We start from the raw sequence: 56560 nt of genomic DNA, 5'->3' as shown, positions 1-56560 counted from the left end.
CCTGGACGGCGACCGGTCACTCACCTACCGTGAGATGCACGAGCTCGCGAACCGCATCGCCAACGGGCTCGGCTCGATGGGCGTGGCGAGCGGCGAGCGGGTCGGGCTGCTCCTGCCCAACACGCTGGAGTTCATTCCGGTGCAGCACGGCGTCTGGAAAGCCGGCGCGGTGCTGGTGCAGATGCCGACGCGTGCCGCGGCGAGCGTGCACCGAACGAACCTCGAGCAGACCAACGCTACGACGCTGATCTATCACTCCGACTTCGACTCGGTCGCCGAAGAGCTCGCCGGCAGCCTGCCGGGGCTCAAGAAGCTGATCAGGGTGGCTCCCAGCGCAGCAGAGGGCGGGCCCGCGGGGTCGGTCGATCTCGGCGAGATGACCGCGGCGCAGCCGGCGACACCTCCGGACGTCGTCGTGCAGGAGCACGACGAGGCGTACGTCCTGTTCACCTCGGGCAGCACGGGCGACCCGAAGGGCGTCGTGAACTCGCACTTCACCTGGGCGCACTACAGCATCACCGCCGGCCTGGAGATCGGAGACACCCGGCCGGGTGAGATCTTCGCGCACGGCGCCCCGCTGACGCACTTCACCCAGGTCTTCGTGATGCCGACGTTCATCCGTGGGGGCACCAACGTGATGCTCCCCGGTCTCGACGTCGATGTGCTGCTCAGCTCGATCGAGAAGTATCAGGTGACCGCGACGGCCCTGGTTCCGACGATCGTCTACCTGTTGCTCGACCACCCGCGCCGGGCCGAGGCCGATCTGTCGAGCCTGCGCACCGCGGTGTACGCCGGCGCCCCGATCGCTCCCGACCGGCTCAAGGAGGCACTTGACGCCTTCGGCCCGATCTTCGTCCAGACCTATGCCGGCACCGAGCCGGGCTACATCTCGGTGCTGCGCAAGGAGGACCATCGCGTCGACAGCGACGAGGCGGTCCGGAGGCTGGCGTCGGCCGGCCGGCCGATCCCGTACGTCGGGGTCAGCATCCAGGACGTGAACGACACTCCGCTTCCGGCCGGCGAGGTCGGCGAGATCTGCTCCAAGCAGCTCGGCCAGATGCTCGGGTACGTCGACGCGTCCCGCAACGCCGAGGCCCTACGGGACGGGTGGGTTCACACCGGCGACCTCGGCTACCTCGACGACGACGGCTACCTCTACATCGTCGACCGTAAGAAGGACATGGTCATCAGCGGCGGGTTCAACGTGTTCCCGCGGCAGGTCGAGGACGCGTTGCTCACCCACCCCGCGGTCGCGCAGACGGCCGTGATCGGCGTACCGCACCCGAAGTGGGGTGAGGCGGTCCACGCCTTCGTCGTGCTCAGGCAGGGAGCCGAGGCTGCCCCCGAGGAGCTGATGTCAGTCGTCAAGAAGGAGCTCGGCAGCGTGTCCGCGCCGAAGACCATCGACTTCCTCGACAGCCTTCCTGTCAACCCGGCCGGAAAGCTGGACAAGAAGACCCTCCGAGCGCCCTTCTGGTCGGGACGCGACAGGCAGGTCGGATGATGACGTCCACAGCAACCACCGGCGACCCCACGTTCGACGAGAACCGGCGCGCACATCTGGCAGCCATCGCGGAGCTGGACGAGCAGCTCGACCTCGTCCGACAAGGCGGGGGAGAGCGCTATGCCGAGCGACACCACAAGCGTGGACGTCTGCTGGTCCGCGAACGTCTCGAGCTGCTCCTGGACCGTGACACCCATTTCCTCGAGCTGTCGTCGCTGGCGGCATGGGGCAGTGCGTTCACCGTCGGGGCCAGCATCCTGACCGGCATCGGTGTCGTGTCCGGCGTCGAGTGCGTGATCATCGCCCACGACCCGACGGTCCGCGGTGGCGCGATGAATCCGTTCACGCTCAAGAAGAACCTGCGTGCGCTCGACATCGCCAGGATCAACCGACTTCCCGTGGTCTATCTCGTCGAGTCGGGCGGTGCGGACCTGCCCACCCAGTCCGACCTCTTCGTCGACGCAGGCAAGATCTTCCAGAAGCTCACCCAACTCTCTGCCGAGGGCATCGCCACCATCGCGCTGGTCTTCGGCAACTCGACCGCAGGCGGCGCCTACGTGCCGGGGATGTGCGACTACGCGGTCTTCGTCGACGGCCAGGCCAAGGTCTTCCTCGGCGGGCCGCCGCTGGTCAAGATGGCGACCGGCGAGGACGCTGACGACGAGTCCCTCGGCGGCGCCCGGATGCACTCCGAGGTCTCGGGTGTCTCCGACCAGTTCGCCGTCGACGAGCCCGACGCGATCCGCATCGGCCGACAGATCGTGGCTGACCTCGGCTGGCGCAAGCTCGGGCCAGGTCCGAGCCTCCCGGCCGACCCACCGAAGTACGATGCCGAGGAGCTGCTCGGCATCATGCCGGCCGACTTCCGGGTCCCCGTCGACCCGCGCGACATCCTCGCCCGGATCGTGGACGGCTCGCGCTTCAGCGAGTACAAACCTCGCTACGGGACCAGTCTGGTGACTGGCTGGGCCTCGGTGCACGGGTTCCCGATCGGCGTGCTGGCCAACCACCGTGGCGTCCTGTTCAGCGACGAGGCCAAGAAGGCGACCGAGTTCATCCTGCTCGCCAACCAGAGCGACACGCCGCTGCTGTTCCTGCAGAACACCACCGGCTACATGGTGGGCACGGCGTACGAGCAGGGCGGGATCATCAAGGACGGCGCGAAGATGATCAACGCAGTCGCCAACTCCACCGTCCCGCACATCACGATCAACATCGGAGCATCGTTCGGCGCGGGGAACTACGGGATGTCGGGTCGTGCCTACGACCCGCGCCTGATGTTCGCCTGGGTGGGCGCACGGCTCGCGGTGATGGGCGCGGCGCAGCTTGCCGGAGTGCTCTCCATCGTCGGTCGGCAGGCGGCCGAGTCCAGTGGCCGTCCCTTCGACGAGGCCGCCGACGAGCAGCGTCGCCACGAGATCGAGGAGCAGATCGAGAACGAGTCGCACTCGTTCTTCACCAGCGCACGGATCTACGACGACGGGGTCATCGACCCCCGCGACACCCGCAGCGTCCTCGGTGTGGCGCTGTCCGCGATCCATTCACAGCGCGTCGAGGGCCGTCGTGGCTTCGGCGTCTTCCGGATGTAGGAGCAGGCCGATGCCAAGGATCAAGAAACTGCTCGTCGCGAACCGCGGCGAGATCGCCACCCGGGTGATCAGGTCCGCGCGCGAGCGTGACGTCGATACGGTCGCCGTCTACTCCGAGCCCGATGCCGACGCCACGTTCGTCCATGCCGCCGACCAGGCGGTTCCCCTTCTCGGCGCCTCACCCGCGGAGACGTACCTGCGGGCCGACCTGGTGATCGCGGCGGCGAGGCATGTCGGCGCGGACGCGGTCCACCCGGGCTACGGCTTCCTCTCCGAGAACGCCGACTTCGCCGAGGCGTGTGCCGAGGCCGGCATCACCTTCATCGGACCACCTCCGGCCGCGATTCGGGCGATGGGCTCGAAGACCGCTGCCAAGCAGCTGATGGCGGAGGCCGGTGTCCCGGTGCTCCCCGGGATCGTGATCGACGAGAACCAGGAGTTCGGCGCGGATCTCGCCGAGCGGGCCGCCGGCGATATCGGCTTCCCGCTGCTGGTGAAGGCGGCGTACGGCGGTGGCGGCCGTGGCATGCGGATCGTCGAGTCGGCCGACGAGCTCGAATCGACCGTGGCCGCGGCGAGACGAGAGGCCGTCAGCGCCTTCGGAAACGGCGCGGTCTTCCTCGAACGCCTCGTCATTCGGCCGCGGCACATCGAGGTGCAGGTCTTCGCCGACTCCCAGGGGCAGGTCGTGCACCTCTTCGAGCGCGAGTGCTCGATCCAGCGGCGCTACCAGAAGATCATCGAGGAGGCACCGTCTCCCGTCGTCGACGAGGAGCTCCGTTCGGAGCTCGGTGCGGCCGCGGTGGCCGCGGCGAAGGCGATCGGGTATGTCGGGGCAGGCACCGTCGAGTTCGTGATGGACCCCAGCGGTGAGTTCTACTTCCTGGAGGTCAACACCCGACTCCAGGTGGAGCACCCGGTCACCGAGCTCGTCACCGGGCTCGACCTGGTCAAGCTGCAGATCGCCGTTGCCGAGGGTGAGCCGTTGCCGCGCAGCGTGACCGAGGCGCGACTCAGCGGCCATGCGATCGAGGCGCGACTCTATGCCGAGGACGTTGCGGCCGGCTACCTGCCCGCCACCGGCGACCTGCACCTCTTCGAGGTGCCGCAGCTTCCCGGGCTCCGGGTCGACTCGGGGGTCCGCTCGGGAAGCCAGGTGAGCGTCCACTACGACCCGATGCTCGCCAAGGTCATCGCGTACGGAGCCACCCGCTCCGAGGCCGCTCGCCTGCTGTCGCGGGCGCTCTCGGAGGCACGCGTCCACGGTGTGGTGACCAACCGGGACCTGCTGGTCGGCGTCTTGCGTGAAGAGGAGTTCCTCGCAGGCCAGATCGACACGGGCTATCTCGAGCGGCACTCTGCGGCCGACCTGATGGCCGCTGACCCGCATCGCGACCAGATCCACGCCGCCGCGGTGGCGTTGGCCGACCAGGCGGCTCGCCGCGCGGCCGTGGCGGAGCTGCCCGGCCTTCCGTCGGGTTGGCGCAACGTACCGAACGCTCCGCAGTGGGCCTCCTATGCGCCCGCCTCGGCCGGCGATCAGGACGCGGAGCTCTCGGTGTCGTACCGGATCACGGGCTCATCGGCCGACGTCACCGTCGCCGGCGTGCCTCTGGGGAACGTGGTGCTGCACTCGTGCAGCCGCGACCAGGTCGACCTCGTCGTCGATGGCACCCGCCACCGCGTGCTGGTCGCGCGAGCCGGTGACGAGCGCTTCGCGGACTCTCGCCTGGGCGCAAGCCACTTCATCGAACTGCCCCGCTTCCCGGACGCCGCCGACGAGGCAGCGGCTGGGTCGTTGCTGGCGCCGATGCCCGGCACCGTGGTCCGGGTCGAGGTCGAGGCAGGTGCCGCCGTCGAGACCGGCGAGGTCCTCGTCGTCCTCGAGGCGATGAAGATGGAGCACGCCGTCCGGGCCCCGCAGGGCGGCGTCGTGGCCGAGGTCAAGGTGGCCGCGGGCGACACCGTCGACCAGGGCACCCTGCTCGCGGTCGTGAAGGAGGCCGAGGGTGACTGAGATCATCAGCTCCGAGTCGGTCGACGGACAGGTCCGCTACGAGCTCGAAGACGGCGTCGCGTGGGTGCGGATGGACCGACCCGAGGCGCGCAACGCGCTCAACAAGCGGGTCCGGGACGGCCTGCACGCCGCCGTGAAGCGGTTCAACTCCGACGAGGAGGCCAAGGTCCTGGTACTGACCGGAGAGGGATCGGCGTTCTGCGCCGGCGGGGACTTGAAGGAGATGGCCGAGACCGCCCTCCAAGTGCCGCCGGTCGACTTCGTACCGCAGTTCGGCCGCACCATACCGGTCTTGAAGCCGACGATCGCCGCGGTGAACGGTCTCGCCCTCGCCGGAGGCTTCCTGCTGGCGCAGAACTGCGACCTGTGCGTGGCGGGGGAGTCGGCGAGGTTCGGCATCACCGAGGTCAAGGTGGGGCGCGGTGCGCCGTGGGCGGCGCCACTGCCGTGGCTCATCCCGCCCCGGGCTGCCATGGAGATCCTGCTGACCGGCGACCTCGTCGACGCGGCGAGGGCCGAGCGGCTGGGTCTGGTCAACCATGTGGTCCCCGATGCCGACCTGCATGACTTCGTGCAGGCGCTCGCCCGGCGGATCGCCGAGAACGCTCCGCTCTCGGTGCAGGCCGGCAAGCAGACCGCCCGCCTGGTCGCCGAGCTGCCGCTCTCGGAGGCGTACGAGCGCGCCGAGCGCATCTGGGAGCCGGTCTACCTCAGCCGCGACGCGCAGGAAGGGCCCCGCGCGTTCCGAGAAAAGCGAGCCCCACAGTGGGAGGGACGATGACGATGTCGGACAAGGCAGCCGCATTGGCAGGAATCTGTGCCGACCTCAAGGCCGAGGGGGACACTCTGCTCGAGACGCTCCGGGGTCTCGACGAGGAGGACTGGGGGCGGGACACGCCGGCGGAAGGTTGGACCGTCCGCGATCAGGTCACTCACCTGGCGTTCTTCGACGATGCCACGGTCCTCGCCCTGCGCGACCGGGCGGGCTTCCTCGCTCAGCGCGAGGAGCTCCTCGCGCTGGGGCCGAGATTCCCGGACGTCGTGGCCGAGCGGGCCGGCTCGCTGGCGCCGGATCAGTGCCTGGACTGGCTGCGGCGATCGCGGGCCGAGCTGCTCGAGGCCTACGACGCCGCCGACCCTTCGATGCGACTGCCCTGGTACGGCCCGGACATGGGCGTGCTGTCGTCTGCGACCGGTCGCCTGATGGAGACCTGGGCCCACGGCCAGGACGTGCGGGACAGCTTCGGCATCCCGCCGGTGTCGACGCCGCGGCTGCGGCACATCGCCGACATCGGAGTACGCACGTACGCCTTCAGCTTCCAGCTGCACGGCCGCGACGTTCCGACGGCGCCGGTGAGGGTCGAGCTCGCGGGGCCGGACGGGAGCGAATGGGCCTGGGGTCCTGAGGGCGCGGACGACGTCGTCGTCGGCTCGGCCCTCGACTTCTGCCTCGTGGTCACCCAGCGGCGCAACGTCCTCGACACGGGGCTCACAGTCAGTGGTCCCGCTGCACAGGCATGGATGCAGGTCGCCCAGGCGTTCGCCGGGCGACCCACCGACCCCAGACCGGCAGGCCACCTCGCCACCCAGGGGGTGGCACGATGACCGCGCCCAAGCGCCCTGTGCGGATCGGGAACGCGTCCGGCTTCTATGGCGACCGTGCGGCCGCGATGCGGGAGATGGTCACCGAGGGACCTCTCGACGTCGTGACCGGCGACTACCTCGCTGAGCTCACGATGCTCATTCTGTGGAAGGCACGAAGGAAGGATCCGACGGCCGGATACGCCCGCACTTTCCTGGCGCAGATGGAGGAGGTCCTGGGAGGGGCGTTGGACCGTGGCGTACGCATCGTCACGAACGCCGGCGGCCTGAATCCGGCGGGTCTCGCGGGGAAGCTCGGTGACCTTGCCGAGAGGCTCGGCCTGGCCCCCAGGATCGCCTGGCTCGAGGGAGACGACCTCTCGGCCCGTGTCGGGGAGCTCCTGGCCGCGGGGCACGACCTCAAGCATCTGGACACCGGACGGTCGTTGGCCGACGCCGGTGTCCGCCCGGCGACCGCCAACGCCTACCTGGGCGGCTGGGGGATCACCGGGGCGCTCCGCGCAGGGGCAGACATCGTGGTGTGCCCGCGGGTCACCGACGCCTCGCTCGTCGTCGGACCGGCGGCCTGGTGGCACGGCTGGAGCCCGGACGACTACGACGCCATCGCGGGAGCCGTCGCGGCGGGGCACGTGATCGAGTGCGGTCCGCAGGCCACGGGCGGCAACTACCCATGGCCCGAGGAGATCGTCTCGCCCGGCTACCCCGGATACCCGATCGCCGAGGTCGCCGCCGACGGCTCTGCCGTCATCACCAAGCACCCAGATACCGGGGGAGTGGTCTCGGTGGGAACCGTGACCGCGCAGCTGCTCTACGAGATCGCCGGCCCGGACTACCCCAACCCGGACGTCGTGGCTCGCTTCGACACCGTGCGTCTGAGCCAGGAAGCACCCGACCGAGTGCTGATGAGCGGGACGAAGGGCGCCGCCCCGTCGGGACTGCTCAAGGTCGCCCTCAACTACGTCGGCGGATACCGCAACTCGATGACCTTGGTCATCACCGGGCTCGACGTCGAGGCCAAGGCAGCGGCGGCCGAGGTGATGCTCTTCGACATCCTGGGGGGCAAGGAGCAGTACGACGAGGTCGACGTGCGGCTGATCCGATCCGACAGGCCCGACGCACCGACGAACGCGGAGGCGCAGGCACACCTCCGCATCACGGTCAAGAGCCACGATCGCGACGTCGTCGGACGCAGGTTCTCCAACGCGGTCATGGAGCTCTTCCTCGGCGGGTATGCCGGATTCCATGCCACGACACCGCCCACCGACGCCACCGAGTTCGGCGTCTACTGGCCCGCGCTGCTACCGGCCGAGACCGTGACCCAGACCCTGCACCTCGCCGATGGTCCCGTCGCCGAGATCCCGCACGCGGCTCCGCCGTCCCCGTCCACGCCGGAGTCGTACTCACCACGGCCTTCGGCCGCGGGCGGGCCGAGCGCGCAGACGGGGCGGACCGGTCCCGCCGCGGCGACGGTCAGAGCACCGCTCGGCGCCGTCGCCGGAGCTCGCTCGGGGGACAAGGGCGGCAATGCCAACGTCGGCATCTGGGTACGCACCGACGAGGAGTACGCCTGGCTCGAGGCGCACCTGAGCATCGACGAGTTCCGTCGACTGCTTCCCGAGGCCGACTCCCTCCCCGTGCATCGCTACGAGCTGCCCAACCTGCGTGCGCTCAACTTCGTCGTGGTCGGTCTGCTGGGCAACGGGGTCGCCGACGCCACCAGGCCAGATCCGCAGGCCAAAGGTCTGGGCGAGTACGTCCGCTCGAGGCTCACCGACATTCCCGAGGCATTCGTCACCGCCCGTGCCGAGCAAGAGGAACCACAACGACCAGGAGGAGGAGCACCATGGCCGGAGTAGCAGCGAGCGAGTGGCGTGGCGCCGACCCGCTCGACCCGAGGCGTACGCTGCATGGCGTGCCGAGCCCCGAGACCGCGCCTGGACCACGGCGAGGTCCACGCACCCGGGACCCTGCCCGCAAGCAGCGCATCCTCGCCGCGGCGGCGGACCTCATGGCGACCAACGGCTACCACGCCGTCTCCATGGAGGACATCGGGTCGGCGGTCGGGATCACGGCATCGGCGATCTACCGCCACTACGGCAGCAAGAACGCCGTGCTGGTGGCGATGTTCGAGTCCGTCATCGACGGTCTCCTGGCGCAGGGACAGCAGCTGGCCGCCGACCACGGCGCCGACCCCTTGCACGCACTCACCCAGCTGATCGAGGGCCAGATCGACTTCGTCGTCGGACAGCGCGAGGTCGCCCAGGTCTACTTCCGCGAGATCGCCAACTTGCCCGATGACGACCGTCGCGGCCTGCGCCGCAAGCAGCGCCTCTACCTGGAGGAGTGGGTCCACCTGCTCCTCGAGCTGCGACCCGACCTGGACGACACCTCGGCGCGAGCGATCGTGCACTGCGCGATCGGCGCCATCCAGTCGACCCTGCAGCACTCCGCCGGCCTGCCTGAGCCCCGTCTGCGGGCTCTGCTCGGGGCATCAGCACTGGCCGTGCTGACCTCCGCACCCTCGAACTGACTCGCCCGGCCCCATCGGGGCCCAACCTCGCGCCGGCCACCGTTCCGGCAACTCAGGAGATCCCTAATGAGCACTGCTTTCATCTATGAGGCCATCCGCACACCACGAGGCAAGGTCAAGCGTGGCGCGCTCAATGCCACCAAGCCTGTCGACCTCGGGGTCGGTCTCGTCAACGAGCTGCGGGACCGACTGCCAGGTCTCGACTCCTCCTACATCGACGACCTGATCCTCGGCGTCGTCTCGCCGATCGGTGAGCAGGGCGGTGACCTGCCCAAGGCCGTCGCCCAGGTGGCCGGGCTCTCCGAGACCGTCGCCGGCGTTCAGGTCAACCGCTATTGCGCATCGGGTCTCGAGGCGACCAACCTCGCCGCGGCGAAGGTCGCCTCCGGCTGGGACCGGCTCGTGCTGGCCGGAGGGATCGAGTCGATGTCCCGCGTGCCCATGCTCTCCGACGGCGGGCCGCTGTTCAATGATCCGACCACGACCTACGACGAGTACTTCGTGCCCCAGGGCATCGGCGCTGACCTGATCGCCACCATGGAGGGCTTCAGCCGCGAGGACGTCGATGCGTACGCCGCCGAGTCCCAGCAGCGCGCCGAGAACGCCTGGACCAACGGCTACTTCAAGCGATCGCTCGTCCCAGTCGTCGACCAGAACGGCGTGCTCGTCCTCGATCAGGACGAGCACCGCCGACCCGGCTCCACCGTCGAGAGCCTTGGCACTCTCAAGCCGTCGTTCGAAGGCCCCGGCAAGCTCGGCTTCGACGCCGTCGCGCTGCAGAAGTACCACTGGGTGGAGCGGATCGACCACGTCCACACCGGGGGCAACTCCTCCGGCATCGTCGACGGCGCCGCGCTGGTCCTGGTCGGCAACGAGCAGGCAGGCAAGGACTTGGGGCTGGAGCCCCGCGGCCGGATCGTCGCGACGGCGATCACCAGTTCGGAGCCGACCATCATGCTGACGGGCCCCCGCCCGGCGACGGAGAAGGTCCTGGCGACGGCCGGCTTGACCCTGGACGACATCGACCTCTTCGAGCTCAACGAGGCCTTCGCCTCGGTGGTGCTCAAGTGGATGAGTGACCTGCACATCCCGCACGAGAAGGTCAACGTCAACGGCGGCGCCATCGCCATGGGCCACCCGCTCGGGGCAACCGGCGCGATGCTCGTCTCCACCATCCTCGACGAGCTCGAGCGCCGCGGGTTGCGGCGCGGTCTCGTCACGCTGTGCGTCGGCGGCGGCATGGGCATCGCCACGATCGTCGAGCGCCTGTGAACCGTGTCCGAGTCGAACCACGCCCGCACTGAAGGAGCCCCAATGAACGAGACCACCATCATCGGCTGGCAGCGCGACGAGGACGGCATCGTGACCCTCACGATGGACGATCCCGCCGGCTCGGCCAACACCCTGTCCGAGGCGTTCGTCGCCGACCTGGTCGACACCGTCGCGCGGCTGCAGCATGAGCGCGACGACATCACCGGCGTCATCCTCACCTCGGCGAAGCGAACATTCTTCGCAGGAGGCAACCTCAACGAGATCGTCCGGCTCGAGCCCGAGGACGCCACCCGGTTCACGGCGCATCTGGACCTGATCAAGGCCCAGCTGCGCTCATTGGAGACACTCGGGCGGCCGGTCGTCGCCGCGATCAACGGCGCCGCCCTGGGCGGCGGCCTCGAGCTGGCCCTCGCCACCCACCACCGTGTCACCGTGGGCGGCCGGAACGTGCGCATCGGACTGCCCGAGGTCGGCCTCGGTCTGCTTCCCGCCCTCGGTGGCGTCACCCGGACCGTTCGGCACCTCGGCGTCACCACTGCACTGGACAAGATCCTTCTCTCGGGCAGGGCCTACACCGCCGAGCAGGCGGCTGACCTCGGCCTCGTCGACGAAGTCGTCCTGACCGCAGAGGAGCTCGTGCCTGCCGCGAAGCGGTGGATCGCACAGAATCCCGATGCCGCGCAGCCATGGGACCGCAAGGGCTTCGCCGTCCCGGGAGGTACGCCCTCCAGTGGCCCGCTCACCGGCCAGCTGGCGTTGCTCTCGGCTGGCCTGCGCGCCCGCACCCATGGCTCCCCGGCGCCGGCCGAGCGGGCCATCCTCGCCGCCGCGGTCGAGGGGTCGGGGCTCGATCTGGAGACAGCTACCAAGGTCGAGTCGCGCTACTTCGTCGAGATCGCGACCGCACAGATCGCCAAGAACCGGATCAACCTCACCTTCTTCGACATGCAGGCGATCAAGGCCGGGGCGAGTCGGCCGGAGGGCGAGCCCCCGTTCACCTCCTCCCGGCTCGGTGTCGTCGGCGCCGGGATGATGGGTGCCGGAATCGCCTACGCCGCGGCCAAGGCCGGCATCGACGTCGTCCTCGTCGACGTGACCCGCGAGGCGGCCGAGAAGGGCAAGGCGTACTCGGCGAAGCTCGAGACCAAGGCCGTCGGCGCCGGCCGCCGTACCCAGGCCGACGCTGACTCGTTGCTGGACCGGATCCAGCCCAGCGACGTGATCGAGGACCTTGCCGACGTCGACTTCGTCGTCGAGGCGGTCTTCGAGAGCGCCGAGCTCAAGACCGACGTCTTCGCCCGCGTCGAGAAGGTCGTCGGATCCGACAGCATTCTCGGATCGAACACGTCCACTCTTCCGATCGGGTCGCTCGCGGCGGCGGTGAGCCGGCCGGAGGACTTCGTCGGCGTCCACTTCTTCTCACCCGTGGACCGGATGGACCTCGTCGAGATCATCAAGGGGGAGAAGACCTCGCCGCGGACACTGGCCCGCGCCTTCGACCTCGTCCGGCAGCTCGGCAAGACCCCGATCGTGGTCAACGACAGCCGTGGCTTCTTCACCAGCCGGGTGATCATCGCCCGCCTGAACGAGGCTGTCGCCATGGTCGGGGAGGGCATCGCGCCGGCCAGCATCGAGCAGGCGTCTCTGCAGGCCGGCTACCCGGCCGGTGCCCTGCAACTGCTCGACGAGCTCACCCTCACCCTGCCGCGGGCCGTGCGTGAGGAGGCCAAGGCCGCGGCGGCCGAGGCGGGCCAGGCGTGGCAGTCACACCCCAGCCACGACGTCTTCGACCGCCTCATCGACGAGCACGGTCGCGCCAGCCGTGCTTCCGGGGCCGGGTTCTACGACTACGACGAGTCCGGTCGGCGTACCGGCCTGTGGCCCGGACTCGCCGAGGTGTGTCCGGTGGCAGCCGACCAGCCGCCGCTTCGAGACCTCGTCGAGAGACTGCTCTTCGCCGAGGCACTGGAGGCGTGGCAGGCGTACGCCACCGGCGTCATCACCCAGCAGGCCGACGCCAACGTCGGCTCGCTGCTCGGCATCGGGTTCCCAGCCTGGACCGGTGGCGTGCTGCGCTACCTGGAGCAGTACGACGGAGGGATCGCCGGTTTCGGCCGCCGGGCCGACGAGCTGGCCGAGTCGTACGGTGAGCGCTTCCGTCCTCCGGCCTCGCTCGTGGAGGCGGGCCATGCGGATTGACGCCAACATCGGTGGCAGCGTCGATGGGACCGAGGGTGCGTCGTACGCCGAGCTGATCGACCAGGTCCGCGACGTGGAGGCGGTCGGCTACTCAGGTGTGTGGTCCACCGAGGTGGCCCGCGACCCGTTCTTCCCGCTCCTCCTTGCTGCCGAGCACAACGAGAGCCTGACCGTCGGCACCGGCATCGCCGTGGCCTTCGCACGCTCCCCGATGACGATGGCCGCAGCAGCCTACGACCTGCAGACCTTCAGCAGAGGGCGGTTCGTCCTGGGCCTGGGATCGCAGGTGCGGGCACACATCGAACGCCGGTTCAGCATGCCGTGGTCGGAGCCGGCGGCCCGGATGGCGGAGTTCATCGGGGCGCTTCGTGCGATCTGGGCGAGCTGGCTCGACGGGGAGCGACTCCAGTTCGAGGGGCGCTTCTACCGACACACGCTGATGACCCCCATGTTCACTCCGCCGCATCACTCCTGGGGCCCTCCGCCGATCATGCTCGCAGCCGTCGGCCAGGCGATGACCAAGGTGGCGGCCACCCGCGCTGACGGTCTGATCGTGCACGGGTTCACGACCGAGCGCTATCTGCGCGAGGTGACCGTGCCGCTGGTGGAGCAGGGCCTGCGGGAGTCCGGCCGGAAGCGGTCGGAGTTCACCGTCATCTATCCGGGCCTGGTGGCGACCGGGAGCGACGATGCCCAGCTCGAGAAGGCCACCACGGCCGTACGCAAGCAGCTCGCGTTCTACGGCTCGACGCCTGCCTACAGCAGTGTCCTGGACCTGCATGGCTGGGGCGACCTTCACGCCGAGCTGCACGCCCTCTCCGTCCGCGGGGACTGGGACACCATGACCGGCCTCATCGATGACGACGTACTCACGGCCCTCGCCGTCGTCGGGTCTCCGGAGGAGACAGGCGCCGAGATCCACCGGCGCTACGGCGATCTGGCGGACCGGTTCACCCTCTCCTCGCCGTACCCGATCCCCGTCGAGACCCAGGGGCGGCTCGTGGCCGCCGCTCGCGCCACCCAGGAGGCCTGATGGACTTCACCATCACCGAGGAGCATCGCGCACTGCGAGACGCGGTGAGCGCGATCAGCCGCGAGTTCGGCAACGGCTACTACACCCAGAAGGCCGAGGCCCGGGAGTTCACCCTCGAGCTGTGGGAGGCCCTGGGTAAGCACGGCTTCGTCGGCGTCAACATCCCCGAGGAGTACGGCGGGGGCGGAGGAGGACTCGTCGAGCTGGCCATCGTCTGCGAGGAGACGGCGGCCGCGGGATCCCCGCTGCTCCTCCTCCTGGTGGCGAGTGCGATCAGCGGCGAGGTGATCAGCACCTTCGGCACGCCCGAGCAGCGCCAGGAGTGGCTGCCCAGGCTCGCGTCCGGGGCGGGACGTGTGGTCTTCGCCATCACCGAGCCCGACGCCGGCTCCAACACCCACCGGATCTCGACCGCTGCGGTCAAGGACGGCGACGGCTACGTGCTGCGCGGCCAGAAGCACTTCATCTCCGGGATCGATGTCGCCGACGCCGTGCTGGTGGTGGCTCGCACGGGCACCGACGATCGCGGGGACGCCGAGCTCTCGCTCTTCGTCGTCGACACCGACGCCCCGGGCCTGACCGCCCAACCGCTCCCGGTCGCCGTGGCACTTCCGGAGAGGCAGTACACCCTCTTCCTCGACGACGTGCACGTCTCCGCGGACCGGCTCATCGGCACCGAGGGCGCCGGCTTCAAGCAGGTCTTCCACGGCCTGAACCCCGAGCGGGTGACCGGCGCCGCCCTGCTCGTCGGCATCGGCCGCTACGCCCTCGCCCAGGCCGCCGACTACGCCAACCAGCGCCAGGTCTGGGACGTGCCCATCGGATCCCACCAAGGCGTCTCCCACGCGCTGGCGAAGGCCAAGATCGAGGTGGAGGCGGCCGCCCTCGTCACCGCGAAGGCAGCCTGGCTGCACGACCAGGGGCTGCCCGCCGGCGAAGCGTCCAACATGGCCAAGTACCTGGCCGCCGAGGCCGCGCTGTCCGCACTCGATGCCGCGATCCAGTGCCACGGCGGCAACGGCGTGGCCAGCGAGTACGGCCTGATCCCGCTGTGGGGCCTGGCCCGCCTGCTCCGGATCGCGCCGGTCAATCGGGAGATGATCCTCAACTTCGTGGCCCAGCACTCACTGGGTCTGCCCCGCAGCTACTGAAGTCTCCACCCGCACAGGAGGTACGACGATGGCGTCGTCAGCACAAGATCTCGGTCGCAACCTCATCCAGCGTGTCAATGTCGGTGACAGCCTGACCCGGGCCGCCGCCCGGTACCCCGACCGGCTAGCGCTGGTCGACGGCGAAAGGCGCCTCGACTATCGCGAGCTCAACGCCCTGGTCAACCGGTTCGCCCACGGTCTCGTCGCCGCCGGATATGCGCGCGGGGATGCCCTCGCCCTCGCCTCCGGGAACAGCATCGAGTTCCTGGTGACGTACTACGCCTGCGCGAAGCTCGGCGTCGTCTGTGTGCCGATCAACCTCGGCTGGCGCAGCGACGAGATCTCCTATGTCCTGGGCCACAGCCGCGCTCGCGGCATCGTCGTCGAGCGGCAACTGATCCCGAGCGTCGCCGAGGCGGTCGCCGAGCACCTTACGGTGAGCCATGTCGTGATCGCGCCGGGAACGGACCCCAAGGTCGACCAGCCGGGCCCTACCCTCGTCGGGGCCGTCGAGTTCGGGGACCTCGTGGCAGCGGGTGAGGAGTCGGAGCCGGAGGCGTACGTAGCGGACCGTGATCCGCTGAGCTACCTCTACACCAGCGGGACGACCTCGTTCCCCAAGGGCGTCGTCGGCAACCACACGGCGATCTATCTGGAGTCGATGTCGATGGCTCTGGAGGCACGGTTCGACGAGACCGACCGGTTCGTGGCGCTGATGCCGATGTTCCACACCGCCCAGTTGAACTGTCATTGCACCGCCGCCGTCATGGTGGGCGCAGCCCTGTTCATCGAGCGGGGATTCGACGCCGGCCGTCTCCTGGACCTCATCGAGGCCGAGAAGATCACGCAGATCTTCGCGCTCCCGATGATGTACCGGCAGATGCTCGACCACCCCGACATCGACCGCCGGGACCTGTCCAGCCTGCGCCGGGCCCTCTACGCCATGGCGACGATGCCGGAGGCACAGCTACGTCGCTGTCTGGACGTCTTCGACTGCGACTTCTATCTGCTCTTCGGACAGACGGAGATGAGCCCCACCGCGACGCTGTTCCGTCCCGAGCACCAGCTCAGTCACGCGGGCGCGGTCGGTACGCCGGTCACCAACGTCCAGGTCGGCATCATGGCCGAGGACGGCCGACTGCTACCCGCCGGCGAGGACGGCGAGATCGTCTACCGCGGACCACACACGCTCACCGGCTACCTCGACAACCCGGAGGCGACCGACGAGGCGTTCGCGCACGGCTGGTTCCACTCTGGGGACGTCGGCCACTTCGGCTCCGACGGCGTCCTCTGGTTCACCGACCGCCGCAAGGACGTCATCAAGACCGGCGGCGAGAACGTCGCCTCGATCGAGGTGGAGAAGGCGCTTTACGCCGCTGACCCGAATATTACCGAAGCCGTCGTGGTCGGCCTCCCGCACGAGCACTGGACCGAGGCGATCACCGCCGTGGTGGTGCCTGCCCCAGGCTCCCGCGTCGACCCCGAGGTCCTGCGCCAGAAGCTCCGCGGTCACCTCGACGCGTACAAGATCCCCAAGTCGATCGTGGTCGCCGACGAGCTGCCGAAGACCTCGACCGGGAAGATCCGGAAGAACGTCCTGCGGGAGGCGTACTCGCGCCTCTATGCACAAGAAGGCGACCCGCACGGCGACTGCTGAGGCTGCGGACGGGCTACTTTCAGTCGCGGTCTCTAGGGCAGTTGATCCCTTTGAGCGCTCAGTGACTGGGCGCCGGACGCGCGGATGGCCAGCGTCACCGTCACGCCGCGCAGGCCCTCGGATCGATCCGCCGAGCACACGTTCGTCCTTGCCCAGGCAGACGGCAGGTGAAGAGGCACGCGGGAGACGACGGATGAGCCTGCCGTCTCGACAGGCTCGATGGCACCGCTGTCTCGCAAGTGCGAGCCGGTCGACGAGGTTGCTGGGTCGCTCCGTTGTGCGAGGACGCCAGATGCCCTTGCCTGAGTCGCACCTCGGACTGGTCCAGGTGACCCGGAACCCATGACGGTTACTGACGGTTCGTAGCTACCGCTCGATCACTCGCACCGAGAGATGCCTAACGAACCGAAGATCGTCGGCACGCATGCTACGCATTTCCGTAGGAAAACCACTTATGACCTGCGGTTATGTGGTTCTTGACGGTTGTTGATGGAGGTGCGCTGGGGCGTGCATGGTGGGGTGAAGTTCTACACCGGGCGTGCGGTGGATGCGCGCCGCTACGTCGAGTCGGATGCCTTCGGGGCCGACGACTACTACCTGGGCGAGGGCTCGGGCGTGGCTGACCGGTACGTCGTCACTGGTTCTGCGGTTGTGCGGGCGGCGGCGATGGACGCGGAGACCTACGAGCGCTGGGTGGCGGGTTACGACGTCGAGACGGTGAAGGCGAAGGGGCGGCTGCGCACGGACTCGAAGGGCGTGAAGTTCGTCGAGGTGACGGTGAACGGGCCGAAGTCGTGGTCGCTGGCTGCGGCTGCACATCCGGATGTGTCGGTGGCGTACGGCGCTGCGCAGCTTCGAGCGGCAGAGCAGATCCTGGCGTGGGTGGGGGAGCATGCAACGACTCGGGTCGGGCCGCGGGGACGTCAGGTGCAGGTTCCGGTTGAGCAGCTGGAGGCGGCGGTCGTGGCGCATCGCACGTCGCGGGCAGGGGATCCGCATTGGCATCTGCATCTTCAGGTGTCGTCGCGGGTGTGGGCGGCGGGGACGTGGCGGGGGCTGCACACGGTCGGGTTCCGGGAGAGCATCGCGGCGATCAACGGGATCGGCCATGCGGCGGTGATGACCGACCCTGGGTTCCGGGCTGCTCTGGCGGCGCATGGCTATCACGTGGATCTGGAGTCGGGGGAGATCGTGGAGCTGGAGGCTTACGGGGAGGCCTTCTCGGCTCGGTCGACGCAGATCGGGCACAACCTCGACCGTTATGAGACTCAGTGGCGGGGTGAGCATCCGGGGGAGGAGCCGGGGCTGCGGCTTCGGCAGGCGTGGGACCGTCGGGCGTGGGCCGACGAGCGTCCGGACAAGGTAGTGCCCACCTCGGGTGCTGCCTTGGAACAGCACTGGAGGAGCGAGCTTGCTGAGCTCGGGTTCCGTCCGCCTCGGCACAGGGCAGAGTTGCCGGCGCCGCGGTCGGGGATCCTTGACCTCGACGGGATGGCGGCCGAGGCGTTGAGTCGACTGGGTGCTCGGCGGTCGGCGTGGAGCAGGGCAGACATACGGGGAGCGGCCGAACAGCTCATCTCCGAGAGCGGTGTGGTGGCCGCGCACGCGGTCAGGGGCGAGTTGGCCGTCGACCTGACCGCGCGGGTCATCGCCGCGTCGGTGCCGCTGGTCGGTCGCGAGGATGTACCTGTTGATGTTCGTGCGCTGACATCGCCGCGGGTGGTGGCGGTCGAGCGGCATCTTGTGAGGCAGTTTGCGGGCCGCGTTGAGGGGTCGGGGCGACCGATTGATCTGCGGCGGGCATCGCGCTGGCTCGGCGCTCTGGGGCGAGACCAGACCGCAGCCGTGGCACATCTCGCGGGGAGCCAGCAGCTCGTTGTCATTGAGGGTGCGGCAGGAGCGGGCAAGACGGCTGCGCTCGCGGCCGCGCGAAGGATTCAGGAGGTGCAGCGACGGCGGATGGTGGTGGTCTCGCCTACCTTGAAGGGGGCCAAAGCCGCCGCCGGGCAGGTGGGCGCGTCTGCGTATTCGGTGGCCTGGATGCTGCGACAGTACGGTTTCCGATGGGATGACCACGGGCATTGGCAGAGCGCCGAGGCCAACCCGCACCCTGCGGTGCGGCTACGACGAGGCGATCTGCTGGTGGTCGATGAGGCGGGCATGCTGGACCAGGACAGTGCGGTCGCGCTGGTGCAGATCGCGGATGCCACCGGGGCACGGCTGGCACTGATCGGCGACCGGCATCAGCTGCCCGCGGTCGGTCGGGGCGGTGTGCTCGATCTTGCCTGCCGTTACGCCGGCAACAGCCACGTCGACCTGGACTCGGTTCGGAGATTCGTCGATCCCGAGTACGCCGAGCTCAGTCTTCGGATGCGGGCCGGGAAACGGCCTGAGGCCGTCTTCGACCGCTTGCTTGCGCGCGGCGAGATCGTCGTGCACGCTTCCGAGGTCGAGCAGATCGCGGCGCTGGCTGACGTCGCCACCACGGCGGAGAACGGCGTCGCAGTGGTTGCGGACACCCGAGATCAGGTCGCTCGGATCAACGGCCTGGCTCGTCGAGGTCTGTCGGACGCGGTCGATCGAAAGGACAGGTTTGCCACGCGGTCAGGCGAGCGGATCGGCATTGATGATCGAGTCGCGACGCGTCGCAACAATCCCGACGCCGATGTCGCCAACCGTGAGGTCTGGACCGTGCGCAACGTCGATCGGAAGGGTGTCGTCGTCAAGGGTGCGGCCGGTCGCCGTCGTTTGTCGTGGGAGTACGCACGTGAGCATCTCGAGTTGGCGTACGCCACGACGACTTACGGCGTGCAGGGCGACACAGTCTCGGTCGCCCATGTCGCGGTCGGCATGCACACGAGCGCGTCATCGGCGTACGTCGGCATGACCCGCGGCCGTGACCGCAACATCGCTCACCTGGTCGCCGACTCGGTCGAGGATGCCCGAGATCAATGGACCCGGGTCTTCAGTCGCGATCGCGCCGACCTCGGCCCGACCCACGCCGCGCAGCGCGTCGGTGAGGACCTCGAGCGCTTTGGCGCGCTCGCGCCAAGGCAAGGAGCAGCCCCGCGCCTCCGGGGGCATCGACACTCAGGCGACGTCCCGGCGTCCCGTTCGGCCGGAGCTGACCGAGGCGGGCCGGGACTCGGCTTGTAAGCTCACACGCCGTTCGGTGTTCGATCAATACCGTTGTCAATCCTCCAATATCGGGGCGGGTTCCAACGTACGCGAGGTTCGAACGGCTCGACGGGCGGCCCGCTATCCCCAGGGGTGGCCGTTGACGGGATCGGCCCGGCGCCTGGGCGGTGGCGGCGGGGGTGGGGGCAACGCGTCGCGCGCGCCGATGCGGACCGTGGCGGTCCTGCTGGGATTGCTGCTGTTGACGAACGCGTCCCAGAGCATCTCGACCGACGGTCCGGCCATGGCCCACTTGATCGCGGGGCTCCAAGCGCTTCGGACGGCCGCGGGCAGGTCGAGCTCGTCCCACAGATCGACGAGCAGGGCGCCGTCGAGCCAGCGGATCATGGACTCGGGCAGGGCGCGGCGGATCAGGATCTCGTACGCTCGGGCGCGGTCGGTGCGGTTGCTGAGGTGCCACTGACTTTGTTCGGTGTGATTGATCAGGTCCGGCACCCGGAGGGTGGCGAAGCAGTCGGGCGGGCCGACGGTCCAGAGCATGTTGGGGAACCAGAACGCTTGTACGCCGCGTACCTTGCGCTCCTCGAAGTCGACATAAGTCGAGAAGGAGAGGTTGAGCCCGGCAGCCCGGAGAATGCGTACGGCGACGTTGAGCGATGGCGACTTGGTGCCGCGCTCGTAGGCGGACAGTGTGGCCTGGGACGTGCCAGCCAGCTCGGCGAGCTGGGTCTGGGTGAGTCCTGCGGCTCGTCGGGCTGTCTGAAGAATTGTCGCCCCGTCGATGTGCCCAGGATATCCGATCGGATACGGACGCCTGATTGGATCTACGACCGTTCCGAAGACCGGCCAGACGTACATCTGATCGGACGTACACCTCCAGTCGGATCTAAAACAGGGGTCTGCTGGGGAGCCCTGCACACCTACCTCCTGCACTCGAGTACCGCCGCCATCCGGGCGGTGGACGTCGATGACAGGAGATGAACATGACCACGAGCCAGATCCCGTTCTCCGAGCGGGACAACGAGGAGATCCTCACCTTCACCGAGGCGGCTGAGATCCTGCGTACGTCGGAGAACACCCTGCGGTGGTGGCGCCAGCGCAGGACCGGTCCGAGGTTCTTCAAGATCGGCCGCCGGCTGGTCACCACCGTCGGCGACCTGCGCACCTTCATGCGCGAGCAGCGCCGGGCAGCGACGCCGCTGATCCGGTGAGCCCAATCGGTAGGCGTCGTCTCGAACGGCTGTTCGGGACAACGCCTACCCTGAGGGACATGGATGAGAACGCCAACCACGAGGAGAGTAGGTGAGCAATGGCCACGATCCGCAAGCACACCGCGAGGTGGACGACCAAGGAGGGCGAGGTCAAGACCAAGGTCCGCTGGCGTGCGGTCTACGTCGACCGAGCCGGCGAGGAGCACGTCAAACACTTCGACCGAAAGACCGAGGGCCAGGACTGGATCGATGAGCAGACCGCAGGGCTGGTCCGCGGCGACTGGGTCAACCCCGAGCTCGGCAAGCAGACCTTCAAGGCGTACGCCGAAGCCTGGCGTGCCCGACAGGTCCATGCCGAGTCGACCAGAACGACCTTCGAGATCGCCCTCAACGCCCACATCTATCCGAAGATCGGCGACTGGCGGATCGACTCGATCCGGCAGGCAGACGTCCAGGAGCTGGTCGCCAAGTGGTCAGCCACCGCGGCACCGACCACCGTGCATCTGCGTTACGGAGTGCTCGCCATCGTCATGAAGGCGGCCGCCAAGGAGCGAGTGCTCGCCGGCTCACCCTGTGAGGGCACCCGGCTGCCCCGCCTGGACCCCAAGTCGGCGCTGGTCCCGATCACGACCGACGTGGTCAAGGAGCTGAGCGAGACGATCTACCCGCGCTACAAGAACTTGATCACTGTCTTGGCCGGTACCGGGATGCGTCGCGGCGAGATCCTCGGTCTGACGGTTGACAGGGTCTCGAAGGACTTCAACACCGTCCGGGTCGACCGCCAGCTGCGTACGACCGAGCCGACCTGGAAGCCGCCGAAGACGCCGTCGAGCGTGCGGACCATGGCAGTGCCCGACATCGTGCTCGAGGCCATCGAGGACCAGAAGACGACCTACGGGATCCACAAGAGCGGCCTGATCTTCACTAACTCCTCGGGCAACCCGATCGGCAAGAGCACCCTGTGGATGGCCTGGAACACCGCCGCCAAGAAGGTCAAGACCGACGCGACGCCGCACGATCTTCGGCACTATTTCGCCTCGATGCACATCCGCGCCGGCACGTCGATCAAGGCGCTCCAGGCCCTCCTTGGACACAAGAACGCAGCCGAGACATGGGACACCTACGGGCACCTGATCGGTGACGAGGACGAGACCGTACGTGCCGTTCTTCAGGCAGCTCTCGCCGGACCTGTCCTCAAATCTGTTTCAAGCGTCCCTGGTGGTCGGCGAGCAGCAGGTTCCTAGCCCTACCAGACGAAGGAGATGTGATCCTCATTCTGCAGCAGCTTGTCGGCAGTGACGATGTCGGCACCGAGTTCGATCGCCGTCGCCAGAATGACACGGTCACCCGGGTCGTTCGGGCCTTTGCTGCGGGGAAGCGCGCCGGTTCCGAGGTGGACGATGATCGCCGCGGACATGTCGGCCACGGTGAAGACTGACTCGTCGCTCGTGATCTCGGCGACGATCGCGTCGTGGAGCTCGGGGGAGATGTGGCCCTTGCGGGTCGCCGGCTTCTCTGCGGCGTAGCGAAGCTCGAGAAGCGAGTACGCGCTGACGTGCAACGGCTGTCCAGCATCGACGGCGTCGCGCATCCGGTTCGCTGCGACCTCGGAAAGCCGCGGGCTATCGAGCACCCACCAGATCACGGCATGCGTGTCGATGACCAGCGGCTTGAGATCGATCACTGGGTCCACTCGGACTCGGCTGTCATCTCCTCGCGGATCGCGCGGATGTCGTCAGTGCCGAAGTCGTCGGCGAGATGCGCAAGGTGGGCGAGCGCGCCGCGTTCGCCCGGGCGGCCGGAACCACGGCTCTGGTCACGGATGGCTCGGCGGACGGAAAGGTGGACGACGTCCCCGGGCCGTGGTTCGTGCCCGAGCTGCGCGGCGATCTTGGCGGCCGATGCGTCGGTCAGCTGCAGATGGCCGCGGTCGGTGAACGTCGCGTCCACCTCAACCGGATCGAGCGCTGATTCGCTCATGATCCCTCGCCCCTTTCGTCGCCGACTCCCATGTCACTGGTGTCCCTGATGAGTCTACGGGACCGGGGTCCGTCGAGGGTGTCACCGAACCTGTTTTACTTCTAGACCGGACAGTAACCGGACAGTAGAGCACCCCGAAAAGTAAAATACCAGGTCAGAACCATAAAAACGGACGGGCTGGCCTGTAAGCCGGGTTCTGTGATCGGCGACCATCCATCTCGGACCATCGTTGCCGATGGCCTCTAGCAACCTACCCGCGTACTCGGACGGACCGCCCTCAAACGTACGCTGTCTGGTCTTGCTCCGGGTGGGGTTTACCTAGCTCCTCGTGTCACCACGAGGACTGGTGGGCTCTTACCCCACCGTTTCACCCTTACCGCTACCTGGACGGCAGCGGCGGTCTGTTCTCTGTGGCACTGTCCCGCGGGTCACCCCGGGTGGCCGTTAGCCACCACCCTGTCCTGTGGAGCCCGGACTTTCCTCGACGCCCCCGAAGGAACGACGCGATCGCCCGGCCAGCCCGTCCGCAGGAAAAGTCTAGTGCGAGGCGGGCTCGATGTGAGCATCCGGACCGGGGAAGACGAGCGACTCGTGGTCGCTGTCGCTCCAGCGTACGAGGTAGGGCGGGCTGCCGTCGGGGTGGCTGACCTCGATGATCTCGGCCTCCCGGACGTGGTCGCCGACGTGCTGGCCCATGACGACGAGGTGGTCACCGACTGATGCGTGCATGCGCGTTCACCTCCTAACCGTCACCATGGTGCTCCCATCGCGGGCCTGGATGGAATACCGTGGTGGGGTATCATGTTCGGAGGGTGTGATGACAGAGAACGAAGACTTCGAGTACGTAGCCCCGGCTGTCGTCTTCCCGGGCCAGACCTCGCACGAGGTGGCCTACCGGACGGCCCACGACCTGCTCTCGCGACGCTTCCCCGTGGAGGCGCTGGAGATCCTGGAGCCGGCGCTCGCCGACGACCCCGACAACCTCGGGCTGCGGAGCATGCGCGCGTGGGCCTACATGCTCCGGGCCCAGCTCGCCAAGGCCGAGGCCGAGCTGCGCTGGCTGGTCGAGCGCGACCCCAGCGACGCCTGGAGCCTGCACTCGCTCGGCCGCGTGCTGGAGCGCCAGGACCGTCTCGAGGACGCGCTCGGCCCGCTGCGCCTGGCGGCGGTGATGAGCGACGACTACGACCATCACGCAGCCGTCTACCGCGTACGCAACCGGCTGGCCCAGCGCGAGGAGTGAGCCTGGGGTGAGAGGGTGGTGGCATGGAACCTGACACCACGACTCTCACCGCCGAGCAGGTCGCCCAGGAGCAGCTCGCGGGCTGGACGTTCGACTCCTCCGGCGATGCCGACAGCATCGTCGCCCGCGTGGAGACCGGTGACTTCATCACCGGTCTCTCGCTGGTCAACGCGATCGGCGCGAAGGCCGAGGAGGCCAACCACCACCCCGACATCGACCTGCGTTATCCCTATGTCGAGATCCGGCTCACCAGCCACGACGCCGGCGGGGTCACCAGCCGCGACCTCGCCCTGGCGAAGGTGATCAACGCGCTCGCGGCCGAGTCCTCGCTCTGAGGCAGGCTAGGCGAGGCGCGTCATCTCGACACTGACCTCGACGGCCGGCTCGGCGGGACCCGAGTAGATCCCGCCCAGCGGCTTGACGTCGGTGTGGTCGCGACCCGTGGCCACGCCGACGTAGGTGTCGCCGGGTTCGGTGCCCGTGGCCGGGTCGATGCCGTGCCAGCCGTTGTCCCACCACTCCACCCACGAGTGGGCGCCCCCGGGGTAGACGTATCCGGAGACGTAGCGCGCCGGGATACCGACGGTGCGCAGCGCTCCGAGCAGCTGGTGGGCGGCATCGGCCGGTGCGGCAGAAGCGACGGCGCGGGCGATCTCGAAGGCAGCCTCGCCCGGAAGTGCCGCCGCGGACGCGATGCGCTTGGCCGCCGCGGCGAGCTCCTCGTCGGGCGCCACGTGAGCGGGCAGACCCAGGAACTCGACGAACCGGTCCGCGACCCCGGGCAGCGCGGCCTCGTCCCAGGTGAGCACCGGTGCGGCGCCGGGCTCCCGGGAGACCTGGACGGTGCTGGTGGCTGAGACCTTCAGGACCCGGTGCGCCTCGAGCACCTCGATGGCGGTGACCTCGTTGCCGAAGTAGTCCTTGTACTCGTAGGTCCACGGCTTGGGCGAGACGTCGAGCCGGTGGTGGACCAGGATCTGGTGGGGCGTGGTCAGCGGGGTCAGCCGGGCCTGGTTGTAGGAGGCGACCGCCGGCCCGTCGTAGCTGAACGTCGTGGTGTGCACGATCCGGAACTGCATGCTCATCTCGATCAGACTCCTCAGACCGGCTGCCAGGCCAGCGCCTCGGCGCCGGCGAAGTAGCGCTTGGTGACCGCCGCGGTGGCCTCGGCGCAGGTGACCTGGAGCCGCTCCATCTCGGCGGGCAGGTCCGCCAGGAGGTCGTGGAGCGAGCGATACTCCAGCGACGCCCGCATCCGGCCGATCAGCCGGTGGGCCTCGTCGGTGAACCCGGCCCGCCGGGTCGTGCCCTCCAGCGTGTCCAGCGCCCCCTCGGCACGCTGCAGCGCGTGCACCACCGAGCGCGGGAAGATCCGGTCCAGCAGCAGGAACTCGGCCGCCGCCTGCTCGGTCTCGACCCCCTTGTTGACCCGCAGGAACGCGTCGTACGCACCACACGCACGCAGCGTCGAGTTCCACTGCGACGCCCCGCCGGCGCTCGTCAAAGAGGTGGTCGCGACCAGCCGCGAGGTCATGTCGGCGCGCTCGACATAGCGCCCCAGCATCAGGAACTGCCAGGACTCGTCGCGCATCATCGTGGCGTCGGCGGTGCCGTTGATCTGGGCCACCCGGTCGCGCACCCACCCGAAGACGAACGGCGCCCGCATGTGCTTGAACTGCCCTGCCGGGATCGCCCGGTAGGTGGTGTTGAGCGCCTCCCACAGCGGCACCGAGAGCGTCTCCCGGGCCCCGCGGGCCGACTCCCGGGCCGCCCCGAGCGCGTAGGCCATCGAGGTCGGTGCGGTGGTGTCGTACGCCAGCATGTCCAGGGTCTGCGGCAGGCCGACCTTCTCGGTGGGCGAGATCTCGACGCCCATCACCGCGAGCAGCGAGCGGCAGGCGGTCTCCTCGTCGGTGGCGGCGTCCTCGAGGATGTGCTGGGTCTGCACGTCGAGTATCCGTGCGGTGTCCTCGGCACGCTCGACATAGCGTCCGATCCAGAACATCGACTCGGCGATGCGACTCAGCATCACGCAACCCCCTGCGCTTGGCCTTGACTCCGACCGGACGGCCGGGACGACGTCGGTCCGGCGAGCACCCAGGTGTCCTTCGAGCCGCCGCCACGGGAGCTGTTCACGATCAGCTCGCCCTCGGCGAGCGCCACCCGAGTCAGGCCACCGGGAAGAACCCAGACCTTGTCGCCATCATTGACCGCGAACGGTCTCAGGTCCACATGCCGCGCCCCGAGGCTGTGCCCTCCTGCGCCCTCCGGGTCGGCATCGATGAACGTCGGGACCGTCGAGAGCTGCACCACCGGCTGCGCGATCCAGGAGCGGGGGTCCTCCAGGATCCTGCCGCGCAGCACCTCCAGCTCGCGCGCCGAGGCCGCCGGCCCGATCACGATGCCCTTGCCGCCCGAGCCGTCGACGGGCTTGAGCACCAGCTCGTCGAGCCGGTCGAGGACCTCTTCGCGCGAGGACGCGTCGCCCATCCGCCAGGTGTCGACGTTCTTGATGATCGGATCCTCCGCCAGGTAGTAGCGGATGATGTCGGGCATGTAGGTGTAGACGAGCTTGTCGTCGGCGACCCCGTTGCCGACCGCGTTGGCCAGGGTCACGTTGCCCATCCGGGCGGCGTCGATCAGCCCGACGCAGCCGAGCATCGAGTCGGGCCGGAAGTGCACCGGATCGAGGAACTCGTCGTCGATGCGCCGGTAGATCACGTGGACCGGGGCCAGCCCCTTGGTCGTACGCATCAGCACCTGCCCGTTGCGGCAGACCAGGTCGCGCCCCTCGACGAGCTCGACGCCCATCGTCCGGGCAAGCAGCGCGTGCTCGAAGTAGGCGCCGTTGTAGACACCCGGTGTCAGCACGACCACCGTCGGGTCGGCGACGCCGGCCGGAGCGGCCGCGCGCAGCGCCGCGAGGAGCTTCTGCGGGTAGTTCGCCACCGGCCGGATCCTGTGCTCGGCGATCGCCTCCGGGAGCGCGGCCGAGATCGCGCGGCGGTTGGTCATGACGTACGAGACGCCCGAGGGGACCCGCACGTTGTCCTCCAGCACGCGGAACTCGCCGGCGTTGTCCCGGACCAGGTCGATACCGGAGACCTGCACACGTACGCCGTTGGGCGGGTGCACCCCCGCGGCGGCACGGTGATAGTGGCTGGAGGTCGTGATCACCTCGCGCGGGATCACCCCGTCGTCGAAGACGTTGCCCTCGTCGTAGACGTCGGCGAGGAAGAGCTCCAGCGCCTTGACCCGCTGCTGGACGCCCTTGTCGATCGTGGTCCAGGTGTCGCGCTCGATGACCCGAGGGACGATGTCGAGCGGGAAGGCCCGCTCCTCGCCGCCGATGTCGAAGGTGACGCCCTGGTCGAGATAGCTGGCCTGCATCGCCTCGACCCTGCTGATCAGCTCGGAGGCGCTGAGCCTGCGCAGGGAGTCGCCGAGCCGCTGGTAGGGCGGCCGCAGCTCGCTGCCGGAGAACATCTCGTCGAAGGCCGGATCTCGCGTCTCGTAGGCGTCGAACATCTGGCTCATGGTGGCAACCTACTGAAATCCTTGTAACAGCGCTGTTGCCCACGCGAACATCTCGCGCAACGGTAGGTTGAAGACATGAGTGAGCGTCAGCGAACGAGCAATCAGGTCATCATGCCGCCGCGTCCGTATCCTGGCGCTTGCGCTACGGAGGTGGCGGCATGAGCGACGAGCACGCGGGCGAGTTCTACTACTGCCTCAAGCACCAGACCGTCGAGCCCTACGAGGGCTGCAAGGCCAAGGACCGTCTCGGTCCCTACGCCTCCCACGCCGAGGCCTCCCTGGCCCTGCAGAAGGTCCAGGAGAACAACGAGCGCTGGGACAAGGAGGACAAGGCCTGGGAAGGCGACGCCGGCAACGACGACCGGTGATCAGCGCGGGGTGACCCGGAGCAGGACGTCCTCGCCGCCACCGTTGTCGGTGGTGACGAGGAGGTCCCCGTCGGTGGCCAGCGAGACCGTACGCAGCCGCCCGTAGTCGCCCATGATCTCGGGCGACCGGTCGTCGGTCAGCTTCCCGGACTCGTCGAAGGAGATGACCCGCAGCTCCTGGTCCTTGAGCACGGCGACCGCGAGCGCTCCGCCGAACGCACCCCATCGCTCCTGGACCGGGATGAAGGTGCCGCCACCCGTGGCGACGGTCGGGTTGCCGGAGCTCCAGGCCGCCTCGATCTGCTCCCCGGGCAGACCCTGGTCGGTCATCGGCACCGACTCGTCGTAGCCGGAGCCCGGGTTCCAGCCGTAGTCGCCGCCGAGCGTGATCTCGTTGACCTCGTCGTCGCGGTCGGGGCCGTGCTCGACCGACCAGACGGTGCCGTCGGCACGCTGCGCCAGCCCCTGCACGTTGCGGTGGCCGAAGCTCGTGATGAATCGGCGTGGACCCTCGTCGCCGCCCCACGGGTTGCCGGGCCATGGGTCGCCGGTCTCCGGGTCGAGGCGGAGCGTCTTGCCGCCCAGGGAGTCGAGGTTGCGCGGGTTCTCCTCGTTCGCGGCGTCGCCGGTGCCGACCCACAGCGCGCCGTCGGCGCTGATCAGCAGCCGGCAGCCACCGTGCCTACCGGAGCTCGCGGGGAAGCCGTCGATCAGGGTCCGCTCCTGGGTGGCCCGGTTCAGTCCGGCGTCGAGGGTCCAGGAGATGACGCGTACGTCCTCGCCCCCGTTCCACCCCTGACAGGTGTAGATGCGCCGGTTGTCGGCGAAGCCGGGGTCGATCTCCAGGCCCATCAGGCCGGTCTCGCCGGAGACCCAGATGTCGTTGTCCTCGAGCGAGATCTCGCGCCGCTCCCCGTTCTCGATCAGGGCCAGCACCGCCCGGTCGCGCTCGGTGATCAGGAACCGGTCCTCGCCGAGGTCGGCGACGTCCCAGGGATGGTCGAGCTCGTCGTTGACCACCTCGACATCGAGCTCCGGCACCCGCTCGGAGGTCGGAAGCACGGCCGGAGGAGCCGACGAGGAGGAGGTCGGGGAAGAGCTCGGCGAGCCGGACGGGTTCAGTGGTGGGGGAGTGGTGGCGGGTGTGGGATCGCCGGCGCACGCCGCAGTCGTGCCGAGACCGAGAGCGAGGACCAGGGCGGCAACGGCGCGCATGCCTCGAAACTACAGGCGCCGCCCATAGCCTGTGCCGTTATGGCCAACGTGATCCGGTCGATGCGTGACCACCCCTCCGCCGTGCTCCTGCTCGGTCAGGTCGTGGCCGTCCTCGCCTACCCGTTTCTGGACGACTCCACCGCCGGCCGCGCAGCGCTCGGAGTGCTGCAGCTGCTGCTCCTGCTGGCGGCGGTCGCGGCCGTACGCCTGACCCCGGCGTTCTCCTGGGCGGCGATCATCTTCGGCGGACCGGCGACGATCTTCGCGGTGTGGGAGTCGGTCGCGCCCGACGAGGGCTGGGTCGTGCTGACCTCGGCCTTCTTCCACGTGCCGTTCTACCTGTTCGTCTCCTACGCGATGATCCGCTACCTCTTCCACGACGACGTCGTGACCCGCGACGAGCTCTTCGCGACCGGTGCCGCGTTCACCGTGGTGGCCTGGGCCTTCGCCTACCTCTACGCCGCGGTGCAGATCATCTGGCCCGGCTCGTTCGGCGACCACCGACAGTGGTTCGACCTGCTCTACCTCTCCTTCACGACCCTGACCTCGGTCGGTCTCTCCGACATCGTGCCGGTGCTCCCCAACGCCCGCTCGGTCGTGATGATCGAGCAGGTCGCCGGAGTCTTCTACGTCGCCCTGGTCGTCGCCCGCCTGGTCGGGCTGGCGGCCGCCAGGGCGCGACGCAGCGACGTCTAGGACGCGACCACGTCGCGGAGCGCGTTGTCCACAGGTCGGCGGGAATGCGCTGGTCGAGGTTCCCGCGCCGAGGCACCGTGGGCGCATGGGGACGACTACGACGAGCCGCGCGCCGCGGCGACGGAGCAGCCGCTGGGTGAGCCTGGGGCCCGGGGTTCGGCTGGCGAGGGACATCGGTGAGCAGGATCCGGTCTGGGCCCGGATGCGGGCCTGGGCCGAGCGGTGCGCCGGCCGCAGGTCGACGTCACCCGCCACCGGCTCCCTCCGCACAGTCACGGGATCGGCGGCGTACGGATCGCGACGGTGCCGGAGGCCGTCCTCGCCTCGGCCGGTCGGCTCGGTCTGCTGGACCTGGTCGTGCTCGTCGACGGTGTCCTCCACGAGCAGGGGTGCACCCGCGAGGCTCTCGAGAACGTGGCGCGCGGTCGCCGCGGCGGCCCACGGTTGCGCGAGGCGCTCGCGCTGGCGGACGGCAGGTCTGAGTCGCCCTGGGAGTCGCTGCTTCGACTGCTGCACGTGGCGTGCGATGTGCCGGTCGAGCCGCAGGCCGAGCTGTTCGACGAGGCCGGTCGCTTCGTGGCCAGGGCCGACCTGCTGATCACGGGCACGCGGACCCTGCAGGAGTACGACGGCGCCGTGCACCGAGACCGTGGGCAGTACGCCCGCGACCGCCGTCGCGACTCGCGTCTCGCGGACGCGGGCTACGTTCGCCACGGGTATGTGGCGCCGGACGTCAGGTTCCGTGCCGCGATGATCCTGCGGGAGGCCGACGAGGCGCTCGGCCGGACCTACGATCCCACCCGCTTGGATGCCTGGTACGGCCTGTGGCGTGGCTCCCTCTGGGAGCAGGACCCGAGAAGTGGTCAAAATGGGCCCGGCGAAGAGCCGGCGGACGGCCCAGATTGACCACTTCGTCGGAGAAGAGCCTCAGAAGGTGTGCTCCGGGCCGGGGAAGGTGGAGCCCTTGACGTCGGAGATGTAGGCCTCGGCGCCGCCTGCGAGGACCGACTTCACGTCGGCGTACTGCTTCACGAAGCGGGCCATCTTGCCGCCGCGCATGCCGAAGGCGTCCTGCCAGACCAGCACCTGGCCGTCGCAGTCGGGGCCGGCACCGATGCCGATCGTGGGGATGTCGAGCTCCTTGGTGATCTGCGCGGCGACCTCGCCGGGGACCATCTCCATGACGACCGCGAACGCGCCCGCCTCCTGGACGGCCTTGGCGTCGTCGATGATCCGGTCGGAGCTGTCGCCGCGGCCCTGGACGCGGTAGCCGCCGAGGACGTGCTCGGACTGCGGGGTGAATCCGATGTGGGCGATGACGGGGACGCCGCCCTCGGTCAGCTTCTTGATCACCGGAGCCATCTCGGCGCCGCCCTCGAGCTTCACGCAGTGGGCGCCGCCCTCCTTCATGAACCGCACCGCGGTCAGGTAGCCCTGCTCGGGCGAGGCCTGGTAGGAGCCGAAGGGGAGGTCGCCGACGACCATCGCCCGCTTCGCGCTGCGCGAGACCGCGCGGGTCAGCGGCAGCAGCTCGTCCACGGTCACCGGAAGCGACGTCTCGTTGCCGAGGACGTTGTTGGAGGCGGAGTCACCGACGAGCAGCAGATCGACACCGGCCTCGTCGAAGATCTGGGCGGTGTACATGTCGTAGGAGGTGAGCATCGTGATCTTGTCGCCACGCTGCTTCATCTCGCGAAGATGATGCGTGCGCACCTTGCGTACGGGCTTGGCCGGTGCGTTCCCGGCAGCACCGGTGCCGTAGGGCGCGGTCTCCTCAGCAGAGGGGTTCGAGCTCATCATCGAGCCTTTCTGGTGTCATCTCGCAGCTCCCTGATGGAGTCCACGGACTACCTCCAGCGTAGGTCCAGATGAACCGGTTGGCGCTGTGGTGGTGATCACAGCCTGTCGAACGGAGCGGCATAGCTGAACCGGCCCCGAAGACCCGGTTCGTACGCAGCCAGCGGCCGTGCCTGGAAGTAGTCGCCCCACGCCGGATCCGGCGCCTCGATCCCGAGCGAGGATGCGGGCACGAAGCCGAAGCGCTCGTAATAGGCCGGCGAGCCGAGCAGCACCACGACCGGCTCGCCCATCGCGTCGGCGGCTCCGAGCACGGCGTGCATCAGCGCCGAGCCGACCCCGTCGCGCTGACGTTCGGGGGAGACGCTCACCGGCCCGAGTCCGAGGGCGGGCCGGCCGGCGAGGTCGCCGCGGGTCGCCACGACGTGGCCGACGACCTCGCCGTCCATCTCGGCGACCAGCGAGAGCTCGGGGATCCAGCCCGGGTCCTCGCGCAGCCACCCCACCAGCGTCGCCTCCCCGGGCGCGCCTTCGGGCTCTATCGGTGGGGCGGAGTGTTCCACCTCGGAGAAGGCGGCGGCGGTGACCGCCCGGATGTCGGCCACGTCCTCGAGACGTTCACGTCGGATCAGCACGGTCCGACGCTAAACCGAACGACAGCCGCGGCGCTCCTGGTTATCGTCGCGTCCATGCGGGTGCGAGAGGCGACGACGGCGGACCTCGACGCGGTGATCCACGTCGGCGTGACGACCTGGCGGGCGACCTATCCGCCGATCACGGGGGAGGCGTACGTCGAGAAGGGCATCGCCAGATGGTGGGCTCCCGAGGCCGTGATCCCCGCGATCGAGAACGGCCATGTCCTGGTCGCCGAGGACGACAGCCAGGTCGTGGCCATGGCCGCCTACTCGCCCTTCGAGGACCACGTGATGCTCTGGAAGCTCTACGTCCTCCCCGACTCCCAGGGCACGGGTGCCGGTGGTGCGCTGCTGACCGAGGTGATCGCCCGCGCCGGCGACCTGCCGGTTCGTCTCACCCACCTGGCCGGCAACGACCGTGCCCACGCCGTCTACGAGCGCCTCGGCTTCGTCGAGACCGACCAGGTGGCCAGCCCGATCGACGGCGGTCCGGAAGAGGTCGTGATGGAGCGGCCCGCCCGGACCTGACGCCGGGGAGACGTCGCGGGAGGCAAGGACCCATAGACTCGAGGACGTGGACTTCTACTCCGCCTACTCCCATGGCTTTGCGCGGGTCGCGGCGTGCACCATCCCGATCTCCGTCGCCGACCCGGCGGCCAACGCGCGCGAGGTGATCGCGCAGGCTCGTGAGTGCAGCCAGGAGGGCGTGGCGGTCGCGCTCTTCCCGGAGCTGTGCCTGAGCGGCTACTCGATCGACGACCTCGTCCTGCAGCGGACGCTCCTCGACGCCGTCCACGCCGCGATCAGCGCGATCGTGGTGGCCTCCGAGGAGCTGCTGCCGGTGATCGTCGTCGGCGCCCCGCTGCGCCACGGTGACCGCGTGCTCAACACCGCGGTCGTGATCCACGGCGGCGAGGTGCTCGGCGTGGTGCCCAAGACCTACCTGCCGACCTACCGCGAGTTCTACGAGAAGCGGTGGTACGGCACCGGCGACGGTGCCGACGGCACGATCATGCTCGGCGGCGAGGAGGTGCCGCTCAGCAACGAGCTGCTCTTCCGCTGCACCGACGTCAAGGATCTCGTCTTCCACGTCGAGATCTGCGAGGACATGTGGGTCCCGGTGCCGCCGAGCGCCAAGGGCGCGCTGGCCGGCGCGACGGTGCTGCTCAACCTCTCCGCCAGCCCGATCACCGTGGGCCGCTCCGACGCGCGACGTCTGCTGGTGCAGTCGGCCTCCGCGCGGTGCATGGCCGCCTACGTCTACACCGCCGCCGGCCAGGGCGAGTCCACGACCGACCTGTCTTGGGACGGGCAGACGATGGTCTACGAGCTCGGCGACCTGCTGGGGGAGACCGAGCGGTTCCCGGACGGGCCGCGGCGCACCGTGGTCGACGTCGACCTGGAGCGGATCCGCGCCGAACGGATCCGGCAGGGCACCTTCGACGACAACCGGCGGGCCGAGGGGACGTTCCACTCCGAGATCGAGTTCGAGCTGGCGCCGCCCCTCACCGGAGACGGGCTGCGACGCAAGGTCGACCGGTTCCCCTTCGTCCCCGACGACCCCGAGAAGCTCGCGCTGGAGTGCTACGAGGCCTACAACATCCAGGTCTCCGGGCTGGAGAAGCGGCTCCAGTCGATCGGCCCGGACACGAAGATCGTCATCGGCGTCTCCGGCGGGCTCGACTCCACCCACGCGCTGATCGTCGCCGCCAAGGCGATGGAGCGGCTCGGCCGTCCGGCGAGCGACATCCTGGCGTTCACGATGCCCGGCTTCGCCACCTCGGACGACACCAAGTCCAACGCGATCCATCTGATGGAGGCGCTCGGCACGACCTACGAGACGCTCGACATCCGGCCCACCGCCACCCAGATGCTCAAGGAGATCGGCCACCCGGCCGGCGACGGCGAGCCGGTCTACGACGTCACGTTCGAGAACGTCCAGGCGGGGCTGCGTACGGACTTCCTCTTCCGCATCGCCAACCAGCGCGGCGGCATCGTGCTCGGCACCGGCGACCTCTCCGAGCTCGCGCTCGGCTGGGCGACCTACGGCGTCGGCGACCAGATGTCGCACTACAACGTCAACGCGGGCGTGCCGAAGACCCTGATCCAGCACCTGATCCGGTGGGTGATCACCACCGAGCAGTTCGACGGCACCGCCGACGAGGTGCTCCAGGAGATCCTCGACCAGGAGATCTCGCCCGAGCTCGTGCCGGGGGAGGAGCTGCAGTCGACGGAGCAGAAGATCGGCCCGTACGCCCTGCAGGACTTCACCCTCTTCCACACCGTCCGCAACGGCTTCACGCCCTCGAAGATCGCCTTCCTGGCGTGGAACGCCTGGCACGACGTCGAGGCGGGCGAGTGGCCACCGGGGTTCCCGGAGGGGAAGCGCGCGGCGTACGAGATGAAGGAGATCCGGGCCTGGCTCGAGGTCTTCGTGAAGCGCTTCTTCGCCAACCAGTTCAAGCGTTCGGCGCTGCCCAACGGTCCCAAGGTCTCCAACGGCGGCACCATGTCGCCCCGCGGCGACTGGCGGATGCCGTCGGACGCCTCGCCGGCGGCCTGGCTCGCCGAGATCGAGGCCCGGGTTCCCGTGGAGTGAGGTAGCCGTCGCGCACTTTCCCCCCATGGCGGGAAAGTGCGCGCGTTTCATCGGCGAGGAGGGCGCATTTCCCCGCCATGGTGGGGAAATGCGCCCTGACTCACTCGAGGTTGAGGACGTACCTCTTCAGCAGCGGCCCGAAGGAGGCTTCCGTCTCGACCTCGACGACCGCCCGGCCGGGGATCGCGTCGGCCTGCTCGACGATCTCGTACGTCGCCCGGGGATCGGCCGGGACGACGTCGGTGATCCTCGGCGAGGTCCCGTCGGGCACGTCGAGCGCGTACTCGTCCAGGGACAGGTCGAAGCCGGCGTAGGTCTTCCCGCCGATCTCCACCGCGATGGAGGTCGGTCCGTCGTCGGTGGGCATCTCGCGGCCGGAGAAGGTCTGCCAGTAGGAGACGCACTCGTCGCGCCACATCTCGGCGTCGATCTCGTGCTGGGCGAGCTTGGCCTTCACCTCGCCGAACCGTCGCGCATCGAGAGACGCCTCGAGGGAGTCCCAGGTGCGGCGCATCCAGGTGACGTACTGGACGCCCATCTGGTAGCGGTAGACCAGCTCGTCCCAGAACGGCCGGCCACTGTCCATCTCGTGGCCCCACGGGACGTGATGGAACCACATGAGCAGGTTCTCCGGGGTCGTCTCGATGTCGTCGAACCGCTCGGTCAGCGTCGGGAAGAACTGCGCCGAGAAGCCGCTGCCGCTCGCGGAGCGGTCGTAGCCGAGCCCGACGGAGTCGGCCTGGTTGTAGTAGGTCGGGCTCCAGTCAGGGCGGGCCAGCGTCTCCTCCGGTCCCGGCTCGTAGTGGATGTCCGCGCCGAACTGGTGGCCGATGCCGAGCGGTGTCTGGTAGCTGACCACCGACTCCCACGACCCCATCATCATCGCGACGATCTTGTTGACGGTCCTGTCGTCGCCGCTCCAGGTCATCCGTGTCCAGTCCTCGGCGATCACGCGCGAGTCCAGGGTCCAGTCCCACGCCATCCGTCCGAAGGCGAACAGGTTGGACTGGGAGAAGTGGTGGCCGGTGAGGTTGTCGGCGTTGCCGAGGTTGCCGACGCCGACGATCGCGGTCCGCTCCTGGCCCTGGGCGGTGCCGTCGACGATGTGGCCGACCTTGCGCTTCGGTAGCAGCCTGCCCGACTCGTCGGTCGCACCGGTGTCGGCGTTGAACACCTCCTGCCACATCGGGCCGAGGTAGGCGAGCATCGTCGACTGGCCGGTGTACTCCTGGGTGACCTGCAGCTCGATGGCCTGGTTGGTGTTCTCCATCCGCCCGAACATCGGGTTGACCGGCTCGCGCGCCTGGAAGTCCAGCGGGCCGTTCTTCGTCTGCAGGAAGACGTTGTCGGCGATCCGTCCGCGGGACCCGTCCGGCTGCACCTCGTCGTCGATCGGCCCGAACTCGAGGTAGGCGCGCTTCAGCCGGTCCTCGTCGACGTCGGCGTTGTAGACGAACGTACGCCACATGATCTGCATCCCCAGCGGCTCGACGGCCGCGGCCATGCCGTTGGCGCCGTCGCCGTGGTCGAAGCCGAAGTCCTGCGGGCCGGGCTGGCCCTCGGAGTTGGCCTTGACGGTGAACCCGGCGAAGTCCGGGATCGCATCCTTGATCATGGCGGCCCGGCGGGTCCACCAGTCGCGGAACGGTGCCTTGGTCGGGTCGAGCTGGTCACGGGTGAGCGTGTCCGGTGCGAACCGCTGGTCGGTCGGTGCGTCGTAGCGGATCGAGAGAGCGAGCTTGATCCCGTAGGGCCGCAGCGCGTCGGCCAGCGCCGCCTCCTGCTCGATGTACTCGGGGGTGATGTAGGCGTTCCTGGCGTTGACGTTGTTGATGTTGAAGCCGTTGATCCCGACCGACGCCAGCGCCCGGGCCACGGTCACGTAGCGGTCCAGGATCACCGGCAGGTTCCGGTCGGCGCTCTCGCCGGTCGCCGCGAAGTTGAAGATCGAGCCGTCCTCGCCGGCCAGCCCGCCGGTGTCGGGGCCCTTCGCGGTGTCGGCGTTGCCGGCGTAGAGCCGCTCGACGTCCCAGTTGTCGATCCACCGGTCCTGGACCCTGGGCACCTCGACGTCGTTCAGCCGGCTGATCGGCCTGCCGGTCTGCATCAGCCGCAGGAAGCCGTAGGTTCCGTACAGCGCGGCCACCTCGGTGTTGCCGGCGATGACGGTGTGGCCGCCGACCGAACGGATCAGGTAGCCCTCCGACCCCAGACGGCCGAGGTCGCGGGCCGGGATCTCGCTGCGTACGACCTGCGACGAGGTCGGGGTGCCGACGACGACCGCGCCGGGGGAGACGTCGTCGGCGACCGGGACGTCGGTGCCGAGCATGCCGCCGAGCCCGCGACTCAGCTCTTCGCGCGCGGCCTCCAGGCTCGAGGTGACCAGCTTCTCGCTTCCGCCCGGCTCGATCGCCAGATCGTCGGTGTGCCGGTGGACGGGGTCGGCGGTGGCGTTCTCGACGACGATCGAGCTGGCCAGCGATCGGTACTCCGCCAGTCGCCGCTCGTCCTCGACGGGCCGGTAGCCCAGCCACATCTGAGAGCCGTCGTAGTCATCGGGATAAGGGGCAGGGCCGCCGGCAGCCTTCGCGGGGGAGACCGAGGCGACCGCGAGCATGGTGAGAGCCAGGCTGAGAACGGTGAGAAGTGCCAGCAGACGTGCCGGCCGGACGGGGAGTACGTGCATCGTCGCTCCGTAGGGGTTGGGGGAACCTGTCGGACGAGTGTGACGAAGATCATATGAGTTGGGCGTCTGGTTGACGCCGGGAAGCGGTTAAGTTCTCACCTTTCGAAACCGATATCTAAACCAGATGCCTTAATTTCTCGCAAGTGAAGTTATAGGCTTCATCTATGGCAGCTGTAGCGACCGTGATCGGCGACCTCGTCGGCTCGCGGCACAAGCCCGACCGCGCCCAGGTCCACGAGGCGTTCTCAGGTGCGATCGAGAGGATCAACAGCGAGTGGCAGCCGGTCACGCCGCTGCGGATCACGGTCGGCGACGAGTTCCAGGGGGCGTTCGAGACGGTGGGCACCGCCATCCGGGCCGCGTTCCGGGTGCGGATCGCGCTGGCCCCCGTCGTCGACGTACGCCACGGCATCAGCTGGGGCGAGACCCGGGTGCTCCGCGAGGAGCCGAGGGTCGAGGACGGCCCGGGGTGGTGGTCGGCACGGGCGGCGATCGAGGCGGCGGAGGCCGCTGAGAACAAGGCGGCATCGCGCAGCGTACGGACCTGGTACCAGCCGGCGGAGGAGGCGGGTGGGCCGGAACCGGCCGCGGTCAACGCCGCTCTGATCGCGCGCGACGAGCTCTTCTCCCGGCTGGATGACTCCTCGGTGTCGGTGCTTTCTGGCATGCTCTCCGGCATGTCTCAGAAGGCCATGGCCGCCGAGCTCGACATCACCCCCTCAGCAGTCTCCCAGCGGGTGCGCCGCGACGGCATCGCGGTGATCGTGCGCGCCGACGAGCTGTTGGGGGAGATCAAGTGAGTTGGATCGCCCTGCTCCTGATCGGGGTCGGCACGGTCGACTTCGCGCACGCGCTCGTCGACCCGCTCCGGCGGATCCGCTGGGTCCCCGAGGCGATCGGGGCCGCGGTGGTGATCGCCTTCGGCCTGCTCTCGGCCCTCTTCGGAGGTGACCTGGCGGCGGTGATCGTCATCGCCGGGATCGCGGTGCTGTGGGGCTTCGTGGCCCACCAGCCCCAGGGGGCGGAGAGGAATCCTCGTCCCGGCGTGCCTCTGGCCCTGTTGAGCGGGACGATCTTCCTCGGCATCCTGCTGGCGCCGGTGGCCGGAGAGGTCGCCGGGCCGGTCGCCGCCTGGGCGGACGGTGCTCCCTGGGCCTGGGTCGAGGCGGCGCGCCCCGAGGCAGTGCTGCTCGCCTTCGGTGGCCTGCTGGTCCAGATCTCGACCGGCAACGTCGTGGTGCAGCTCGTCCTCGACGTCGCCAAGGTGTCCAACCCGCTCGACGGGGTCGACGGCAACAATCTCAAGGGCGGCAGGCTCCTCGGCCCGCTCGAGCGGCTGACGATCTTCGGCCTCGGTCTCACCGGCAGCCTCGCCGCCGCCGGACTGGTGGTGGCGGCCAAGAGCCTGATCCGCTGGCCGGAGCTGCAGTCGTTCCGCGGTGAGAACCGCGGTGACGGCGAAGGCCCGAGCATCAACGATGTGACCGAATACTTCCTGGTCGGCAGCTTCGTGTCCTGGATGACCTCGCTGGTGACCCTCGCCCTCGTCATCACCTAGCTCGGGACTAGATTCGGTGTCATGACTGTGGGTAAGGCTCTCGGACTCGTGGTGGCCGCGGTGCTCCTCGTGGCCGGTGGAGCGCTGGCGCTGACCGGCATGGGATATCTCGGCGGAGGCGGCACGAGCACCGCCTGGTCGGTCATCGGCGCAGCGCTGGCGGGGTTCGGTGTGGCACTCGTGATCTCGATCTTCAAGGGTCCCGGACGCTGACGCTGGCGTGGAGGTCCCAGCCGTCACGTCGGACCGTTAGTGTTCACGCATGGGCAAGCAACAGGACTTCGTGCTCCGGGCACTCGAAGAGCGAGACGTACGTTTCGTGCGGCTGTGGTTCACCGACGTGCTCGGCTATCTGAAGTCGGTCGCGGTGGCGCCGGCCGAGCTCGAGAGCGCCTTCGCGGAGGGCATCGGCTTCGACGGCAGCGCGATCGAGGGGTTCGCGCGGGTGACCGAGGCCGACATGCTGGCCCTGCCCGATCCGAGCACGTTCCAGATCCTGCCGTGGCGTACGGACGGCCCGTCCACGGGCAGGATGTTCTGCGACATCGTGATGCCCGACGGGTCGCCGTCCTACGCGGACCCGCGCTACGTGCTGAAGCGCACCCTGTCCAATGCGGCGGAGAAGGGCTTCACCTTCTACACGCATCCCGAGATCGAGTTCTACCTCTTCAAGGACAATCCGCGCGACGGCAGCGAGCCGACCCCGGTCGACTCCAGCGGCTACTTCGACCACACCGCCCAGTCGATGGGCGCCGACTTCCGGCGTGAGGCGATCACGATGCTCGAAGCCATGGGCATCAGCGTCGAATACAGCCACCACGAGGGCGGCCCGGGCCAGAACGAGATCGACCTGCGCTACGCCGACGCGCTGAGCACGGCGGACAACATCATGACCTTCCGCACGGTCATCCGTGAGGTCGCGCTGAGCCAGGGCATCTGGGCGAGCTTCATGCCCAAGCCGTTCACCGAGCACCCGGGCTCGGGTATGCACACCCACCTCAGCCTGTTCGAGGGCGACGCCAACGCCTTCTACGAGCCGGGTGCCGAATACCAGCTCTCCAAGACCGGCCGCAGCTTCATCAGCGGAGTGCTACGCCACGCCCCTGAGATCACCGCGGTCACCAACCAGTGGGTCAACTCCTACAAGCGCCTGATCGGCGGGGGAGAGGCGCCGGCTCACGTCGCCTGGGGCCACAACAACCGCTCGGCGCTGGTCCGGGTGCCGATGTACAAGCCGCTTAAGGGGCAGTCGACCCGTATCGAGGTGCGCAGCCTCGACGCCGCCTGCAACCCCTACCTGGCCTTCGCCGTGATCCTGGCGGCGGGCATGAAGGGCATCGAAGAGGGCTACGAGCTGCCTCGTGAGGCCGAGGACGACGTGTGGGCGCTGACCGAGCGCGAGCGCAAGAGCCTCGGCATCGACCCGCTGCCGGAGAACCTCGACGAGGCGATCGGGATGGCCGAGGACTCCGAGCTGCTCGCCGAGACCCTCGGTGAGCACGTCTTCGACTTCTTCCTGCGCAACAAGCGCGCCGAGTGGGCCGCCTACCGCGAGCAGGTGACCGCTTACGAGCGCTCCCGGATGCTGCCCGTCATCTGAGCCAACAAACTGGTTGTCAAGGAAACTCAAGCCCGATTCCACACTTCCGATCCGGTGCTGCCACACTGGATCGAACGGGAGAGTGGGAGTGATGTCGTTGAGTCTTCCCCGAGTGCTTGTGATCCAGCACGAGGAGACAGTTCCGCCGGCGTTGTTCGGTCATTGGCTGGCTGAGGCGGGCATGTGTATCGACGTCTGCCGGGCGTACGCCGAGCCGATCCCGCCGCTCTCCTCGCTGGACGCCTCCTACTCGGGGCTGCTCGTCATGGGCGGCTCGATGGACGCCGACTCCGACGCCGAGCACCCCTGGCTACAGGTCACCCGCGAGCGGATCGCTCAGGCCGCCGAGGCCGGGATCCCGACGCTCGGGATCTGCCTGGGGCACCAGCTCGCCGCGATGGCGCTGGGTGGCACCGTGGAGCGCAGCCCGTTCGGGCTCACCGTGGGTGTCCACCAGGTGACCTGGGAGCCCGAGGTGCTCTTCGACCCGCTGATGCGTCTGCTGGCCGGCGACGACCGCGCCTTGCACTGGCACCGTGACGTCGTCGGTGAGCTGCCCGAGGGCACCGTGAAGCTGGCCAGCTCGATCGACGGCCAGGTCCAGGCCGCGCGGTTCGCCCCGACCGTGTGGGGCGTGCAGTTCCACCCCGAGGTCGACGCCGCCGCGGTCGCCGTCTGGGCGAACGAGTCCGTCGCGGAGCTCGAGCAGATCGGGCGCAGCGTCGACGACGTGGTCGCGACCGCCACCTTCGCCGAGAACGAGCTGATCAAGACCTGGCAGCCACTGGCCTTCGGGTTCGCCCGCCTGGTCCGCGAGCGCGCCGCCGCCGTCGCCCCGGGCGGCACCCGTGGCGGTGTCATCCCGACTCCCAGGCCCTGGAGCGCCTGACCCGATCCGGGTGACAGAATCGGGGTCATGACGTTGCCAGGCAAGGGCGAGCTGCTCCGGCTCGGGTTCAACGATCCGGACACCGCCCTGGAGGATCTGGCAGCGCTCGGCCCCGGCACCCAGGAGCTGCTGGCGATCCTCGGTCAGGCCGCCGACCCCGACGCCGCGCTGTCCGGCCTGGTCACGCTCGCCGAGTCCCAGGGTGACGGCTTCGTCGAGGAGCTCGCCGGGGACGAGGGCACCGCGATGCGGCTGGTCTCGGTGCTCGGCGCCTCGCCGGCGCTGGTCGACCACCTGGCCCGCCATCCCGCTCACTGGCGGGAGCTGGCCGATCCGACGCTCGGCACGACCAGGCCCGCGGCGTACGTCTTCCGGGCATCGCTGCTCGAGGCGATCGGTGCGGAGCCGGGTGACGAGAGCCCCGTGGCGACGGCCCCGGACGCGGAGGCGGTCGACGCGCTGCGGGTGGAGTACCGCCGCTGGCTGCTCCGGCTCGCCGCCCGCGACCTGGCCCACCAGCTCCCGGTCGACGATGTCGCCGCCGAGCTCTCCGACCTGGCCTGCGCGACGCTCGAGGCGGCGTTGGCGGTGGCCCGCGCGCGGGTGGGGGCCGATGCCGGCAAGGTCCGGCTTGCGGTCGTCGCGATGGGCAAGTGCGGGGGGCACGAGCTCAACTACGTCTCCGACGTCGACGTGATCTTCGTCCACGAGGCTGCCGACGGGGTCGGCGACGACGTCTCGCTGCGGGTCGCCACCCAGCTGGCCAGCAACCTGATCCAGGTCTGCTCCGCCCACACAGGCGAGGGCACGATCTGGCCGGTCGACGCGGCGCTGCGCCCCGAGGGGAAGGCAGGTGCCCTCTCGCGCACCATCACCGGCCACGTCGGCTACTACGAGCGCTGGGCCAGCACGTGGGAGTTCCAGGCGCTGCTCAAGGCCCGTCCGGCCGCGGGTGACCTCGAGGTGGGACAGGCCTACGTCGACGCCGTCAACCCGTTCGTGTGGAAGGCCGCCGAGCGCGACGGCTTCGTCTCCGACACCCAGGCGATGCGGCGCCGGGTCATCGCCCACATCCCGTCCAAGCAGGTCGACCGCGAGCTCAAGCTCGGCGCCGGCGGGCTGCGCGACGTCGAGTTCGCCGTGCAGCTGCTGCAGCTCGTCCACGGCCGCACCGACACCGGGATCCGCCAGCCCACCACGCTCTCCGCGCTGGCGGCGCTGACCCGGGCCGGCTACGTCGGTCGCGAGGACGGCGAGGCGATGCACGAGGCCTACGCGTTCCTGCGGCGGATGGAGCACCGGCTCCAGCTGCACCGGCTCCGGCGCACCCACGTCGTTCCCGACGACGAGGAGTCGCTGCGCTGGCTGGCGCGATCGCTCGGCTACCTGCGCGACCCCGTGGTGCGGCTGGAGAAGGAGTGGGGCCACCAGCGGATCGAGGTGCGCCGCCTCCACGAGAAGCTCTTCTACCGTCCGCTACTCGACGCCGTCGCCCGGATCCCGTCCGGTCAGGCCCACCTGTCCGCGAAGGCCGCCGAGGAGCGGCTGACCGCGCTGGGCTACGCCGACCCGAAGGCCGCGCTGCGGCACCTGGAGGCGCTCACCACGGGCGTCTCCCGGCGAGCGGCGCTGCAGCGCGCCCTGCTGCCGGTGATGCTGCAGTGGCTCTCCGAGGGCTCCGACCCCGACGCCGGGCTCTTCGGGTTCCGCCGGATCTCTGACGCGCTCGGCGCCACGCCCTGGTATCTCCGCTCGCTGCGCGACGAGGGCAGCGTCGCCCAGTACTTCGCCACGATCCTGTCCACCTCGCGCTACACCACCGCGCTGCTCGAGCGGGAGCCCGAGGCGCTGCGCCTGCTCGGCCACGACCTGACCCCGCTGTCCGCGGAAGCGCTGACCGACGAGATGGTCGCCCGCGCCGCGCGCCGGCGCACCACCACGTCCGCCGAGGAGGCCGTACGCCACATCCGGGCCATCCGCCGTCGCGAGCTGTTCCGGATCTCCGCCGCCGAGCTCCTCGGCGAGGCCGAGATCGACACCGTCGGCGCTGCCCTGTCCCGGCTGACCGACGCCACCTTGGAGGCCTCGCTGCGCACGGTCGTGGCCGAGGAGGTCGCCCGCCGCGAGCTGGCGGAGGCGCCCACCCGGATCGCGATCATCGCGATGGGCCGCTACGGCGGCTTCGAGCTCTCCTACGCCTCCGACGCCGACGTGCTCTTCGTCCACCAGCCCGTCGAGGGCGCCGACCAGGGCGAGGCGACCCAGTTCGCGCTGAAGGTCATCGCCGACCTGCGCCGGCTGCTCGCCCTTCCCGGCGCCGACCCGCCCCTGGAGATCGACGCCGACCTGCGCCCCGAGGGGCGACAGGGTGCGCTGGTGCGGACACTGCCTGCGTACGCCTCCTACTACGCGAAATGGTCGGGCATCTGGGAGTCGCAGGCGCTGCTGCGCGCCGACGCGGTCGTGGGCGACCCGCAGGTGCGGGAGGCGTTCATCGAGATGATCGACCCGCTGCGCTACCCCGAGGGCGGCCTGAGCGAGGACGAGATCATCGAGGTGCGCAGGATCAAGGGCCGCGTCGACCACGAGCGGCTGCCGCGCGGGGCCGACCCCAACACCCATCTCAAGCTCGGCCGCGGCGGGCTCGCCGACATCGAGTGGACGGCTCAGCTGCTGCAGATGCGGCATGCGTACGCCGTCCCCGGGCTGCGCACACCCCGCACGGTCGAGGCTCTGCAGGCCGCCCGTGACGCCTCGCTGATCGACGCCGACGACGCTCAGACCCTCATCGAGGCCTGGCGGATGGTCAGCCGGGTGCGCAACGCGGTCACCCTCGCGCGTGGCCGCCCGGCGGACTCGCTGCCCGCCGGGCCCGTGGAGCAGCACGCCGTCGCGGCCATCCTCGGGTATCCGGCCGGGGCCACCGACGAGCTGGTCAACGACTACCTGCGGATGACCCGGCTCGCCCACGGCGTGGTCGAGCGCGTCTTCTGGGAGTGAGCAGAGCGCGGGGGTGGGGGCCGCTCGCCCCAACCCCCGCGGCTCGCTACAGGTTGTTGTTGCGCGGCGGCAGCCAGCCCGGGGTGCGCTGGGGCCGGGGCTGCTGCTGAGCCGGCGGCTCGTTGCCGGCCTCGTCGGGCCGACCACCCTGAGGCTTGAAGAAGTCCGGCTGTCGCTCCGGGGCGCCGTTGGCGGGCTGCTGGGCGTACGGCCGCGGCGTCCAGCGTCCGTTCTGCGGCCGCAGCTGAGTCGGACGCTGAGGGCGCTGGGCGAACATGTTGCCGATGCCCTCGCCCGCGGGCTGGCCCGCCTGCGGGCTGCCGGAGGCCGCCGGCTGACGCGTCGGGAGCGGCTGCAGCGGCTGCTGCGGGTCGTGCTGCTGGCCGAACTGAGCGTGCTGGCCGGAATGACCGATCTGACCGGGCTGGCCGGCGAAGGGCGACTGCCCCATCCCAGGGTGCTGCGGACCCATCGCGTGGGCCCCGGAGTCGGACATCCTGCGCTGGCCGGGGGTCCAGGGGTCGTCGAGATCGTCGTTGATGCCGGCGAACATGGTGCCGAAGCCGATGACGATCAGCATGCCCGCCGAGATCGCGAAGATCGGCATCGCCAGGTAGACCGGGTCGGCGCCGCTGACGTGGCCGAGCTTGTCGTCGGGGGAGCTGTGGATCTCGAGGGCGAGCATGCCGGTGTAGTGCATCACGCACACGCCGACGCCCATGATGAAGGCCGCGCCCACGCGCATCAGCCGCGTGGTGATGTTGAAGGCGAAGAAGAGAGCGAGCGCCGAGGCGGCCAGCGCGATGACGATGGAGAGGGCCACGACCCCAGGCTTCCAGGCCATCTTGGCGCTCATGTCCATGGCGTACATGCCGGTGTAGTGCATCGCGCCGACGCCGGCGCCGGTGACCAGGCCACCGACGATGTAGCCCATCTTGCCTCGCATCGCGGTGGCGATGAGCATGCCGACCATCGCCGCGATGATGGCGACCGCGAGCGAGATCAGGGTGGTGCCGACGTCGAGGGCGTACGCCACGTGGCTGTCGAAGGCCAGCATGCCGATAAAGTGCATGGACCAGATCGCGCCGCCGCCGATCGAGGCCGCTGCGCCGAAGAGCCAGAGCCAGGAGCTGGAGCCCGCACCCGGCCGAAGGGCGCGACTCGCGCAGGTCAGTCCGACCCACGATCCGAGAACCGAGATGATGAATGACATCCCGACCAGGGGCTGGCTGAACGCCCCGATGGTGACCTCTTCAATGGTTGTCACGCGCTTCGACTTCCTCTCGTTCCTCGCCGGACGGGGTGTGGGGGATCGGCGGGGTAGATATGGAAACATGATGGATGCCCCTAGGGGTATCCGGGATGCATCCGTAACGGGCCATAGTTCCGCTGTCGCGCAGGTCACAATAGAGGAACAGGTCCCCCATTTCTACGCAGGGGTAGGGTGTCCGCGCTATGCCCGGTGATGTATATGTGCTCGAGCTCGACGACATGCAGCAGTCGGCCGTCGACATGGGGGACCCGACCCGCCTCGTCTTCGACTACATGAGACGTGTCGGCGATGTTATCGACCGGATGCCGCCAGGACCAGTGCGGATCGTGCACGTCGGCGGTGCCGCGATGACGCTCCCGCGCTACGTGCACGCCACCCGGCCGCGCTCCGCGCAGATCGTGCTCGAGCCGTCGGTCGAGATCATCGAGCGCGTACGCAGCGAGGCGCCGCTCCCGCCGCGCAGCGGGATCAAGGTGCGTCCCGTCGACGGGAAGACGGGTATCGGCGGTGTACGCGACGACTTCGCCGACATGGTGATCCTCGACGCCTTCGACGGCGGAATCACCCCGGCGGAGCTCACCTCCGCCGCCTTCGTCGAGGACGTACGCCGCGTGCTCGCGCCGTCCGGGGTCTTCGTCGCCAACCTCGTCGACCGGGCGCCGTTCGCCCGGGTGCGTGACTTCGTGGCGGTGGCCCGGGACCTCGGCGCCGCGGTCGTCGGCGTCGAGCCGGCGACGTTGAAGGGTCGCCGGTCCGGCAACCTGGTGATCGTGTGCGGTGCGACGCCGGAGACTCCGTTCGGGTCGCCGTCGCCGATGGAGTACCGCATCTTCACCGGCCGAGCCGTCGCCGACTCCTTCGGCGGCGGAACGCGCCGTTAGGCTGCGAGCATGTCGATCGAGCTCGCCCGCACCCATCTGGACCGATTCGGACGTGGTGGGGACATCGTCGAGTCGCAGGAGTCGAAGGCGACCGTCGAGCTCGCCGCGGTGGCGCTCGGCGTGTCCCCTGCGGAGATCGCCAAGACGATCAGCCTCTACACCGAGGACCGCACCGCCGCGATCCTCGTCGTCGCCGCCGGCGACGCCAAGATCGCCAACGCGAAGTTCAGGGCTCACTTCGGCACCAAGGCGCGGATGCTCGCTGCCGAGGACGTGGAGCCGATGACCGGCCACGCGATCGGCGGCGTGTGCCCGTTCGGCAACCCATCCTCGGCCGAGGTCTGGCTCGACGCCTCGCTCAAGCGCTTCGACATGGTCTATCCCGCCGCGGGTGGCGCCAACACGACCATCGCGCTCACGCTCGGTGACCTGGAGACGATCAGTGAGGCCCGGGGCTGGGTCGACGTCACCAAGCTTCCCGAGACCGCCTGACCGAACAGGTCCGGAAAGGGGACAGCCCCGCCCTGCCGAAGCAGGAGCGGGGCTGCCTTGCAGAAAGCCGAAGTCAGACCGGGCGGACGTTCTCGGCCTGCGGGCCCTTCGGGCCCTGGGTGACGTCGAACTCGACGCGCTGGTTCTCGTCCAGGGTCTTGTAGCCCTGGGTCTGGATCGCGGAGAAGTGCACGAAGACGTCGTCGCCCCCGTTGTCCTGGGCGATGAAGCCGAAGCCCTTGTCGCCGTTGAACCACTTCACGGTTCCCTGAGTCATGAATCTAATCCTTGTGTAAACAGGGCGACTCCGTGCCGCCCTTTGGGCGTTGAATCCACGAGTACTGATTTCTGCTTCTGCGGAAGACCAAGTGCTGCACGAACGGTCACCGAGAGCAACCGCGAAGCGCGTGGGGACGCCTCCTTCAACGCCGGTAAGCCTACATGCCACGAGCCGACTTCGGATATCCCCGAATTTTCGGCGTTTCAGGCGCGGGATCCGCCCGGAACCGGGTTTCGTACAGGTGGCCTGGTTTGACAACCCCGAGCATCGCATCGACAAGATCGGGGTACCGGCGATCTACCGAACGAGATAGGGGCATGCGTGGACCAGCCATGGTGGCGCGAAGCAGTCGCGTATCAGATCTACCCGCGTTCTTTCGCGGACTCGAACGGCGACGGCCTCGGCGACCTGCCGGGCATCACCGATCATCTCGACTATCTCGCCGCGCTGGGTGTCGACGCGATCTGGATCTGCCCGTTCTACACCTCGCCGCAGAACGACCACGGGTATGACGTGGCCGACTACTGCGACGTCGACCCGATCTTCGGCACGCTCGAGGATGCCGACCGGATGATCGCGCGGGCGCACGAGCTCGCCCTGAAGGTGATCGTCGACCTGGTGCCCAACCACACCTCCTCGGCCCATCCGTGGTTCACGGAGGCGCTCGCGGAAGGGCCTGAGTCGCCGGCCCGCCACCGCTACATCTTCCGCGACGGCCGCGGGGAGGCGGGGGAGGAGCCGCCGACCAACTGGCGCTCGGTCTTCGGTGGCCCGGCCTGGACGCGGGTGGCGGACGGGCAGTGGTACCTGCATCTCTTCGACGACGACCAGCCCGACCTCAACTGGCACAACCCCGAGGTGGTCGAGGAGTTCACCAAGATCCTCAACTTCTGGCTCGACCGTGGCGTCGACGGCTTCCGGGTCGACATCGCCCACGGGCTCTTCAAGGACCTGCGCGACCAAGAGGTCCCCGACGGGCTGGCGCTCACCTCCGACGCCGCGGTGATGTACCAGCGCGGGATCACCGACGCGCCGATGTGGGACAACCCGGAGGTCCACGAGATCTACCGCGCCTGGCGCAAGCTGATCGACTCCTTCGACGGTGACCGGATGATGGTCGCCGAGGCCTGGACCCCCGGCCCGGCCGAGCTGCGGCGCTACGTACGTGCCGACGAGTTCAACCAGGCGTTCAACTTCTCCTGGCTGCAGGCGCCCTGGTCCGCCGAGGCCTTCACCGAGGTCATCGAGTCGACGCTTAAGGCGCTCGGTCCGTCGCGGGCGGCGCCGACCTGGGTCCTGTCCAACCACGACGTCGTCCGCCACCGCTCGCGCTACGGCGACGGTCTGCAGGCGCTGCACCGGGCGAGGGCCGCGACGCTGACGATGCTGGCGCTGCCGGGGTCCGCGTACCTCTACCAGGGGGAGGAGCTGGGCCTGCCCCAGGTCTATCTGCCGCCGGAGTACCAGGAGGACCCGTGGTCGGAGACCGGTGAGGGTGGTCGCGACGGCTGCCGGGTGCCGCTGCCGTGGAGCGGGTTCGAGCCGCCCTTCGGGTTCAGCATCGTGCCCGACGAGGACCTGCCGACGCAGCCGTGGCTTCCGCAGCCGGCCGAGTGGGTTGACCTCACCGTGGCCGCCCAGAACGGCGTCCGGGACTCGACGCTGGAATTCTACCGGGCCGCGCTGGCGGCGCGGCGCGCCTACGCGCTCGGAGCCGACGAGGACGTGGAGATCCTCGACGCGCCCGAGGGTGTCGTCTCGTTCCGGCGGGGTGGAGTCGGCGGCTCCGAGGACACGCGGAGCGACCTGATCGTCGTCCTCAACTGTGGGATGGAGCCGACGCCGCTGCCCGAGGGAGAGATCGTGATGTACAGCGGCGACCCGGTTGTCGGCGACCTGCCCACCGACTCGGCGGTCTGGATCCTCGCACCCGCGGTCGGGTGATCGGGAACCCGGACGGCGATCCGCTCGGGGTCGGCGACGCTCATGGAAGCAGGGCGTCGATGTCCGGGTCCTTCTCGAACAGGCCGTCGGTCTTGGAGAGCTCTGCCAGCTTCTGGACCGACTCGGTGTCGATCTCGGAGGTCCACCGCGGCATGTTGAGCTCGGCGAGGACCGACGCGTCGATGTCGGTGTAGGTCGGCAGGATCTTCTTGACCTCGTCCGGGTGCTGCTGGGCGTAGTCCAGCGACTCGTTCATCGCGGCGGTGAAGGCCTCCACGGTGTCGGCGTCGGAGTCGGCGTAGGTCGTCGAGGTGAAGTACTCCGCGACCGCGAGACCCGGGTCGGTGGCGACGAAGTTGGAGCCGAGGTCGGTCATCCCGGCCTGGGTGCCGACGGTGAGGAACGGCTCGACGACCTGGCCGGCGTCGACGTCGCCGTTCTCGACGGCCGGGCCGATCTCGGGAAAGGCCAGCTCGACGTACTCGATCGTGGTCGGGTCGCCGCCGTCCTGCCGGACGAGCTCGTTGGTGGTGGTCGTGTTGATGTTCTTGAGGGTGTTGACCGCGACCTTCTTGTCCTCCAGGTCCTTGGCGGACTCGATGTCGCTGCCGGCCGCGACCAGGACGCCGGCCATGTCGGCGGCCGGATCCTCGGTGGCGTTGACTCCGGCGGTGACGACCTCGACCGGCACGCCCTGCGTCTGGGCGAGCAGCAGGGAGGTCGTGTTGGAGAAGCCGAACTGGTACTGACCGCTGGCCACCGCGGGGATGATCGCCGCGCCACCCTGGGCGAGCTCGAGCGTGACGTCGAGGCCCTCCTCCTTGAAGAAGCCCTTCTCCACTCCCAGGTAGATGGGGGCGACGTCGACGATCGGGATCACGCCGACCGTGATCTCGGTGGCGCCGTCGGTTCCCTCGTCGGCGGCGTCGCCACCGCCGCAGGCGCCGAGGGCGAGCGGCAGGACGAGAACGAGGGAGATCGCCAGGCGGCGGCGCACCGCGCGGACAGGGGAGCGGTTCACGGGGGACTCCTCGTGGGCTGTGAGGTGGCGGCCGCCGCAGCGACCGCGGCACAACCTAGTGGTGAGCCCGGTGCATGACCACGAAATACCGAACTCAGTGCACGGAACGATGGAAATGCTGGTGGCGGCGCCCGTGGTCGTGCCTGTGGTGGTGTCCCTTGCGGAAGACGAGCGCGCCGACCGCGATCACGGCGAAGATCCACCACGGCACGCCCATCACCATCAGCCCGGTCGCCACGAGCAGGAAGCAGGCGATCAGGGGGAAGGGCCGGGGACCGCCCTGGCGCGGGCGGCGGACGACCTGTGGCGGCTGTGGCGCACTCCTCGGCAGGTCGGTGAAGAGGATCTCCAGGTCGGCGCGGACGCGTGCGGACCAGACTGCGTCGAGGCGCTCGTAGTAGTCGTCGTCGGAGAGCCGGCCGGTCGAGTAGTGCTCGGCGAGCCTCGCCGATGCCTCCTCCCGATCGGCCTCGCTCACCCGCAGGTTGTCGAGGTTGCTCATGTCGTCTCCCTTGTGAAGGCCGCATCGACTGTCGGCGTAGTGTCCCGATATATCGCGAGGGTACGCCGGAGGAGATGCGGTCGCAAGGGACTTTCGTCGGGGCTCGGCCGTCCGGCCTAGGTGAGCAGCACGACGACCAGCAGGATCGCCGGCACGGTGGCCAGCGTGCTGACGAAGATGACGTCGCGGGCCAGCAGCACGGCCCGGTTGTAGCGCTGTGCGACGACGAAGACGTTCTGGGCGGTCGGCAGCGCGGAGAGCACCGTCACCGCCAGCAGCGCCTCGGCGTCGAGCCCGAGGAGGAACCGCCCGATGACGTACGCCGCCACCGGCTGCACCACCTGCTTGGTCGCGACCACGGCGGCCAGGTCGAGCGGCGGCACGCCGCGTCCGGGGAGCGGGCCGAGCCGGAGCGCGACCCCATAGGCGATCAGCATCGACGGGACCGCCATCCCGGCCACCAGGTCCAGTGGGTCGGAGACCGCGGTCGGCAGGTCGAGGTCGGTGACCGAGAGCGCCACCCCGATCAGGGAGGCGACGGTGATCGGGTTGGTCAACGGGCGACGCAGGACCGCCCAGAACGAGAGCCTCGTCGTGCTCGCGTCGGCGTCGAGGATCACCAGCGCCAGCGGCTGGAGCACGAGCATCTGCAGCAGGAGCGTGGGTGCGACCAGGACCGGGTCGCCCAGGACGTACGACGCGATCGGGAGGCCGAGGTTGCCGGCGTTGGCGTAGCAGCCGCACAGCGTCGCGACCACCGTGGTGCCCAGATCGCGGCCGCGCAGGCGTGCGACGACGACGATCAGGGTGCCCGAGACCAGCACGGCGCCGGCGGCGGCGACCAGGTTGCCGGAGAAGACGAAGCCGAGGTCGCTGTCGTCCATCACCGTGATCAGCAGGGCGGGGCTGGCGACGTAGAACGCGAGCGTCGAGAGGGTGCGCTGGCCGTGCTGGTCGAGGATCTCGAGCTGGGCGAGCAGGGCGCCGAGGGCGATGAGGACACTGATCGTGGCGAAGCCGGTGAAGACTCCTGCCACGGCCTAGATCTCGCGCTGCAGGTCGAGCAAGCCGTGGACGAGGAGCGGTGGAGAGGATGACGGCATGGTAAAGATCCTAGGCTTCCGCAGCGACGGACCGGGCGATGTTCGATCTGCTGAGATCGGCGTCCGAGAGTCATGGGTCGAGGTGGCCGCAGAGCGCCTGCGCCCACCGCTCATAGCCCGCTGGTGAGGCGTGGAACCCGTCGGCGGCGAAGAAGGACGGCTCGGTGGGGCCGAGGTCGGCAGAGCTGACCCACTGCACCGATGTACGCCCGGCGCACACCAGCCGCGCTGCCACGTCGAGCGCCTTCCCGCGCTCGGCGAGGTAGCACCGCAGGGTCCGGGGGAGCGACGGGAACGCGCCGAACTCCGGGATCCCGGGGAGCACGGTGTGCGCGGCGTGCTCCTGGAGGGTCTCGACGATCGCGGTCAGATCCTGCGTCCAGGCCTCGACCGAGCGGCGCGCGAGGATGTCGTTGACGCCGACCAGGAGCACCGCGAGGTCCCACCGGCCGGTGACCTTCGTGAGGATGCCGTGCCTGATCCGCTCGCTGGTCGCGCCGTACTTTCCCAGGGCCCGCCACTCGACCGGACGCTCGGTCCGTTTCGCGATGGCTCGCGCCATCGACCCGGCGAAGGCGAGGTCGTGCGTCGGCGCGCCGCGGCCCGACGCGGACGAGTCGCCGATCACCAGCAGACGCAGCGGAACGACTCCGTCCTCGGTCTCCTTGCCCTTCACGAGACCCTTCGTCGGACCCTCCGGACGGGGCTCCTTGCCGATGGTCCGGTGGACGTACGCGGCCTGTGCGGCGACCAGTGGGAGCAGCAGTGGATTCATCGTCTCTCCTGGCTCGGAATGTCGTGACGTACGTGCTCTTCCGTCGTTCTACAGCGCGTGCTCCGGCGGGTCTCCGACGTTGGCTGAACGGTGGGCGAATGTCCCCGGAAGGTTTGACACAGACGCTCCTCATCCCGGTCACCGTTGGGGTACAAGACATGGGAATCCAAGACACGTGATCCGACCCACTGCGTGCCAGCCCTAGCATCACGCCCAGCTGTGAGCGCTCGACCGAATCCCCTCCCTCCACTCGAAGGAATGCGACGCCATGTCCGACTTCATCAGCGGCATCTTCAACCGTCACAAGAACGAGCAGCCAAGGGCCGGGGAGGGGGAGGCATCCGCCGCCTCCGTCCCCGTCTACGGCGAGACTCTGGCCGCCCCCGAGGCCAGTGCGTACGTCACCGAGCCGCCCGCGGCGCCGGTTGTCAAGCCGGCCGTCGAGCCGGCCGTCGAGCCGGTTGCCGAGACCGACATCGAGCCCCTCGCCGAGGCCCCCTCGGTCGCCCCGCTCTCCGACCCCGAGCACGTTGTCACCGACACCGATGAGACCCCGGCCGCCGAGGTGGCCGAGCTCGTCGTCGAGGAGGTCGAGGTGAGCAGCGACATCGCCGGTGAGGTCGCCGCGACCGAGCCTGTCGAGGGTCCTGTTGACGAGGTTCTGGCCGAGGTGGTCGAGACCGAGGGCACGTACGAGGCGCCGCTCGAGGGCGCCGACGCCGAAGCCCCTCTCGCCGAGGAGGTCGAGGAGGTCGAGGAGACCGCTGCGGAGGCCGCGACTGTCGACGAGGCGCCGGTCGAGACCGAGGCCGTTGCCGACGCCGTGGTGACGGGCACCGCGGACGAGGTCGTCGCCGAGGACGTTGTCGTCGAGGGTGCGACCGAGGACGTCGTCGAGGCAACCGAGGTCGAGGTCGATGCCGAGGACACGTTCGTGCCCGCTGACGCGATCGAGGCCGACGAGGCCGAGGACACCGCCGTCGGGCCGGAGAGTGCGGCGCTCGCCGAGGAGGTCGCTGTCGAGGAGCCGACCGAGGTCGAGGGTGTCGTGGTGACCGCGGACGATGGTGAGGCGTCCGAGGTCGAGGTCGTGGAGTCCGTCGAGTCGGTCGGCGAGACCGGATCGGTCGAGCCGGACGCCGAGGTGACCGAGGAGACCGTCGGTGAGGCGGAGACCGTCGTTGAGGCGGAGGACGAGCTGACCGATGTCGAGGCAGAGGAGACGTTCGAGTCGGCCGATCTGGCCGAGTCGGTCGAGTCGGTCGAGGGCGGCGAGGAGATCGTCGACGTCGTCGAGGCCGAGGCGCCGGCCGCGGCGGAGATCGCTGTCGACGAGGTCGGTGTCGACGAGGTCGGTGCCGAGGAGGCGCCGGTGGAGACCGAGGACGTCGCCCCGGCTCCCGAGACCGACGAGACGGCCGAGGTCGGGGCCGAGGATGCCGACGCGACCGCCGAGGCTGCCGAGGTGACCGAGGAGGTCGTCGAGCCGACCGATGTCGAAGAGGAGGCACCCGAGGAGACCGAGTCCGAGGGCGCTGAGGCGGTCGTGACCGAGGCCCCGGCCCCCGGCTTCGCGCCTGAGCCGGTCGTCGAGCCGGAGCCGACCGCCGACTCGACCCTGACCGGCGTGCTGCGCGCCGCCCGTGCCGCCCGGGAGGAGCGCGGCAAGTCGACGGTGAGCGAGGGTCTCGTCGAGCGCCTGGTCCACCACATCGCAGCCAAGGTCGAGGGCGTGCACGCGATCGACGACGAGGGCACCGTGGTCGACATCGCCGACGGCGTCGCCAAGATCACCGTGTCCTACGTGATCGCGTACGGCACCTCGGCCAAGGCCAACGCCGTCACCATCCGCACCCGGGTGATCGAGGCGGTCGAGGACTACTTCGACATCGACGTCGAGGCCGTGGATGTCAACGTGAGCGACTTCCACATCGCCTGAGCCTGCTGACAGCGCCTCGGCCCGGGTGAGCGATCACCTCGGCCGGGGCGTTGTACGTCGTGGCTGCCCAGCACGTCTGCGGGCGTCCGCCCCGTCGAGGGCTGCGCGGATCGCGCGCATCTGCTCGTCGTCGCGCCCACCCGTCGTGGCGAGCGGGATCTCGGCGATGAACCGCCGCTGGCTCTGGGGGATCGTCGCGGCCACGAGATCAGGATCCGTCGCCACCGTTCCGTACAGCCGTGGCCCGTCGAGGGCGAAGACGTCCATCATCACGAGCTGGCCGTCCGTCCTGCGCATCACGTTGGTCGGGTTGAGATCGAGGGGTCCTGGCCACGGCTGTTCCCGCCGCATCCGCTCGTGGATCCGGAGCGCCACCTCGAGAAGGGCGCCGCCGGGTTGCTGGATCGTCCGCGTGAACCTCAGCGCGTGGTCCTCGGGAACGGGTTCGAGCAGCTCGAGGATCTGCAGGTCCCCGCCGCCCATGAGCCTGCGATGGCCGAACAGCGCCGGCACCTGACCGGTCGGAGCCGCCTCGCGGTAGAAGGCCGTGTTGTACGCCCCTGCCGGATCGAACGGACTGATCCGGGCCGCTGTGCGCCCGTCCGGCGAGCTCAGTGCGATGGCCCAGTCGCCTGCTCCGCACCGTGTCCATCCGGCCTCGAGGAGCGCGGCTTCCGCGTCCTCGTGGTCGGCGTCCGGGTGGATCAGCGCCAGGGTTTCCTCGCCTGAACCGGCCTCTGTGGTCATCGCGGATGACTGTAGTGACCCGGGCCATCCCACGCCGTCGATTTTCCCGGGACTCCGCGCCGCGAGCCATGAGAGAATGTCACCAGGCCTCGAAGCGCACCGCGCTTCGAGGCTTTCGCGTATGACCACTCCCCACACCGACCTCGACGGCATTCCGCACCCTCTCATCGCTCGCCTCGCTCGGCTCGACGATCATCTCGCCCTCCGCCATCTCTGGCTGCTCTTCCGCCACGACATGTCGGGCTTCAGCTCGACCCTCCCGGTCGCCGACGGGACCTTCCGCACCGAGCGCCTCGACGCCGCCCTCCGTTCCGACCCCGGCTGGCGCGCCTGGATCCTCACCGCCGGCGTCCATCCGATCGGGTTCGCGCTCGTCCGCGACGCCGACCAGCCCGTACGCGTCCTGAACAGCTTCTTCGTCGTCGCCGGTGCTCGTCGAGGTGGGCTCGGGTTCCAGTTCGCTCGGGCTGTCGTCTCTGATGCGCCGGGGGAGTGGAAGGTCGCCTATCAGGAGCACAATCGTGCTGCTGCGCGGTTCTGGGAGCGGGTCACTGCGGGGTGTGATCGGTCGTGGTCTGAAACTGTGGGGGCTGGGGGAGTGGTCGATACGTGGATCTCGTTCTCTGTGGGTCTCGAGGCGCGGCACGCCGGTGGTCGAGCTTGTCGAGACGCCGGTGGTCGAGCTTGTCGAGACGCCGGTGGTCGAGCTTGTCGAGACCACCCTTGAGGAAACCTCGCTTAGGTACTGTTTCTTCGTTTCAGGGTTCGCCGCCGACCCTTTCTTTGAGTGTTTCTCGATCGGGCACCGCGTCAAGGACGGGCTTCGCCCGCCGCTTCGCGGTGGCCTGCGGCCATCCTTGACCCGGCACCCGATCGAGAAAGATTTCGCCTATATCG

At 69.2% G+C, this 56560-nt stretch carries 51 protein-coding genes, 1 other RNA gene and 1 pseudogene (1 of these 53 cut by a window edge); 34 read left to right on the top strand and 19 right to left on the bottom strand.

Translation table 11 applies throughout. From position 1 onward, the window contains the following. The 13 genes from ACFVDI_RS05230 to mobF all read left to right on the top strand — a co-directional run. On the top strand, positions 1–1504 hold the 3' portion of the coding sequence (locus ACFVDI_RS05230) for an AMP-binding protein (RefSeq protein WP_350716057.1). 65 nt of this gene lie to the left of the window's left edge; 1504 of the gene's 1569 nt are visible here — the last part of the coding sequence; the start codon falls outside the window, past its left edge; the stop codon is at positions 1502–1504. Then, entirely contained in the window at positions 1501–3093 is a 1593-nt protein-coding gene (locus ACFVDI_RS05225; RefSeq protein WP_008357837.1) for an acyl-CoA carboxylase subunit beta, read from the top strand. The genes ACFVDI_RS05230 and ACFVDI_RS05225 overlap by 4 nt, the downstream gene beginning before the upstream one ends. 10 nt (positions 3094–3103) lie before the next feature. Beyond that, positions 3104–5110 carry a biotin carboxylase N-terminal domain-containing protein gene (locus tag ACFVDI_RS05220; protein ID WP_350716059.1) on the top strand — a complete coding sequence of 669 codons (2007 nt, stop codon included), beginning with the start codon at positions 3104–3106 and terminating at the stop codon, positions 5108–5110. Continuing rightward, on the top strand, positions 5103–5891 hold the full coding sequence (locus tag ACFVDI_RS05215) for an enoyl-CoA hydratase-related protein (RefSeq protein ID WP_350716060.1): 789 nt from the start codon (positions 5103–5105) through the stop codon (positions 5889–5891). Before ACFVDI_RS05220 ends, ACFVDI_RS05215 begins: the two co-directional genes overlap by 8 nt. Next, positions 5888–6715: a TIGR03084 family metal-binding protein gene (locus tag ACFVDI_RS05210; RefSeq protein ID WP_350716062.1), complete on the top strand. Its 828-nt coding sequence runs from the start codon at positions 5888–5890 to the stop codon at positions 6713–6715. Before ACFVDI_RS05215 ends, ACFVDI_RS05210 begins: the two co-directional genes overlap by 4 nt. After that, complete coding sequence (locus ACFVDI_RS05205; RefSeq protein WP_350716063.1) at positions 6712–8568, top strand: acyclic terpene utilization AtuA family protein; 1857 nt, start codon at positions 6712–6714, stop codon at positions 8566–8568. Before ACFVDI_RS05210 ends, ACFVDI_RS05205 begins: the two co-directional genes overlap by 4 nt. Continuing rightward, positions 8556–9242, top strand: coding sequence for a TetR/AcrR family transcriptional regulator (locus ACFVDI_RS05200; protein ID WP_008357826.1), 687 nt, complete (start codon positions 8556–8558; stop codon positions 9240–9242). The genes ACFVDI_RS05205 and ACFVDI_RS05200 overlap by 13 nt, the downstream gene beginning before the upstream one ends. A gap of 66 nt (positions 9243–9308) precedes the next feature. Then, complete coding sequence (locus ACFVDI_RS05195; protein ID WP_350716065.1) at positions 9309–10514, top strand: acetyl-CoA C-acetyltransferase; 1206 nt, start codon at positions 9309–9311, stop codon at positions 10512–10514. 42 nt (positions 10515–10556) lie between these two features. Further along, positions 10557–12713 (top strand): 3-hydroxyacyl-CoA dehydrogenase NAD-binding domain-containing protein, encoded by a 2157-nt coding sequence (locus tag ACFVDI_RS05190; RefSeq protein ID WP_350716066.1) that lies wholly within the window; start codon positions 10557–10559, stop codon positions 12711–12713. Beyond that, the gene (locus tag ACFVDI_RS05185) at positions 12703–13746 is read left to right on the top strand and encodes an LLM class F420-dependent oxidoreductase (RefSeq protein ID WP_350716068.1); all 1044 of its coding nucleotides are present in this window, start codon (positions 12703–12705) and stop codon (positions 13744–13746) included. The genes ACFVDI_RS05190 and ACFVDI_RS05185 overlap by 11 nt, the downstream gene beginning before the upstream one ends. Continuing rightward, positions 13746–14897 (top strand): acyl-CoA dehydrogenase family protein, encoded by a 1152-nt coding sequence (locus ACFVDI_RS05180; RefSeq protein WP_350716069.1) that lies wholly within the window; start codon positions 13746–13748, stop codon positions 14895–14897. Before ACFVDI_RS05185 ends, ACFVDI_RS05180 begins: the two co-directional genes overlap by 1 nt. A 28-nt stretch (positions 14898–14925) precedes the next feature. Further along, positions 14926–16554: an AMP-binding protein gene (locus ACFVDI_RS05175; RefSeq protein WP_350716071.1), complete on the top strand. Its 1629-nt coding sequence runs from the start codon at positions 14926–14928 to the stop codon at positions 16552–16554. Positions 16555–17073: 519 nt separating this feature from the next. Further along, positions 17074–19710, top strand: coding sequence for a MobF family relaxase (gene mobF / locus ACFVDI_RS05170; RefSeq protein ID WP_350716072.1), 2637 nt, complete (start codon positions 17074–17076; stop codon positions 19708–19710). A gap of 102 nt (positions 19711–19812) precedes the next feature. On the opposite strand, the gene ACFVDI_RS05165 is transcribed toward mobF, so the two are convergent. Continuing rightward, positions 19813–20550 (bottom strand): helix-turn-helix transcriptional regulator, encoded by a 738-nt coding sequence (locus ACFVDI_RS05165; protein WP_350716074.1) that lies wholly within the window; start codon positions 20548–20550, stop codon positions 19813–19815. Between the two features lie 125 nt (positions 20551–20675). Between ACFVDI_RS05165 and ACFVDI_RS05160 the strand changes: the two genes are divergently transcribed. Next, the gene (locus ACFVDI_RS05160; protein WP_350716076.1) at positions 20676–20903 is read left to right on the top strand and encodes a helix-turn-helix domain-containing protein; all 228 of its coding nucleotides are present in this window, start codon (positions 20676–20678) and stop codon (positions 20901–20903) included. Between the two features lie 98 nt (positions 20904–21001). Beyond that, complete coding sequence (locus ACFVDI_RS05155; RefSeq protein WP_350716078.1) at positions 21002–22147, top strand: tyrosine-type recombinase/integrase; 1146 nt, start codon at positions 21002–21004, stop codon at positions 22145–22147. Between the two features lie 2 nt (positions 22148–22149). On the opposite strand, the gene ACFVDI_RS05150 is transcribed toward ACFVDI_RS05155, so the two are convergent. From ACFVDI_RS05150 to ACFVDI_RS05135, 4 genes are all read right to left on the bottom strand, one after another. Beyond that, a complete protein-coding gene (locus ACFVDI_RS05150; RefSeq protein WP_350716080.1) occupies positions 22150–22587 on the bottom strand; it encodes a PIN domain-containing protein in 438 nt (145 codons plus the stop codon). Continuing rightward, positions 22584–22883, bottom strand: coding sequence for a hypothetical protein (locus ACFVDI_RS05145; protein ID WP_350716082.1), 300 nt, complete (start codon positions 22881–22883; stop codon positions 22584–22586). Before ACFVDI_RS05145 ends, ACFVDI_RS05150 begins: the two co-directional genes overlap by 4 nt. Before the next feature lie 169 nt (positions 22884–23052). Next, positions 23053–23406, bottom strand: an RNA gene (gene rnpB, locus ACFVDI_RS05140) — RNase P RNA component class A. 14 nt (positions 23407–23420) lie between these two features. Further along, positions 23421–23612, bottom strand: a complete 192-nt coding sequence (locus ACFVDI_RS05135; protein ID WP_196873524.1) for a DUF1918 domain-containing protein — start codon at positions 23610–23612, stop codon at positions 23421–23423. Positions 23613–23700: 88 nt separating this feature from the next. Here ACFVDI_RS05135 and ACFVDI_RS05130 point away from each other — a divergent pair, with 88 nt between their 5' ends. Both ACFVDI_RS05130 and ACFVDI_RS05125 read left to right on the top strand, forming a co-directional pair. Continuing rightward, the gene (locus ACFVDI_RS05130; RefSeq protein ID WP_378901301.1) at positions 23701–24126 is read left to right on the top strand and encodes a tetratricopeptide repeat protein; all 426 of its coding nucleotides are present in this window, start codon (positions 23701–23703) and stop codon (positions 24124–24126) included. Between the two features lie 23 nt (positions 24127–24149). Further along, positions 24150–24461 (top strand): 4a-hydroxytetrahydrobiopterin dehydratase, encoded by a 312-nt coding sequence (locus tag ACFVDI_RS05125; protein ID WP_378901298.1) that lies wholly within the window; start codon positions 24150–24152, stop codon positions 24459–24461. Between the two features lie 6 nt (positions 24462–24467). On the opposite strand, the gene ACFVDI_RS05120 is transcribed toward ACFVDI_RS05125, so the two are convergent. Genes ACFVDI_RS05120 through ACFVDI_RS05110 form a run of 3 tightly spaced genes read right to left on the bottom strand, consistent with a single transcriptional unit; the run spans position 24468 to position 27663 of the window. Then, positions 24468–25211 carry a transglutaminase N-terminal domain-containing protein gene (locus ACFVDI_RS05120; protein WP_378901295.1) on the bottom strand — a complete coding sequence of 248 codons (744 nt, stop codon included), beginning with the start codon at positions 25209–25211 and terminating at the stop codon, positions 24468–24470. Positions 25212–25225: 14 nt separating this feature from the next. Further along, entirely contained in the window at positions 25226–26155 is a 930-nt protein-coding gene (locus ACFVDI_RS05115) for an alpha-E domain-containing protein (RefSeq protein ID WP_378901292.1), read from the bottom strand. Beyond that, positions 26155–27663 carry a circularly permuted type 2 ATP-grasp protein gene (locus ACFVDI_RS05110; RefSeq protein ID WP_378901289.1) on the bottom strand — a complete coding sequence of 503 codons (1509 nt, stop codon included), beginning with the start codon at positions 27661–27663 and terminating at the stop codon, positions 26155–26157. The genes ACFVDI_RS05115 and ACFVDI_RS05110 overlap by 1 nt, the downstream gene beginning before the upstream one ends. Before the next feature lie 158 nt (positions 27664–27821). Between ACFVDI_RS05110 and ACFVDI_RS05105 the strand changes: the two genes are divergently transcribed. Further along, entirely contained in the window at positions 27822–28031 is a 210-nt protein-coding gene (locus tag ACFVDI_RS05105) for a hypothetical protein (protein WP_378901286.1), read from the top strand. Here ACFVDI_RS05105 and ACFVDI_RS05100 read toward each other — a convergent pair whose 3' ends face one another. Then, positions 28032–29246, bottom strand: a complete 1215-nt coding sequence (locus ACFVDI_RS05100) for a PQQ-dependent sugar dehydrogenase (RefSeq protein ID WP_378901283.1) — start codon at positions 29244–29246, stop codon at positions 28032–28034. Positions 29247–29285: 39 nt separating this feature from the next. Here ACFVDI_RS05100 and ACFVDI_RS05095 point away from each other — a divergent pair, with 39 nt between their 5' ends. Both ACFVDI_RS05095 and ACFVDI_RS05090 read left to right on the top strand, forming a co-directional pair. Next, positions 29286–29942, top strand: coding sequence for an ion channel (locus tag ACFVDI_RS05095; protein WP_378901279.1), 657 nt, complete (start codon positions 29286–29288; stop codon positions 29940–29942). 222 nt (positions 29943–30164) lie between these two features. Then, positions 30165–30848, top strand: a complete 684-nt coding sequence (locus tag ACFVDI_RS05090; protein WP_378901276.1) for a hypothetical protein — start codon at positions 30165–30167, stop codon at positions 30846–30848. A 21-nt stretch (positions 30849–30869) separates the two neighbouring features. Here ACFVDI_RS05090 and panB read toward each other — a convergent pair whose 3' ends face one another. Beyond that, positions 30870–31742 carry a 3-methyl-2-oxobutanoate hydroxymethyltransferase gene (gene panB / locus ACFVDI_RS05085; RefSeq protein WP_378901273.1) on the bottom strand — a complete coding sequence of 291 codons (873 nt, stop codon included), beginning with the start codon at positions 31740–31742 and terminating at the stop codon, positions 30870–30872. Positions 31743–31837: 95 nt separating this feature from the next. Beyond that, positions 31838–32374, bottom strand: coding sequence for a GNAT family N-acetyltransferase (locus ACFVDI_RS05080; RefSeq protein WP_378901270.1), 537 nt, complete (start codon positions 32372–32374; stop codon positions 31838–31840). A 54-nt stretch (positions 32375–32428) separates the two neighbouring features. Here ACFVDI_RS05080 and ACFVDI_RS05075 point away from each other — a divergent pair, with 54 nt between their 5' ends. Both ACFVDI_RS05075 and ACFVDI_RS05070 read left to right on the top strand, forming a co-directional pair. Continuing rightward, positions 32429–32902 (top strand): GNAT family N-acetyltransferase, encoded by a 474-nt coding sequence (locus ACFVDI_RS05075; RefSeq protein ID WP_378901267.1) that lies wholly within the window; start codon positions 32429–32431, stop codon positions 32900–32902. A 46-nt stretch (positions 32903–32948) separates the two neighbouring features. Further along, entirely contained in the window at positions 32949–34973 is a 2025-nt protein-coding gene (locus tag ACFVDI_RS05070) for an NAD(+) synthase (RefSeq protein ID WP_378901264.1), read from the top strand. A gap of 100 nt (positions 34974–35073) precedes the next feature. Here ACFVDI_RS05070 and ACFVDI_RS05065 read toward each other — a convergent pair whose 3' ends face one another. Further along, positions 35074–37659, bottom strand: a complete 2586-nt coding sequence (locus tag ACFVDI_RS05065) for an alpha-glucuronidase family glycosyl hydrolase (RefSeq protein ID WP_378901261.1) — start codon at positions 37657–37659, stop codon at positions 35074–35076. Between the two features lie 164 nt (positions 37660–37823). Here ACFVDI_RS05065 and ACFVDI_RS05060 point away from each other — a divergent pair, with 164 nt between their 5' ends. The 6 genes from ACFVDI_RS05060 to ACFVDI_RS05035 all read left to right on the top strand — a co-directional run bounded on the left by ACFVDI_RS05060 (position 37824) and on the right by ACFVDI_RS05035 (position 44706). Further along, positions 37824–38459 (top strand): SatD family protein, encoded by a 636-nt coding sequence (locus ACFVDI_RS05060; protein WP_378901258.1) that lies wholly within the window; start codon positions 37824–37826, stop codon positions 38457–38459. Next, positions 38456–39217: a hypothetical protein gene (locus ACFVDI_RS05055; RefSeq protein WP_378901255.1), complete on the top strand. Its 762-nt coding sequence runs from the start codon at positions 38456–38458 to the stop codon at positions 39215–39217. The genes ACFVDI_RS05060 and ACFVDI_RS05055 overlap by 4 nt, the downstream gene beginning before the upstream one ends. A 21-nt stretch (positions 39218–39238) precedes the next feature. Further along, positions 39239–39430 (top strand): hypothetical protein, encoded by a 192-nt coding sequence (locus ACFVDI_RS05050; RefSeq protein ID WP_328529821.1) that lies wholly within the window; start codon positions 39239–39241, stop codon positions 39428–39430. A 49-nt stretch (positions 39431–39479) separates the two neighbouring features. Next, positions 39480–40817 (top strand): type I glutamate--ammonia ligase, encoded by a 1338-nt coding sequence (glnA, locus tag ACFVDI_RS05045; protein WP_378901250.1) that lies wholly within the window; start codon positions 39480–39482, stop codon positions 40815–40817. Between the two features lie 112 nt (positions 40818–40929). Then, on the top strand, positions 40930–41706 hold the full coding sequence (locus ACFVDI_RS05040; protein WP_378901246.1) for a type 1 glutamine amidotransferase: 777 nt from the start codon (positions 40930–40932) through the stop codon (positions 41704–41706). A gap of 27 nt (positions 41707–41733) precedes the next feature. Further along, a complete protein-coding gene (locus ACFVDI_RS05035) occupies positions 41734–44706 on the top strand; it encodes a bifunctional [glutamine synthetase] adenylyltransferase/[glutamine synthetase]-adenylyl-L-tyrosine phosphorylase (protein WP_378901243.1) in 2973 nt (990 codons plus the stop codon). Between the two features lie 46 nt (positions 44707–44752). Here ACFVDI_RS05035 and ACFVDI_RS05030 read toward each other — a convergent pair whose 3' ends face one another. Further along, positions 44753–45973, bottom strand: a complete 1221-nt coding sequence (locus ACFVDI_RS05030) for an MHYT domain-containing protein (protein WP_378901240.1) — start codon at positions 45971–45973, stop codon at positions 44753–44755. A gap of 188 nt (positions 45974–46161) precedes the next feature. Between ACFVDI_RS05030 and ACFVDI_RS05025 the strand changes: the two genes are divergently transcribed. Beyond that, a complete protein-coding gene (locus tag ACFVDI_RS05025) occupies positions 46162–46860 on the top strand; it encodes a spermidine synthase (protein WP_378901237.1) in 699 nt (232 codons plus the stop codon). A gap of 9 nt (positions 46861–46869) precedes the next feature. Beyond that, complete coding sequence (locus ACFVDI_RS05020) at positions 46870–47352, top strand: YbaK/EbsC family protein (RefSeq protein WP_378901234.1); 483 nt, start codon at positions 46870–46872, stop codon at positions 47350–47352. A 73-nt stretch (positions 47353–47425) separates the two neighbouring features. Here ACFVDI_RS05020 and ACFVDI_RS05015 read toward each other — a convergent pair whose 3' ends face one another. After that, complete coding sequence (locus ACFVDI_RS05015) at positions 47426–47629, bottom strand: cold-shock protein (RefSeq protein WP_008357755.1); 204 nt, start codon at positions 47627–47629, stop codon at positions 47426–47428. A 324-nt stretch (positions 47630–47953) separates the two neighbouring features. On the opposite strand from ACFVDI_RS05015, the gene ACFVDI_RS05010 reads away from it, so the two are divergent. Then, a complete protein-coding gene (locus ACFVDI_RS05010) occupies positions 47954–49576 on the top strand; it encodes a glycoside hydrolase family 13 protein (protein ID WP_378901231.1) in 1623 nt (540 codons plus the stop codon). Between the two features lie 40 nt (positions 49577–49616). Here the strand turns inward: ACFVDI_RS05010 and ACFVDI_RS05005 are convergent, their stop codons facing one another. The 4 genes from ACFVDI_RS05005 to ACFVDI_RS04990 form a co-directional block, all read right to left on the bottom strand. Continuing rightward, on the bottom strand, positions 49617–50597 hold the full coding sequence (locus tag ACFVDI_RS05005) for an ABC transporter substrate-binding protein (protein ID WP_378901228.1): 981 nt from the start codon (positions 50595–50597) through the stop codon (positions 49617–49619). Positions 50598–50691: 94 nt separating this feature from the next. Next, on the bottom strand, positions 50692–51099 hold the full coding sequence (locus tag ACFVDI_RS05000) for a DUF1707 domain-containing protein (protein ID WP_378901225.1): 408 nt from the start codon (positions 51097–51099) through the stop codon (positions 50692–50694). A 116-nt stretch (positions 51100–51215) separates the two neighbouring features. Next, positions 51216–52136: an AEC family transporter gene (locus ACFVDI_RS04995; protein WP_378901222.1), complete on the bottom strand. Its 921-nt coding sequence runs from the start codon at positions 52134–52136 to the stop codon at positions 51216–51218. A gap of 136 nt (positions 52137–52272) precedes the next feature. Beyond that, entirely contained in the window at positions 52273–52977 is a 705-nt protein-coding gene (locus ACFVDI_RS04990) for an SGNH/GDSL hydrolase family protein (RefSeq protein WP_378901219.1), read from the bottom strand. Between the two features lie 268 nt (positions 52978–53245). On the opposite strand from ACFVDI_RS04990, the gene ACFVDI_RS04985 reads away from it, so the two are divergent. After that, positions 53246–54916: a hypothetical protein gene (locus tag ACFVDI_RS04985; protein WP_378901216.1), complete on the top strand. Its 1671-nt coding sequence runs from the start codon at positions 53246–53248 to the stop codon at positions 54914–54916. A gap of 33 nt (positions 54917–54949) precedes the next feature. Here ACFVDI_RS04985 and ACFVDI_RS04980 read toward each other — a convergent pair whose 3' ends face one another. Next, the gene (locus ACFVDI_RS04980) at positions 54950–55663 is read right to left on the bottom strand and encodes a hypothetical protein (protein WP_378901213.1); all 714 of its coding nucleotides are present in this window, start codon (positions 55661–55663) and stop codon (positions 54950–54952) included. Between the two features lie 76 nt (positions 55664–55739). Here ACFVDI_RS04980 and ACFVDI_RS04975 point away from each other — a divergent pair. Together ACFVDI_RS04975 and ACFVDI_RS04970 are read left to right on the top strand one after the other, a co-directional pair. Beyond that, positions 55740–56150 (top strand): annotated as a pseudogene (locus ACFVDI_RS04975) (hypothetical protein); the annotation flags it as partial. 34 nt (positions 56151–56184) lie between these two features. Beyond that, positions 56185–56560: hypothetical protein (locus ACFVDI_RS04970; protein WP_378901405.1), on the top strand; the 376-nt coding region annotated here is incomplete at its 3' end.

The organism is Nocardioides sp. NPDC057767, assembly GCF_042798275.1.
Classification (GTDB): Bacteria; Actinomycetota; Actinomycetes; order Propionibacteriales; family Nocardioidaceae; genus Nocardioides.
The sequence above is the reverse complement of the archived record's forward strand: the minus strand, read 5'-3'. Positions and strand labels throughout refer to the sequence as shown.

Bases quoted from the DNA above. Each gene is read 5' to 3' on its own strand.
- ACFVDI_RS05225 (WP_008357837.1), top strand. From the start codon at position 1,501: ATGATGACGTCCACAGCAACCACCGGCGACCCCACGTTCGACGAGAAC.
- ACFVDI_RS05220 (WP_350716059.1), top strand. From the start codon at position 3,104: ATGCCAAGGATCAAGAAACTGCTCGTCGCGAACCGCGGCGAGATCGCC.
- ACFVDI_RS05210 (WP_350716062.1), top strand. From the start codon at position 5,888: ATGACGATGTCGGACAAGGCAGCCGCATTGGCAGGAATCTGTGCCGAC.
- ACFVDI_RS05205 (WP_350716063.1), top strand. From the start codon at position 6,712: ATGACCGCGCCCAAGCGCCCTGTGCGGATCGGGAACGCGTCCGGCTTC.
- ACFVDI_RS05200 (WP_008357826.1), top strand. From the start codon at position 8,556: ATGGCCGGAGTAGCAGCGAGCGAGTGGCGTGGCGCCGACCCGCTCGAC.
- ACFVDI_RS05195 (WP_350716065.1), top strand. From the start codon at position 9,309: ATGAGCACTGCTTTCATCTATGAGGCCATCCGCACACCACGAGGCAAG.
- ACFVDI_RS05190 (WP_350716066.1), top strand. From the start codon at position 10,557: ATGAACGAGACCACCATCATCGGCTGGCAGCGCGACGAGGACGGCATC.
- ACFVDI_RS05185 (WP_350716068.1), top strand. From the start codon at position 12,703: ATGCGGATTGACGCCAACATCGGTGGCAGCGTCGATGGGACCGAGGGT.
- ACFVDI_RS05180 (WP_350716069.1), top strand. From the start codon at position 13,746: ATGGACTTCACCATCACCGAGGAGCATCGCGCACTGCGAGACGCGGTG.
- ACFVDI_RS05175 (WP_350716071.1), top strand. From the start codon at position 14,926: ATGGCGTCGTCAGCACAAGATCTCGGTCGCAACCTCATCCAGCGTGTC.
- ACFVDI_RS05165 (WP_350716074.1), bottom strand. From the start codon at position 20,550: ATGTACGTCTGGCCGGTCTTCGGAACGGTCGTAGATCCAATCAGGCGT.
- ACFVDI_RS05160 (WP_350716076.1), top strand. From the start codon at position 20,676: ATGACCACGAGCCAGATCCCGTTCTCCGAGCGGGACAACGAGGAGATC.
- ACFVDI_RS05155 (WP_350716078.1), top strand. From the start codon at position 21,002: ATGGCCACGATCCGCAAGCACACCGCGAGGTGGACGACCAAGGAGGGC.
- ACFVDI_RS05145 (WP_350716082.1), bottom strand. From the start codon at position 22,883: ATGAGCGAATCAGCGCTCGATCCGGTTGAGGTGGACGCGACGTTCACC.
- ACFVDI_RS05135 (WP_196873524.1), bottom strand. From the start codon at position 23,612: ATGCACGCATCAGTCGGTGACCACCTCGTCGTCATGGGCCAGCACGTC.
- ACFVDI_RS05130 (WP_378901301.1), top strand. From the start codon at position 23,701: ATGACAGAGAACGAAGACTTCGAGTACGTAGCCCCGGCTGTCGTCTTC.
- ACFVDI_RS05125 (WP_378901298.1), top strand. From the start codon at position 24,150: ATGGAACCTGACACCACGACTCTCACCGCCGAGCAGGTCGCCCAGGAG.
- ACFVDI_RS05120 (WP_378901295.1), bottom strand. From the start codon at position 25,211: ATGAGCATGCAGTTCCGGATCGTGCACACCACGACGTTCAGCTACGAC.
- ACFVDI_RS05115 (WP_378901292.1), bottom strand. From the start codon at position 26,155: ATGCTGAGTCGCATCGCCGAGTCGATGTTCTGGATCGGACGCTATGTC.
- ACFVDI_RS05110 (WP_378901289.1), bottom strand. From the start codon at position 27,663: ATGAGCCAGATGTTCGACGCCTACGAGACGCGAGATCCGGCCTTCGAC.
- ACFVDI_RS05105 (WP_378901286.1), top strand. From the start codon at position 27,822: ATGAGCGACGAGCACGCGGGCGAGTTCTACTACTGCCTCAAGCACCAG.
- ACFVDI_RS05100 (WP_378901283.1), bottom strand. From the start codon at position 29,246: ATGCGCGCCGTTGCCGCCCTGGTCCTCGCTCTCGGTCTCGGCACGACT.
- ACFVDI_RS05095 (WP_378901279.1), top strand. From the start codon at position 29,286: ATGGCCAACGTGATCCGGTCGATGCGTGACCACCCCTCCGCCGTGCTC.
- panB (WP_378901273.1), bottom strand. From the start codon at position 31,742: ATGATGAGCTCGAACCCCTCTGCTGAGGAGACCGCGCCCTACGGCACC.
- ACFVDI_RS05075 (WP_378901267.1), top strand. From the start codon at position 32,429: ATGCGGGTGCGAGAGGCGACGACGGCGGACCTCGACGCGGTGATCCAC.
- ACFVDI_RS05065 (WP_378901261.1), bottom strand. From the start codon at position 37,659: ATGCACGTACTCCCCGTCCGGCCGGCACGTCTGCTGGCACTTCTCACC.
- ACFVDI_RS05060 (WP_378901258.1), top strand. From the start codon at position 37,824: ATGGCAGCTGTAGCGACCGTGATCGGCGACCTCGTCGGCTCGCGGCAC.
- ACFVDI_RS05050 (WP_328529821.1), top strand. From the start codon at position 39,239: ATGACTGTGGGTAAGGCTCTCGGACTCGTGGTGGCCGCGGTGCTCCTC.
- glnA (WP_378901250.1), top strand. From the start codon at position 39,480: ATGGGCAAGCAACAGGACTTCGTGCTCCGGGCACTCGAAGAGCGAGAC.
- ACFVDI_RS05035 (WP_378901243.1), top strand. From the start codon at position 41,734: ATGACGTTGCCAGGCAAGGGCGAGCTGCTCCGGCTCGGGTTCAACGAT.
- ACFVDI_RS05025 (WP_378901237.1), top strand. From the start codon at position 46,162: ATGCCCGGTGATGTATATGTGCTCGAGCTCGACGACATGCAGCAGTCG.
- ACFVDI_RS05020 (WP_378901234.1), top strand. From the start codon at position 46,870: ATGTCGATCGAGCTCGCCCGCACCCATCTGGACCGATTCGGACGTGGT.
- ACFVDI_RS05015 (WP_008357755.1), bottom strand. From the start codon at position 47,629: ATGACTCAGGGAACCGTGAAGTGGTTCAACGGCGACAAGGGCTTCGGC.
- ACFVDI_RS05000 (WP_378901225.1), bottom strand. From the start codon at position 51,099: ATGAGCAACCTCGACAACCTGCGGGTGAGCGAGGCCGATCGGGAGGAG.
- ACFVDI_RS04990 (WP_378901219.1), bottom strand. From the start codon at position 52,977: ATGAATCCACTGCTGCTCCCACTGGTCGCCGCACAGGCCGCGTACGTC.
- ACFVDI_RS04985 (WP_378901216.1), top strand. From the start codon at position 53,246: ATGTCCGACTTCATCAGCGGCATCTTCAACCGTCACAAGAACGAGCAG.
- ACFVDI_RS04980 (WP_378901213.1), bottom strand. From the start codon at position 55,663: ATGACCACAGAGGCCGGTTCAGGCGAGGAAACCCTGGCGCTGATCCAC.